General features: G+C 61.6%; 53 protein-coding genes and 2 pseudogenes (1 of these 55 running past the window's edge). 19 read left to right on the top strand and 36 right to left on the bottom strand.

Annotation, left to right across the window (positions count from 1 at the left end; genetic code table 11):
- The 8 genes from BOO69_RS21385 to BOO69_RS21350 form a co-directional block, all read right to left on the bottom strand.
- Positions 1 to 687: the 5' portion of an acyl-CoA dehydrogenase family protein gene (locus BOO69_RS21385; RefSeq protein WP_027264322.1), read on the bottom strand. The gene continues 465 nt to the left of window position 1, outside the view; only the first 687 of its 1,152 coding nucleotides appear in the window; its start codon is at positions 685 to 687; its stop codon lies off the left edge, out of view.
- Complete coding sequence (locus BOO69_RS21380) at positions 684 to 1,808, bottom strand: acyl-CoA dehydrogenase family protein (protein WP_027264321.1); 1,125 nt, start codon at positions 1,806 to 1,808, stop codon at positions 684 to 686. The genes BOO69_RS21385 and BOO69_RS21380 overlap by 4 nt, the downstream gene beginning before the upstream one ends.
- Positions 1,795 to 2,244: a MaoC family dehydratase gene (locus tag BOO69_RS21375; RefSeq protein WP_027264320.1), complete on the bottom strand. Its 450-nt coding sequence runs from the start codon at positions 2,242 to 2,244 to the stop codon at positions 1,795 to 1,797. The genes BOO69_RS21380 and BOO69_RS21375 overlap by 14 nt, the downstream gene beginning before the upstream one ends.
- Positions 2,241 to 2,960 carry a transglutaminase-like domain-containing protein gene (locus BOO69_RS21370; protein WP_027264319.1) on the bottom strand — a complete coding sequence of 240 codons (720 nt, stop codon included), beginning with the start codon at positions 2,958 to 2,960 and terminating at the stop codon, positions 2,241 to 2,243. Before BOO69_RS21370 ends, BOO69_RS21375 begins: the two co-directional genes overlap by 4 nt.
- Positions 2,961 to 3,022: 62 nt before the next feature.
- On the bottom strand, positions 3,023 to 4,159 hold the full coding sequence (locus BOO69_RS21365) for a CaiB/BaiF CoA transferase family protein (protein WP_027264318.1): 1,137 nt from the start codon (positions 4,157 to 4,159) through the stop codon (positions 3,023 to 3,025).
- A 10-nt stretch (positions 4,160 to 4,169) separates the two neighbouring features.
- Positions 4,170 to 5,027, bottom strand: coding sequence for a MaoC/PaaZ C-terminal domain-containing protein (locus BOO69_RS21360; protein ID WP_027264317.1), 858 nt, complete (start codon positions 5,025 to 5,027; stop codon positions 4,170 to 4,172).
- Between the two features lie 23 nt (positions 5,028 to 5,050).
- Positions 5,051 to 6,202, bottom strand: coding sequence for a thiolase (locus BOO69_RS21355; RefSeq protein ID WP_027264316.1), 1,152 nt, complete (start codon positions 6,200 to 6,202; stop codon positions 5,051 to 5,053).
- A 3-nt stretch (positions 6,203 to 6,205) separates the two neighbouring features.
- Positions 6,206 to 6,583: a Zn-ribbon domain-containing OB-fold protein gene (locus BOO69_RS21350; protein WP_027264315.1), complete on the bottom strand. Its 378-nt coding sequence runs from the start codon at positions 6,581 to 6,583 to the stop codon at positions 6,206 to 6,208.
- Between the two features lie 104 nt (positions 6,584 to 6,687).
- On the opposite strand from BOO69_RS21350, the gene BOO69_RS21345 reads away from it, so the two are divergent.
- Complete coding sequence (locus BOO69_RS21345) at positions 6,688 to 7,833, top strand: CaiB/BaiF CoA transferase family protein (RefSeq protein ID WP_027264314.1); 1,146 nt, start codon at positions 6,688 to 6,690, stop codon at positions 7,831 to 7,833.
- 16 nt (positions 7,834 to 7,849) lie between these two features.
- Positions 7,850 to 9,016 (top strand): CaiB/BaiF CoA transferase family protein, encoded by a 1,167-nt coding sequence (locus tag BOO69_RS21340; RefSeq protein WP_027264313.1) that lies wholly within the window; start codon positions 7,850 to 7,852, stop codon positions 9,014 to 9,016.
- 23 nt (positions 9,017 to 9,039) lie between these two features.
- On the opposite strand, the gene BOO69_RS21335 is transcribed toward BOO69_RS21340, so the two are convergent.
- The 14 genes and pseudogenes from BOO69_RS21335 to BOO69_RS21270 all read right to left on the bottom strand — a co-directional run.
- Positions 9,040 to 10,197, bottom strand: coding sequence for an acyl-CoA dehydrogenase family protein (locus tag BOO69_RS21335; protein WP_027264312.1), 1,158 nt, complete (start codon positions 10,195 to 10,197; stop codon positions 9,040 to 9,042).
- 207 nt (positions 10,198 to 10,404) lie between these two features.
- The gene (locus tag BOO69_RS21330) at positions 10,405 to 11,331 is read right to left on the bottom strand and encodes an FAD-binding protein (protein ID WP_027264311.1); all 927 of its coding nucleotides are present in this window, start codon (positions 11,329 to 11,331) and stop codon (positions 10,405 to 10,407) included.
- Positions 11,331 to 12,089, bottom strand: coding sequence for an electron transfer flavoprotein subunit beta/FixA family protein (locus BOO69_RS21325; protein ID WP_027264310.1), 759 nt, complete (start codon positions 12,087 to 12,089; stop codon positions 11,331 to 11,333). The genes BOO69_RS21330 and BOO69_RS21325 overlap by 1 nt, the downstream gene beginning before the upstream one ends.
- Positions 12,090 to 12,131: 42 nt before the next feature.
- Entirely contained in the window at positions 12,132 to 12,914 is a 783-nt protein-coding gene (locus BOO69_RS21320; protein WP_027264309.1) for an enoyl-CoA hydratase/isomerase family protein, read from the bottom strand.
- Positions 12,915 to 12,925: 11 nt separating this feature from the next.
- A complete protein-coding gene (locus tag BOO69_RS21315) occupies positions 12,926 to 13,702 on the bottom strand; it encodes an enoyl-CoA hydratase/isomerase family protein (protein WP_027264308.1) in 777 nt (258 codons plus the stop codon).
- A gap of 77 nt (positions 13,703 to 13,779) precedes the next feature.
- Entirely contained in the window at positions 13,780 to 15,030 is a 1,251-nt protein-coding gene (locus BOO69_RS21310) for an ABC transporter substrate-binding protein (RefSeq protein ID WP_027264307.1), read from the bottom strand.
- A 95-nt stretch (positions 15,031 to 15,125) separates the two neighbouring features.
- Positions 15,126 to 16,364 (bottom strand): ABC transporter substrate-binding protein, encoded by a 1,239-nt coding sequence (locus BOO69_RS21305; protein WP_027264306.1) that lies wholly within the window; start codon positions 16,362 to 16,364, stop codon positions 15,126 to 15,128.
- Positions 16,365 to 16,397: 33 nt separating this feature from the next.
- Positions 16,398 to 17,216: an ABC transporter ATP-binding protein gene (locus BOO69_RS21300; protein ID WP_370330538.1), complete on the bottom strand. Its 819-nt coding sequence runs from the start codon at positions 17,214 to 17,216 to the stop codon at positions 16,398 to 16,400.
- Between the two features lie 5 nt (positions 17,217 to 17,221).
- Positions 17,222 to 18,295 carry a branched-chain amino acid ABC transporter permease gene (locus BOO69_RS21295; RefSeq protein WP_027264304.1) on the bottom strand — a complete coding sequence of 358 codons (1,074 nt, stop codon included), beginning with the start codon at positions 18,293 to 18,295 and terminating at the stop codon, positions 17,222 to 17,224.
- Positions 18,296 to 18,298: 3 nt separating this feature from the next.
- Positions 18,299 to 19,186 carry a branched-chain amino acid ABC transporter permease gene (locus tag BOO69_RS21290; protein WP_027264303.1) on the bottom strand — a complete coding sequence of 296 codons (888 nt, stop codon included), beginning with the start codon at positions 19,184 to 19,186 and terminating at the stop codon, positions 18,299 to 18,301.
- Positions 19,187 to 21,106, bottom strand: a complete 1,920-nt coding sequence (locus BOO69_RS21285; RefSeq protein ID WP_027264302.1) for an AMP-dependent synthetase/ligase — start codon at positions 21,104 to 21,106, stop codon at positions 19,187 to 19,189. It lies immediately after the preceding gene.
- Entirely contained in the window at positions 21,099 to 21,905 is an 807-nt protein-coding gene (locus BOO69_RS21280) for an ABC transporter ATP-binding protein (RefSeq protein WP_027264301.1), read from the bottom strand. The genes BOO69_RS21285 and BOO69_RS21280 overlap by 8 nt, the downstream gene beginning before the upstream one ends.
- A gap of 37 nt (positions 21,906 to 21,942) precedes the next feature.
- On the bottom strand, positions 21,943 to 22,797 hold the full coding sequence (locus BOO69_RS21275; RefSeq protein ID WP_027264300.1) for an SDR family oxidoreductase: 855 nt from the start codon (positions 22,795 to 22,797) through the stop codon (positions 21,943 to 21,945).
- Between the two features lie 105 nt (positions 22,798 to 22,902).
- A pseudogene (locus BOO69_RS21270) lies at positions 22,903 to 23,637 on the bottom strand (acyl-CoA dehydrogenase family protein); the annotation flags it as partial.
- Positions 23,638 to 23,745: 108 nt separating this feature from the next.
- Between BOO69_RS21270 and BOO69_RS21265 the strand changes: the two are divergent.
- Complete coding sequence (locus BOO69_RS21265; protein ID WP_027264277.1) at positions 23,746 to 25,011, top strand: IS256 family transposase; 1,266 nt, start codon at positions 23,746 to 23,748, stop codon at positions 25,009 to 25,011.
- Positions 25,012 to 25,353: 342 nt separating this feature from the next.
- On the opposite strand, the gene BOO69_RS21260 is transcribed toward BOO69_RS21265, so the two are convergent.
- The 5 genes from BOO69_RS21260 to BOO69_RS21240 form a co-directional block, all read right to left on the bottom strand.
- A complete protein-coding gene (locus BOO69_RS21260) occupies positions 25,354 to 28,434 on the bottom strand; it encodes an efflux RND transporter permease subunit (RefSeq protein WP_083545804.1) in 3,081 nt (1,026 codons plus the stop codon).
- Positions 28,435 to 28,461: 27 nt separating this feature from the next.
- Positions 28,462 to 29,565 (bottom strand): efflux RND transporter periplasmic adaptor subunit, encoded by a 1,104-nt coding sequence (locus BOO69_RS21255; protein WP_237267656.1) that lies wholly within the window; start codon positions 29,563 to 29,565, stop codon positions 28,462 to 28,464.
- 31 nt (positions 29,566 to 29,596) lie between these two features.
- A complete protein-coding gene (locus BOO69_RS21250) occupies positions 29,597 to 30,136 on the bottom strand; it encodes a TetR/AcrR family transcriptional regulator (RefSeq protein WP_036051552.1) in 540 nt (179 codons plus the stop codon).
- 79 nt (positions 30,137 to 30,215) lie between these two features.
- Positions 30,216 to 30,824, bottom strand: coding sequence for a TetR/AcrR family transcriptional regulator (locus tag BOO69_RS21245; RefSeq protein ID WP_036051549.1), 609 nt, complete (start codon positions 30,822 to 30,824; stop codon positions 30,216 to 30,218).
- Positions 30,825 to 31,061: 237 nt separating this feature from the next.
- Complete coding sequence (locus BOO69_RS21240; protein ID WP_027264294.1) at positions 31,062 to 31,415, bottom strand: winged helix-turn-helix transcriptional regulator; 354 nt, start codon at positions 31,413 to 31,415, stop codon at positions 31,062 to 31,064.
- Positions 31,416 to 31,548: 133 nt separating this feature from the next.
- On the opposite strand from BOO69_RS21240, the gene BOO69_RS21235 reads away from it, so the two are divergent.
- The 10 genes from BOO69_RS21235 to BOO69_RS21190 all read left to right on the top strand — a co-directional run bounded on the left by BOO69_RS21235 (position 31,549) and on the right by BOO69_RS21190 (position 40,355).
- On the top strand, positions 31,549 to 31,956 hold the full coding sequence (locus tag BOO69_RS21235; protein WP_036051544.1) for a DoxX family protein: 408 nt from the start codon (positions 31,549 to 31,551) through the stop codon (positions 31,954 to 31,956).
- A gap of 66 nt (positions 31,957 to 32,022) precedes the next feature.
- Positions 32,023 to 32,841, top strand: a complete 819-nt coding sequence (locus tag BOO69_RS21230) for a DODA-type extradiol aromatic ring-opening family dioxygenase (RefSeq protein WP_027264292.1) — start codon at positions 32,023 to 32,025, stop codon at positions 32,839 to 32,841.
- Positions 32,842 to 32,867: 26 nt separating this feature from the next.
- Positions 32,868 to 33,347: a luciferase domain-containing protein gene (locus BOO69_RS21225; RefSeq protein WP_237267655.1), complete on the top strand. Its 480-nt coding sequence runs from the start codon at positions 32,868 to 32,870 to the stop codon at positions 33,345 to 33,347.
- Between the two features lie 42 nt (positions 33,348 to 33,389).
- Positions 33,390 to 34,292 carry an SDR family oxidoreductase gene (locus BOO69_RS21220; RefSeq protein WP_027264291.1) on the top strand — a complete coding sequence of 301 codons (903 nt, stop codon included), beginning with the start codon at positions 33,390 to 33,392 and terminating at the stop codon, positions 34,290 to 34,292.
- Positions 34,292 to 34,939: a glutathione S-transferase family protein gene (locus BOO69_RS21215; protein WP_051372683.1), complete on the top strand. Its 648-nt coding sequence runs from the start codon at positions 34,292 to 34,294 to the stop codon at positions 34,937 to 34,939. The genes BOO69_RS21220 and BOO69_RS21215 overlap by 1 nt, the downstream gene beginning before the upstream one ends.
- A gap of 291 nt (positions 34,940 to 35,230) precedes the next feature.
- A complete protein-coding gene (locus BOO69_RS21210) occupies positions 35,231 to 35,890 on the top strand; it encodes a glutathione S-transferase family protein (RefSeq protein WP_081710583.1) in 660 nt (219 codons plus the stop codon).
- A 19-nt stretch (positions 35,891 to 35,909) separates the two neighbouring features.
- Positions 35,910 to 36,368: a (2Fe-2S)-binding protein gene (locus tag BOO69_RS21205; protein ID WP_027264289.1), complete on the top strand. Its 459-nt coding sequence runs from the start codon at positions 35,910 to 35,912 to the stop codon at positions 36,366 to 36,368.
- A gap of 2 nt (positions 36,369 to 36,370) precedes the next feature.
- Positions 36,371 to 38,554, top strand: coding sequence for a xanthine dehydrogenase family protein molybdopterin-binding subunit (locus BOO69_RS21200; RefSeq protein ID WP_027264288.1), 2,184 nt, complete (start codon positions 36,371 to 36,373; stop codon positions 38,552 to 38,554).
- Positions 38,555 to 38,637: 83 nt separating this feature from the next.
- Complete coding sequence (locus BOO69_RS21195) at positions 38,638 to 39,282, top strand: cupin domain-containing protein (RefSeq protein ID WP_027264287.1); 645 nt, start codon at positions 38,638 to 38,640, stop codon at positions 39,280 to 39,282.
- Positions 39,279 to 40,355: a flavin monoamine oxidase family protein gene (locus BOO69_RS21190; protein ID WP_027264286.1), complete on the top strand. Its 1,077-nt coding sequence runs from the start codon at positions 39,279 to 39,281 to the stop codon at positions 40,353 to 40,355. Before BOO69_RS21195 ends, BOO69_RS21190 begins: the two co-directional genes overlap by 4 nt.
- A gap of 22 nt (positions 40,356 to 40,377) precedes the next feature.
- Here the strand turns inward: BOO69_RS21190 and BOO69_RS21185 are convergent, their stop codons facing one another.
- Genes BOO69_RS21185 through BOO69_RS21175 form a run of 3 tightly spaced genes read right to left on the bottom strand, consistent with a single transcriptional unit; the run spans position 40,378 to position 43,502 of the window.
- Positions 40,378 to 41,925: a DHA2 family efflux MFS transporter permease subunit gene (locus BOO69_RS21185; protein ID WP_027264285.1), complete on the bottom strand. Its 1,548-nt coding sequence runs from the start codon at positions 41,923 to 41,925 to the stop codon at positions 40,378 to 40,380.
- Positions 41,906 to 43,072 (bottom strand): HlyD family secretion protein, encoded by a 1,167-nt coding sequence (locus BOO69_RS21180; RefSeq protein WP_027264284.1) that lies wholly within the window; start codon positions 43,070 to 43,072, stop codon positions 41,906 to 41,908. The genes BOO69_RS21185 and BOO69_RS21180 overlap by 20 nt, the downstream gene beginning before the upstream one ends.
- A complete protein-coding gene (locus BOO69_RS21175) occupies positions 43,065 to 43,502 on the bottom strand; it encodes a MarR family winged helix-turn-helix transcriptional regulator (RefSeq protein WP_027264283.1) in 438 nt (145 codons plus the stop codon). Before BOO69_RS21175 ends, BOO69_RS21180 begins: the two co-directional genes overlap by 8 nt.
- A 115-nt stretch (positions 43,503 to 43,617) precedes the next feature.
- Here BOO69_RS21175 and BOO69_RS21170 point away from each other — a divergent pair, with 115 nt between their 5' ends.
- On the top strand, positions 43,618 to 44,076 hold the full coding sequence (locus BOO69_RS21170) for a universal stress protein (protein WP_027264282.1): 459 nt from the start codon (positions 43,618 to 43,620) through the stop codon (positions 44,074 to 44,076).
- Between the two features lie 44 nt (positions 44,077 to 44,120).
- Here BOO69_RS21170 and BOO69_RS21165 read toward each other — a convergent pair whose 3' ends face one another.
- From BOO69_RS21165 to BOO69_RS21150, 4 genes and pseudogenes are all read right to left on the bottom strand, one after another.
- The gene (locus BOO69_RS21165) at positions 44,121 to 45,188 is read right to left on the bottom strand and encodes a patatin-like phospholipase family protein (RefSeq protein WP_172839584.1); all 1,068 of its coding nucleotides are present in this window, start codon (positions 45,186 to 45,188) and stop codon (positions 44,121 to 44,123) included.
- 125 nt (positions 45,189 to 45,313) lie between these two features.
- Positions 45,314 to 46,425: pseudogene (locus tag BOO69_RS21160) on the bottom strand (ABC transporter permease).
- A 3-nt stretch (positions 46,426 to 46,428) separates the two neighbouring features.
- A complete protein-coding gene (gene rbbA, locus BOO69_RS21155; RefSeq protein WP_027264280.1) occupies positions 46,429 to 49,161 on the bottom strand; it encodes a ribosome-associated ATPase/putative transporter RbbA in 2,733 nt (910 codons plus the stop codon).
- Entirely contained in the window at positions 49,158 to 50,225 is a 1,068-nt protein-coding gene (locus BOO69_RS21150; protein WP_027264279.1) for an HlyD family secretion protein, read from the bottom strand. Before BOO69_RS21150 ends, rbbA begins: the two co-directional genes overlap by 4 nt.
- Before the next feature lie 153 nt (positions 50,226 to 50,378).
- On the opposite strand from BOO69_RS21150, the gene BOO69_RS23715 reads away from it, so the two are divergent.
- On the top strand, positions 50,379 to 50,834 hold the full coding sequence (locus tag BOO69_RS23715; RefSeq protein ID WP_081710581.1) for a TetR/AcrR family transcriptional regulator: 456 nt from the start codon (positions 50,379 to 50,381) through the stop codon (positions 50,832 to 50,834).
- A 189-nt stretch (positions 50,835 to 51,023) separates the two neighbouring features.
- Here BOO69_RS23715 and BOO69_RS21140 read toward each other — a convergent pair whose 3' ends face one another.
- Positions 51,024 to 51,176, bottom strand: a complete 153-nt coding sequence (locus BOO69_RS21140) for a type II toxin-antitoxin system RelE/ParE family toxin (protein WP_154665592.1) — start codon at positions 51,174 to 51,176, stop codon at positions 51,024 to 51,026.
- 107 nt (positions 51,177 to 51,283) lie between these two features.
- Here BOO69_RS21140 and BOO69_RS21135 point away from each other — a divergent pair, with 107 nt between their 5' ends.
- Entirely contained in the window at positions 51,284 to 52,549 is a 1,266-nt protein-coding gene (locus BOO69_RS21135; protein WP_027264277.1) for an IS256 family transposase, read from the top strand.
- A gap of 172 nt (positions 52,550 to 52,721) precedes the next feature.
- Here BOO69_RS21135 and BOO69_RS21125 read toward each other — a convergent pair whose 3' ends face one another.
- Positions 52,722 to 53,090: a type II toxin-antitoxin system ParD family antitoxin gene (locus tag BOO69_RS21125; RefSeq protein WP_418361315.1), complete on the bottom strand. Its 369-nt coding sequence runs from the start codon at positions 53,088 to 53,090 to the stop codon at positions 52,722 to 52,724.
- On the opposite strand from BOO69_RS21125, the gene BOO69_RS21120 reads away from it, so the two are divergent.
- The 3 genes from BOO69_RS21120 to repB all read left to right on the top strand — a co-directional run bounded on the left by BOO69_RS21120 (position 53,089) and on the right by repB (position 56,211).
- Positions 53,089 to 53,970, top strand: coding sequence for a recombinase family protein (locus BOO69_RS21120; protein WP_071974352.1), 882 nt, complete (start codon positions 53,089 to 53,091; stop codon positions 53,968 to 53,970). The genes BOO69_RS21125 and BOO69_RS21120 overlap by 2 nt on opposite strands.
- Before the next feature lie 134 nt (positions 53,971 to 54,104).
- Positions 54,105 to 55,298: a plasmid partitioning protein RepA gene (repA, locus tag BOO69_RS21115; protein WP_071974351.1), complete on the top strand. Its 1,194-nt coding sequence runs from the start codon at positions 54,105 to 54,107 to the stop codon at positions 55,296 to 55,298.
- Positions 55,282 to 56,211 (top strand): plasmid partitioning protein RepB, encoded by a 930-nt coding sequence (repB, locus tag BOO69_RS21110; RefSeq protein WP_071974350.1) that lies wholly within the window; start codon positions 55,282 to 55,284, stop codon positions 56,209 to 56,211. The genes repA and repB overlap by 17 nt, the downstream gene beginning before the upstream one ends.
- Positions 56,212 to 56,354 lie beyond the last annotated feature (143 nt).

Raw genomic sequence — 56,354 nt, 5'->3', positions numbered from 1 at the left:
GTTCAGTTCGCCGACCAGGTTTTCCCGGGGAGTGCGGGCATTGTCGAAGAACACCTCGCAAAATTCGGTCTCACCCGAAAGGGTGGTGATCGTGCGCACCTCGATCCCCGGCTGATCCATCGGAGCAAGAAGGAAACTGATGCCCTGCTGTTTCTTCGGCGCATCGGGATCGGTGCGCACCAGCATGAAGATGTGCGTGGCATCATGCGCCATCGTCGTCCAGATCTTCTGGCCGTTAATGACGAAATCGTCGCCGTCAATTTCCGCGCGTGTGCGCAGATTGGCAAGATCGGACCCGGCACCGGGCTCGGAATAGCCCTGGCACCAGATGTCCTCGCAGCTCAGAATACGTGGCAGCCAATAGTCTTTCTGGTCCTGGGTGCCGAATTTGATGATCAGGGGCCCGACCATCTGCACGCCCATGTCGCGACCGCGATTGACGCCCCAGCGCTGCTGCTCTTCATAAAAGATCAGCAGCTTAGCAGCGTTTAGGCCCATACCGCCGAATTCAGCGGGCCAGGCTGGCGCAACCCAGCCCTTGGCGTGAAGCTTGCGGTGCCAATGTTCGATCTCGGCGAACTTCGGTCGGTGCGGCAGGTGGCGCAGCTCTTCGGGATATTCCGCCTCGAAGAACGCGCGCACTTCCTTGCGGAAATCCGCATCGCTCATTGCGTTCCAGTCGGTCATTGTGCGGCTCCTTCCTGTTCTCGCGCCTCGAACCAAAGCCGTCTGTGGTAGGCGTCATCGCCCAGCCAAGCGGACAGAACCAGCGCTCGGTTCAGATAAAGCCCGATGTCGAACTCGTCGGTATAACCGACGGCCCCGTGCAGCTGGATGGCGTCGCGCGTGATCTTCTTGGCGGCGGTGACCGCGCGAGCCTTGGCCCGGCTGGCAAGCCGCGCCCGGACTTTTGGATCGGTTTCGCTGTCCATCTGCGCAAGCGCCTCCCGCACTCCGGCCTGCGCGACCTCGCACATCACGTTGAGGTCGACGGCACGGTGCTGGATGACCTGGAATGATCCGATCGGCTTGTCGAACTGCTCCCGCGTCTTGATGTAGTCGAGCGTGATCTCGAAGGCGCGCTCGCTCACGCCGACAAGCTCGGCCGCGGCAAGCGCCGTTGCATCGGCGACAGCCTCGGCCAGTGCAGTGAGAACCGCACCGCTGCTGGCCAATTCCGCGGCCGGAGTTCCCGAAAACGAAAGCTCGCCCAGAGAGCTGCCATCCGCCTGCGTCCGCTTGTCGATGACAAGCCCCTGCGCGTCTGCCTCAGCCAGAACCAGAACCGGACCATCATCCTGTTCGGCCACGACAAGGAACCCGTGCGAACCGATCGCACCGACGACCCAGGCCTTGCCACCGGTCAGCTTTCCGTCCGCGTATCGGCAGGTCGCATCGGCAGGCGCCCCGTCGGGGCCGCGTTCCTGCCAGGCAACCGCCAATGAAATTTCGCCGCCGATGAGCTGTGCCATCTTCGGATGATCCGGACAAAGGCGGCGCAGAAGGCCGAGGCTCAGACCTATCGTCGACACGACCGGTTCCGGGGCAAACACACGGCCGACTTCCTCGGCGATGACACCCCCGGCGGCTAGGCCCATGCCAAGCCCGCCCTGATCTTCGGGCACCGCCACGCCGAAAACACCGGCCTCGGCCAGTTCCCGGACCATCTCCGGATCGAAACCGCCCCCGGCATCACGGAGTTGTCGGGCTCTGTCACTTCCGCCCGCCCGTTCAAACAACGTGCGCACGCTCTCGCGCAACAGGCGAAGGTCTTCTTGTTCGCTGGAAAGGAACTCAGTTTGTGTCATTTTGTTTTCGCTGGATCATCACAGGGGTGTCGGTCGAAAAAACGACCTCGCCCTCGGGGTTTTTGGCGCTGAGCGTATAGTGCAAAACACCTCTGTCGGGCTTGCTTTTTGACGGTGTGACCGAGTTGACCGTCAGTTCGACATCAAGGGGTTCGTTCGGGTGCACAGGCCGCAGCCAGCGCAAATTGTCAAAGCCCATGCCGCCGATATTGGCAACATCGACCATCATCTCGGTCATGACCGGCTTGAACACCTCAAGCATGGTCTGAAAGCCCGAGGCGATCAGGCTGCCATGTATGGCGGTTGCATAGTCTTCATCGGTGTGCAGCCGCTGCGGATCCCATTCCTTGGCAAAGGCCTTTATCGAATCCGCGCTCATCGGAGCGCTGCGAAAGCGATAGACTTGGCCCGGCGAGAAGTCTTCCAGATACCTCAAGAGGCACCCTCCTTTGCGAAACCGTCATCGTATCCGCTCGCATCCTTGGATATCCGGATGCGGTTGAATTCTTCCAGCTTCGGATAGGTTTCCTTGAACGCCATCAGGAACTCACCCATCGGCGCGTCGAAATAGAGACCACGGTCGTTCACATATTCCATGTGCCGGTGATTCTGTTCGTCGAACTCATGAAAGAGCGCGTCGTGATAGCCGTCGAAGACCAGGGGTTTGACCCCGAATCTTTCACACAGTTCCATGTTGAATGCAGGTGTCACCTTGTAGGCCTCATTCCCCAACCACAGCTGAACATAGCCGTGGTAGATAAAGAGATCGGTCCCCATCAACTCCTGCAACTTGGGTGTATTCAGGTGGTTGCGCACATCCGCGAACCCCAGAGCGGCGGGGATACCCACAGCACGCAAACAAGCCGCCAGAAGAATTGCCTTGGGAACGCAAAACGCCGCTTCCGCGCCAGCGATACGGCTGGCACGGTAAGAGTCCTCATCCAGCGCAAAACAATAGGGATCATAGCGAATATCGTCGCGCACCGCTTCGAACAGGCGGATCGCCTTGTCTCGATTGGTTGCGTCCACAGGAAGATCACGCAAAGCCGATGTCACGAAACCCTGCACTTCCACGCTATCGCTTTCCACAAAGCGCGATGGCATGACATAACGCTCAGCTTCAGTCGGCAGGTCATCGTCAGACTTGTCCATTGGCCCCCCCTTTTTCTAACAAATGTTAGATTACCGATTCAAATCCTGCCCGTCAACGGGATTTACTCTGTTTTCGGTTGGTCCACGCCATAACGCGGATTGTCTTCGCCCAGAGTGGCTGCAACTCCGACCGAATTTCCGGAAGAACGGAACTCCGGGGCAATTGGCAGCGGCAAAGCGGGCGCGTCCCGGCCGGAGATTTTTACGGTCCGCCCGAACACGTCACGCGCTTTGAAATGCGGGTCACGCGCCGCCTCGGCGGGCGTCTTCACGACCGAACAGCAGCAATCTGCCGCAGCCAGCAAAGGCTCCCAATGGGTCGAGGGGTGTTCCCTCAGACGACGTGCAACCTCTGCGGCACAGGCATTTGGATCGGACCAGTCATCGCGAAGGGCCACAGGCAAACCAATGACATCGCAGAACGACTGCCAGAACTTTTCTTCCAACGCGCCGACGGCGATCTGACGCCCGTCCGCAGCCGTATAAAGCCGATACCGGGCCAGGCCACCCGTCAGACGGCTGCCACCGCTTTCGATGTTCTGCCCGGCAATCACACCTTCGGCATGGGCCCAATAGGCAAAGGCGAACGCCCCCTCGGCCATTGCGATATCCAGATGCGTCCCCTGCCCGCTTGCCTGCCGCGCAATCAGGGCCAGCAGGATATTCATCACCGCAGGATAGGTTCCGCCTCCGATATCGGCGACCAGCCCGAACGGGGCTGTTGGCTGGTCATCCGGTCCGCGACTGAGCGACAGGATACCCGCATCACCGACGTAGTTGAGATCGTGGCCGGCGGCGCTGGCCTTTGGTCCGGTCTGGCCATAGCCGGTGATCGAACAATAGATGAGACCGGGATTGATCTTTCGCACCGCTTCATAACCAAGCCCCAGCCGGTCCATCACGCCGGGACGAAACTGCTCTACCAGAACATCGGCCTTCTCGATCAAGGGGCGCAGACGTTCCACTGCGCCCCTTGACTTGAGGTCGATGGCCACCGATCGCTTGCCGTGGTTCAACACAGCAAATCCGATGCTCTCTCCGTCGATCTTTGGCTCCGTGTGGCGCGCGTCCTCGCCGGCTCCGGGCCGTTCGAACTTGATCACTTCGGCGCCAGCCTCGGACAGCATGAGCGTCGCCATCGGACCGGGAAGAAGTGTGCTGAAATCCAGCACCAGGATATCCTTGAGCGGTTGAGCCATCTTCACTGCCTCAGGCAAAGCGCGCCGCGCCGTTGTTCAGAACAACCACGTCGCGTGCAGGAATAGACGCTCGAAACCGGGCCTCGCCGTCCTCTTCCCAGATTTCGAACCGCACGGTTTCGCCGGGATAGACCGGAGCCGAGAACCGAACATCCAGACCGACAAGCCGGGCAGAATCATAGTCCAGCAACGTCTTGAGAATCGCCCGGGCGGCCAGACCATAGGTCGCCAAACCGTGCAGGATCGGGCGGTCGAACCCGACCGACCGCGCGACATCGGGGTCGGCATGCAGCGGGTTCATGTCGCCGCTGAGCCGGTAGATCAGCGCCTGGCGCGGAAGCGTCTCGATATCACATATGTGATCGGGCACCCGGTCCGGCAGCACCGCCGGCGTCGGGCCGGGCCTGTTCTCGCCGCCGAATCCGCCGTCGCCCCGGGCGAAGGCCGACATCGCGACGCGTGCCAGCTTGTCGCCGCTGTCCGCGTCGATGATCTCGCGGCTTTGATAGATCACAGCGCCCTTGCCCTCGCCCTTGTCCGAGATGAAGTCGATCTGGCTGCGGCCGACAATCCGGCCATGTGTCGGCAGCGGCTTGTAGATGTCGAGCCACTGTTCTCCGTGCAGCACTTTTTGCCAGTTTACGCCGGTCTTGGGATCGCGCAGCCAGAAGCCGGGATACCCCAAAATGACCGCCATCGAGGGAACCGCCTTCAGACCGTCCTCATAGACAAAGGCCAGTTCTTTCTTGTCTGTCGGATCTTCGCCGAACCCCAGCCCGAGTGCGTAAAGGATGGTATCCCGCTCGGTCAGAGTCTGCTTGATCTCTTCGAAATCCCAATTCGAAAGTGCTTCGAAATCCAGTGGCATGATCTTTCCTCCCTTAGTTGCCGTCAGAGCGTGTTTTGCGATCCAAGTATGGCCGTGACCTGACTGGACAGCACACCGCCGTTGCCATGCGCCAGCGCCAGATCAATATCCTTCAACTGAATGCCCGGCGCGTCGCCACGGATCTGACGAGCAGCCTCGATCACTGTGAAGATACCGTACATCCCGGGGTGCACACAGGACAGGCCTCCGCCATTCGTGTTCACCGGCAAGGCCCCGCCAGGCGCGATGCGCCCGCCCTGGACAAAGGCCCCGCCATCGCCCTTGGCGCAGAACCCCAGATCTTCAAGAAACAGGATGGTATTGATGGTGAAGGCATCATAGAGCTCGACCGCCTGGATATCCGCAGGGGTCACGCCGGCCGTCGCAAAGGCGCGCGCGCCCGAGTCGCGGGCTGCGGTCACGGTGAAATCCTTCATCTGCGAAATCTGCCGGTGCGAGCTTGCCGCAGCACTGCCCAGCACATAGACAGGCGCCTTCGGGAAATCCCGGGCGCGGTCCGCGCGGACCATTACGATCGCGCCGCCGCCGTCGGTGACAAGACAACAGTCGCGCACGGTCAATGGATCGCCCACCATGCGCGCACCCAACACGTCCTCGCGGGTCAGCGGGCCGCGCTCGAACGCTTCGGGGTTGTGCTGCGCCCAGGCCCGCGCAGCAACGGCCACGTCGGCCAGCTGTTCGCGGGTGGTGCCATATTCATGCATGTGCCGCGCCGCCGCCATCGCATAGGCCGAGATCGGATAGCGCGGATTATACGGCGCCTCGTAGGCCGGCGGACGTGAAGCGGTCACGAGTCTGCCCGACGCGGTGCGCTGGTTGGAGCCATAAACAATCAGCGCGACATCACACAGACCGGCGTCCAGCGCCATGGTCGCGGACGTCAGGTAGTTTACGAAAGACGAACCGCCCGACATCGTGCCATCAATGAAACGGGGCTGGATGCCCAGATACTCCGCCGCCATAAGCGCCGGCATGCTGTCTTCCATCATGGTGCAAAACAGCCCGTCGACGTCGGACAGTTTCAGCCCGGCATCGCCAAGCGCCGCAAGCGCAGATTGCGCCATGACATCATAGGCCGTCAGGCCATGGGCTTCTCCGAAACCGGCATGACCGGTACCTACGATGGCGGATTTCCCCCGAAGTTCAGTGGTCATGGCTTATCCCTCCGACGGCTTGAAAAGCACGGCCGGAACACCCTCGGCCTCGCCCACGAAGGCGGTTACCGGCATGTCGATGGCGACCTCACCCGGAGCAATGCCCTCGACCCGGCTCATCATCCGGACACCCTCATCCAGCTCGACGACGCATACGTTGTAATCGCCGCCCCGTTCGGGCTTTCGGCGCACAACTGTTGTGGTGTGGACCCGTCCCTTGCCGCTAGCCTTCTTCCAAGAAATCGCGCTGCCATGACAATGGGGACACAGGACTCTCGGGAAAAAGTGATATCCCCCGCAGTCGTCGCACTTGGGCAGCAGGATCTCTCCCTCTGCCAGCGCGCGTTGGAAAAACTGGTCTGGTCGTTTGGCGTCCTGCACCGGCGTTCTCCTTCAAGCGATCCAGTCTTTGTCTAATCGTATTGATTATGTTTCTAACAATTGTTAGATTTAGTCAACCTTTCAGGATCAATTGAGAGAAACTCATGCCAGGTTCAGATTTAGCCCCCCTTTCCGGCAAACTCGTCGTTGCGCTGGAACAGGCAGTCGCCGCGCCTTTTTGCTCCTCGCGGCTGGCCGATGCCGGCGCGCGTGTGATCAAGATCGAACGCAAGGGAGCCGGCGATTTCGCCCGCGCCTACGATACCGCCGCCAACGGTGAAAGCGCCTATTTCACATGGCTGAACCGAGGCAAAGAATCGGTCGCCTTGGACATTAAAGCCGACGAAGACCGTGAAATCCTGCTCAGGATGCTGGAAAACGCGGATGTGTTTATTCAGAACCTGCTGCCCGGCGCGCTGGCCAAGCTCGGGCTCGATTCCGCAAGTCTGCGAGAGAGGTTTCCGCGTCTGGTGACCTGCGACATCACCGGCTACGGAGAGGACGGCCCGATGCGCAACGCCAAGGCCTATGATCTTCTGGTGCAATGCGAAAGCGGCCTGGCATCGGTGACCGGCACGCCGGATGGACCGGGGCGGGTCGGCGTGTCGGTCTGCGATATCGCCACCGGCATGACAGCCCATGCCGGGATCTGCGAAGCGCTGGTCGGGCGTGATCGAACCGGCAAGGGCAGCGGCCTCTCGGTGGCCATGTTCGACGTCATGGCGGACTGGATGGCGGTTCCGCTTCTTTTTCACGACTATGCCAATCAGCCCACGCCCAGAACCGGGCTTGGTCACTCTGTCATATGCCCCTACGGCGCATTCCACTGCCGAGGCGGTGAACAGGTCGTCATCTCGGTCCAGAACAGCCGCGAATGGAACCGGTTCTGCGTACAGATTCTCGGCGACCCGGCCTTGGCCGATGATCCGCGATTCCATGATAATTCAGCCAGGATCGCGCACAAATCGGAACTCGAAGAGCTTATCAAGACCGTGTTCGGCGCGCACGAACGTGCCGAATTGTTGAAGCTGCTCGATGGCGCGGGCATTGCATCGGCGGCGGTGAACGACGTTGCCGCGCTGTCGGATCACCCGCAACTTGATCGGGCGACCATCGGCACGCCCTCGGGACCTGTCAGCATCGCAATGCCCCCGATACGACGCGGCAGCACCGAAGCCGCGATCGGACCGTCCCCCGCATTGGACGCCGATGGAGCGGCCATTCGCGCGGAATTCGGTTCTCGTTCCTAGAACAGGAAATCAACCCATGACCAATGCAAAGAACACCGCAATCCTGCAAAGCGTCAGGATCATCGACCTGACGTCGATCATCTTCGGTCCTCTGGCCACGCAGATGCTGGGAGATCTGGGAGCGGATGTGATCAAGGTGGAAGCGCCCGAGGGCGATCTTCTGCGCCAGGTTCAGCCATCGCGGCACAGGTTGATGGGCGCTGCGTTTCTAGGGGCCAACCGCAACAAGCGCAGCGTCGTACTCGACCTGAAAACGCAAGCCGATCGCGACCGTCTGCGCAAGTTGCTGGTCGATGCCGATGTGATGATTTCAAGCATCCGGCCCGCGGCGCTTGCCAGATTGTCTTTGGATCCGGAAACCTTACGGAACGAGAACCCGAGCCTGATCACGGTTTCTGCAACCGGATACGGGCAGGACGGGCCTTACGCTTCGAAACCGGCCTTTGATGACATCGTCCAGGCGGTTTCGGGTTTGGCCAGCCTGCCCACCCTTCGCGATCCAGAGGCAAAACCCGATTATTCCCCGACCATTCTTGCCGACAAGCTTGGCGGTGTTACCACGGCTTATGCCGTCATGGCAGCCCTGTTTCATCGGGAACGCACGGGCCAGGCACAGCATGTCGAGGTGCCGATGTTCGAAACGCTGACGGCGTTTCTGCTGGCCGAACACATGGACGGCGCGACATTCGACGAGGTGCCGAGGAATTTCGGATATGCCCGCATGTTGGTGCCGCACCGCCGCCCGCTCCAGACGGCGGACGGGTTCATCACGATCCTGCCCTATACCAACGCCCAATGGGCGCGGTTTTTCAAGACGGTCGGGCGCGACGACATGATCAACCACGTCTGGGTCACCGACATGGACACCCGCAGCCGTAACATCGGCGCCCTTTACGACATGGTTGCTCGGATTGCGCTGACGCGGACAACCGCCGACTGGCTGGCCCTGATGGAGCAGGCCGACATTCCCGCCATGCCGGTGAACACCCTGTCGGATCTGCCGAACGATCCGCACCTTTCCGTAACCGGTTTCTTTCAGAAGGTCGAACACCCCACCGAAGGTACGATCTGGATGACACGCCCGCCCATTCGATTCTCGGCGACACCGGCGCGGCATGACCTGCGCCCCGCCCCCGGACTGGGCGAACACAACGACGAGATCATCGGTCCGGGGGGCGACTAGTCTCCGACCCGGCACCCGACGGATCAAACATCCAGCGAACGTGCGATCAGTTCCTTCATGATCTCGTTGGTGCCGCCATAGATCATCTGGACCCTGCTGTCGGCATAAAGTCGCGCGATGGGGTATTCCATCATGAAACCGTAACCGCCGTGAAGTTGCAGGCATTCATGCATGACCTCGTTCTGCGTCTGGCTGCCCCACCATTTCGCCATCGAAGCCGTGGCCGCATCAAGTTCGCCCGCTTCAAGACGCGCGATCCCGTCATTTACGAAAGAACGTAGCAATTCGGCCTTGGTTTTGCATTCCGCCAGTTTGAAGCGTGTATTCTGGAAGTCCATGATCCGGCTTCCAAATGCCTTGCGGTCCTGAACATATTTCACCGTTTCATCGATCGCAAAATCAATAAAACCGAGGGCGGTAATGCCGATCATCAGCCGCTCCCAAGGCAGCTGCTTCATCAGCTGGTAGAACCCCTGCCCCTCTTCCGGACCAAGCAGGTTCGCCGTGGGCACGCGCACATCCTCGAAGAACAGCTCAGCAGTATCCGAACCTTTCATACCCAGTTTCTTCAGGTTCCGTCCCCGGCGAAAGCCCTCGGTGCCCTCGGTTTCCAGAACGATCAATGAAACGCCCTTAGCGCCGGCGTTGCGATCGGTCTTTGCCACGATAACAACGAGATCCGCCGTGTGCCCGTTTGTGATAAAGATCTTCGAACCGTTGATCTTGTAGTGGTTGCCATCCTTTTCCGCATAGGTTTGTACGTTCTGGAGGTCAGAGCCCGTTCCAGGCTCGGTCATGGCAATCGCCGCAACGCTGTCGCCGCTGACCAGTTTCGGCAACCACTTTTTCTTCTGTTCCTCACTGCCATATGCGTTGAGATAATGGATTACGATGGACTGAATCCCATAGCCCCAACCCGTATCACCGGTGCGCCCCTGCTCGTAGACGGTAATCGCGTCGAACCCGATGCCGCCACCGAACCCACCATATTCTTCGGCAATCGAGCCACCCATGACACCCTGCTGACCGACTGTTTTCCAGAAGTCGCGGTCAACAATTCCCTGCTCCGCCCATTTTTCAATCTTCGGAGCCATCTCTGCATCGAAAAGCCTGCGTGTACTATCGGCGAACATCTTGTGTTCATCCACTGCCCAGCTAGGGGAGTTCTTGATCAGAGACATGAATTTTTCCTATCGATTCAAGCTTGTGTTGAGCCAAAATCTAACAAGTGTTTTGCTTCTTGACAATGAACCGGAGCCGTTCTGACGAGGCGTCACAAGGCTTAGGACCGCGCGCATCCTAGTCCGTCCGATCCGCTCGCCGCCCATTCGGCTCGTACAAAAAGGCCCGACAAATCAGGCGGGCCTTTTTATAATTTTTGCAATGACTTACAACTTTTCGGTCAGTTCGGGCACGGCTTCGAACAGGTCGGCGACCAGGCCGTAATCGGCGACCTGGAAGATCGGTGCCTCTTCGTCCTTGTTGATGGCGACGATGATCTTGCTGTCCTTCATGCCCGCAAGGTGCTGGATCGCGCCCGAAATGCCGACGGCGATGTAAAGGTCGGGGGCGACCACCTTGCCGGTCTGGCCCACCTGCCAGTCGTTCGGGGCAAAGCCCGAGTCGACGGCGGCGCGGGATGCGCCAACGGCGGCGCCCAGCTTGTCGGCCAGTTTCTCGATCAGCGCGAAATCGTCTTCCGAGCCGACGCCACGGCCACCCGACACGACCACGCCGGCCGAGGTCAGTTCGGGCCGGTCGCTTTCGGCAACCTTGTCCTCGACCCATTGCGACAGGCCCGACGCCTGCGCGCCGTCCACCGTTTCGACCGAGGCCGAGTTGCCGGTGCCCGCCGCGTCGAAATTGGCGGTGCGGAACGAGATCACCTTTTTCGCATCCGACGATTTCACGGTCTGGATCGCGTTGCCTGCATAGATCGGGCGCTCGAACGTGTCGGCGTCGACGACGGCCGAAACATCGGTCAGCATCATCACGTCCAGCAGCGCGGCCACGCGCGGCAGCACGTTCTTGGCGTCGGTGGTGGCGGGCGCGACGATGTGGTCGTAGTCACCGGCCAGGCCCACGATCAGGTCGGCGGTCGATTCCGCCAGGCGATGACCCAGCGCGGGGTCTTCGGCGACCAGCACCTTGGCCACGCCGTCGATGGTGGCGGCCTCTTTCGCGGCATCGGCGGCCGAGGCGCCGGCACACAGCACGGTCACGTCACCCAGGTCCTTGGCAGCGGCCACGGCCTTGGCCGTCGCGTCCATCGACAGTTCGCCATTGTTGACTTCGGCAAGAAGAAGAACAGCCATCACACCGCCCCCTTTTCCTTGAGTTTCGACACGAGCTCGTCGACCGAACCCACCATTTCACCGGCGGCGCGTTCGGCCGGCTCGGACGTCTTGACCACGGTCAGGCGCGGGGTGACGTCGACGCCGTAATCGGCGGCGGTCTTTTCATCCAGCGGCTTTTTCTTGGCCTTCATGATGTTGGGCAGCGAGGCATAGCGCGGCTCGTTCAGGCGCAGGTCGACGGTGACGACCGTGGGCATCTTTACCTTGATGGTCTGCAGGCCGCCATCGACCTCGCGGGTCACCACGGCGTCGTCGCCTTCGATGTTCAGCTCGCTGGCAAAGGTCGCCTGGCTCCAGCCCATCAGCGCCGACAGCATCTGGCCGGTTGCGTTCATGTCGTTGTCGATGGCCTGCTTGCCGCAGATCACCAGGCCGGGCTCTTCCTCTTCGACGACCTTGGCCAGGATCTTGGCCACCGCCAGCGGCTCGATGTCCTGGTGCACGTCATCGGCGGCAACCACCAGGATGGCGCGGTCGGCGCCCATGGCCAGCGCGGTGCGCAGGGTTTCCTGCGCCTGCTTGACGCCGATCGAGACGGCGACGACCTCTTCGGCAGCGCCCTTTTCCTTCAGGCGGATCGCCTCTTCGACGGCGATCTCGTCGAACGGGTTCATCGACATCTTGACGTTGGCGAGATCGACACCGCTGCCATCCGCCTTGACGCGGACCTTCACGTTGTAGTCGATCACGCGTTTCACCGGCACGAGTACCTTCATTGGCGTGGTCTCCTTGAGTTTTGCGATAAGGTTTCAACCGAGCTAACGGTCTTTGAATTCTGGAGCTCTTTTTTCCGAAAACGCTTTCATCGCCTCGGGAAAGTCATGCGCGCACAGCAAAACGCTTTGGGCATCGCGCTCGATATCCAGCGCCTCGAGATAGCTGCACTCGGCTGCGGCGCGCATCACACGCTTGGCGGTCTGAACGCCAAACATCGGGTGCGTTGCAATCTCGCGGGCAATTTCCAACGCCCGTACCTCGACCTGGTTGGCCGGCACGCATTCTTCGACAACGCGCAGGTCCCTAGCGGTGCGCCCGTCGATTTCACGGCCCGTGAGCACCAGCATCCGCGCCACCCCCGCACCGGCACGCTGTTGAAGCAGCCAGCTAGATCCCGTGTCAGGACAGCCGCCGACGCGCGCAAAAACTTCGCACAGCCGGGCATCTTCGGCAGCAACGACAATGTCCGCCGACAAGGCCAGGCTTAGACCCGCGCCAAAAGCCACGCCGCATACCGCGGAAATCAAGGGTTTACAAAACAGATAGGCCGCGCGTCCGCCATCGTGCACGCGGTCCACCATTTCCGATGTCGCCCTTGCGCCTTTCGCGATCTCAGACTGAAACCCGACAAGATCGCCGCCGCTGCTGAAATGATCGCCACCGGTCATAACAACGACACGGATCGTATCGTCCCGTTCGGCTTCGCGCAGGAGCGCCACCAGTTCTTCGACGAACCCGATGCTGTAAGGGTTGCGTTTTGTCGGCTGAAGAAACCGCAGGATTCCGACAGGGCCTTCCCTGTCCAGACGAATAAGTTCAGTCATTCAAGCCTCCATCAGGTCCCAGTCCAGACGGGTGCTCGTTTTTCAGCGAAGGCCTTGGGGCCTTCAATCGCGTCGTTGCTGGCGTAAACCACTTCGTGCAGGCGCTTGCCCTCTTCCAGACCACCGGCACAGCCCAGATCCATGGTTGCGCGAACACTGCCTTTCGCGGCAACAACCGACAGCGGGGCCGCGCTGGCAATGCGTTTGGCAAGGTCGAAGGCCCGTGCGCGGACAGCATCGGGGGTGTCTTCGATATAGTTGGTGAACCCGTATTCGTGCAGGCGCTCGATCGGCATCAGGTCGCCGGTCAGAACGATCTCCATAAGGATGGGCTGTGGCAGCATGGACAATGCCGGCGATGCCCAGGGCGATCCACGACCGATCTTTACTTCGGTGATACCGACCTTGGTCCCCTTGAGACCGACCCGCAGATCGCAATTCAAGGTCAGCATCATGCCGCCCGCCATCAAAGACCCGGTCATCGCCGCGATGATCGGTTTCTTGCAGGCGCGCATGGTTTCGTGAAACGGATCGCGCATCTTGGACAGGATATCGACACCCTCGTCCCGCGCGATCTGGGTGGCTTCCTTCAGATCCAGCCCGGCACAGAACACGCCGCAATCGGCCGAGGTCAGTATTGCCGCGCGAATGCTGTCATCCGCCTCGATCTTCTCCCAGGCATCCGTCAGCCCGTTCGTTGCGGCCACGGAAAGTGCGTTCTTGCGTTCGGGCCGGTTGATACAGACGGTTGCGATGCCGTCTTCGATCTTCACATCAATGGGGCTCATAGCATTAACTTCGTTATTCATGGACTGTATTTGTGCGAAAAATCCCCGCGGCATGGGTGCCGCGGGGATGCTTGTGTTCATTCGACTGAGAACGACTCGGAGCTTTCCTTGATCACTTCCCAAACGATATCGAGGTAATCGGCGCTCCAGTCGGTAAGCGGAACCCAGGTCTCGCCATCCCACTGTTCGACCCGGGTCTTGCCACCGCCGCCATGGTCTTCCGCGGTCACCGTGACCGGCGCCATGAGACCGTTGCCGTCGAAGTTCTCGATCGCTTCATAGCCCGCTTTCATGCTCTCTGGCGTCAACGGCCATCCGTTCTCCTCGATCGCGATACGGGCAGCTTCGAAACCGACCGAATAGATCGCAAGACCGGTGTTGTAGTAGACATCGTGCACCAAGCTCTCGGGGCCGCTGCCTTCGCCATTGGCATAGTAGGTGTCCAGCATCGTCTTGACGAGCGGGACTTCCTGGCCGCCGGCCACGTTGGTCCCGCGCAGGATGCCTTTCGCCTCTTCCGCGCCGATATTGGCGATATCGACTTCGTTCAGCCAGTTCACCGACAGATAGCGGTCGATCGGGAAACGGTTGCGGCGCATTTCCTTCGAGGCGACCACATGTCCGCCCGCCAGTAGCCAGCTGATCACATAGTCGGGCTTGTCGCGGCGGATTTTGCTCCATGCGCCGGCTTGATCCGACCCGGGAAGCGGCACGGGATAAAGCTCCAGTTCGAACCCTTCCTTCTCGGAAAGCGTTTTCAGGATCTCGATCGGTTCCTGGCCAAAGGGGTAGTCCAGATAGATGAACCCGATCTTCGCATCGCTCAGATCACCGCCCATCTGCTCCTTGATGAATGCAACGTCGTTCGCCGCCTGCTGCCAATAGGTCGGGCCGACCGGGAAAACCCATTCGAACACCTCGCCATCCACGGCGTCACCCCGACCGACGAACGATTGCATCAGGATGTTACCGTCTCTCATTGCACGGGGCAGAACCGCATTCGTGACCGGCGTCGAGAGCATGTTGAAAATGAATACACCTTCACGCTTGAGCTGCTCGTAGCATTCCACGCCGCGCTGCGGTTCGTTGCCGTGATCGCGCACGATGATTTCCACCGGATGCCCTTCGATACCACCGTTTTCGTTGGTATACATCGCGAGGTCCTGAGCGGCCTGGGCCACCTGAGGCGAAATGAAGGTGTAGGACTTGCTGAGGTCGAAGCAGAGTCCGAAGCGGATCGGCTCCTTGTCCTGCGCTGAGGCCACAGTCGCGCTTGTTGCCAGCGCAGCAGCAAGGACCACTGCCTTAATTTGCTGTGTGACTTTCATGTTCTCTCTCCCGTTGGTTTGGTTTGGGGCGGTGATACTGTCTTATAAACGCCGCTGCCGCCCCGCGTAGCGTCGCCCTTCCTGCTATTGGTCATTCACTGCTCGTATTTTGAGGAACTTTCTTTCACCACGTCCCACACGACGTCCGTGTACTCAGAGATCCAGTCGGTTTGCGGCACCCAAGTCTCCCCGTCCCACATCTCGATCCGGGTCTTACCGCCGCCGCCATGATCTTCGGCCGTCACCGTAATGGGGGCCATCAGCCCGTTCGCGTCGTATCCCTCAAGAGATTCCAGTCCGGCTTTGTAGGACTCCGCGGTTATCGGAAGGCCTTCCTGTTCTGCCGCCCTGCGCGCGGCTTCGAACATGATTGAATACATCGCCAGACCGGTGTTGTAGAAAACGTCCTGCGTCTTCTCGATCGGGCCGGACCCCTCGCCCTTGTCATAAAGCTCGGCCATGATTTCCTGATACAGGGCAATATCCTGACCGCCCACGACATTGGTACCGCGCTTGATACCCTTGGCGGCCTCTTTACCGATGTTGGCGATATCGACTTCGTTCAACCAGTTGACCGAGATGTACTTGTCCATCGGAATGCGATTGCGCTGCATCTCCTTCGACGCGACCACATGCGCACCGCCCAACATCCAGACGATTACATGATCGGGCTTGTCGCGGCGCACCTTGGACCACACTCCGGCCTGGTCGCTGCCAGGCAGTGGCACAGGGTAAAGCTCAAGCTCGAAACCCTCTTTTTCGGACAAGGTTTCCAGGATCTCGATCGGCTCCTGTCCGAAAGGATAATCGAAATACACAAACCCCACCTTCACGTCCGACAAGTCGCCATCATGCAATTGCTTTATGTAGGCAACATCATTGGCCGCCTGTCCCCAATAGGTCGGTCCGACCGGATAGACCCATTCGAAAACGGTGCCGTCGACGGCATCGCCTCGGCCGACAAGCGACTGCATCAGGATACGCTCGTCTTCCATGGCCCGCGGCAGGATAGCCAGAGAGACCGGAGTGGACAGGGTATCGAAGACAAAGACGCCCTCGCGGCTGAGCTTGGAGTAGCACTCGATTCCGCGCTGCGGTTCGTTCCCGTGGTCACGCACGATGACTTCGACCGGTTCCCCACCGATGCCGCCCTTCATGTTGATGAGCTTGGCAAGGTCCATCGCGGCCTGCGAAACCTGCGGCGTGGCAAAGGTATAGGCTTTGCTGAGATCGTAGCAGATGCCGATCTTGAATGGCTCGGCCAGCGTCTGGGTGCCAAACATTGCTCCGCCGAACATTGATAATACGGCCAACGCTTTGGTAAGTTTCTTCATTTGTTCCTCCCTGAACAGTTTCCGAATAGTACGTTAGCTCAGCCAACGTTTGCGTCGGCTGTAGTGCTTGACGTTGTGAAAATCGGTCTCTCCGCCGCCTAGATAGAACTCCTGAATGTCGGAGTTAGATTTGAGCGCCTCGGCGGTGCCGTGCATAACGACGCGGCCGTTCTCGATAAGGTACCCTTGCGACACGATTTCCAGAGCCGCCAAGGCGTTCTGTTCCACCAGTAGTACGGACAGGCCCTCATCCTTATTGATCTTTTGCAGTATGCCGAAGATTTCCTCGACCAGGAACGGAGCAAGCCCGAGACTTGGCTCGTCAAGCATCAACAGCTTCGGCTGGGTCACGAGGGCCCGCCCAATGGCAAGCATCTGTTGCTCACCACCCGACAAATAGCCTGCTTGCGAATTTTTGCGTTCGGCAAGCCGCGGAAAATATCCGTAGATCTTGTCCTTTTCCGCATTCAGCGTTGATCGGGACATCCCGTGCGGCGCGGCGGCGGTCAGGTTCTCGTCGGGGGTCAGGTGTTCGAAGACTCGTCGCCCTTCGATGACATGACAGATGCCCATCTCGACGCGTTTTTGCGCGAGCGCTTCGGTAATGTCCGCTCCCTGGAACGTTATCTCACCTCGGCTGATGCGTCCGCGCTCAGCCTTCAAAAGACCGCTGATCGCTTTCAACGTGGTGCTTTTTCCCGCTCCGTTCGATCCCAAGAGTGCGATCATCCCGCCTGTAGGAACCTGGACCGAAACACCTTTGATCGCCAGCATTACATTGTCGTACAGCACCTCGACACTGTTCATGGACAGAATGTTCTGGGCTTCAACTTTTTTTTCTTGCATCGGCATTTCCCTTATTTCTTGAACTGATCGAAGGGCCAGACCATCAGGTAGTCTCTGATGTTGCCGTAGAGTTTTCCCAAACCAAGCGGTTCGATCAGAAGGACAATGACGATCAGCGCGCCATAGACCGCGTTGGGGATGTGGGCGAGCGTTTCAACGTTGATCTGCATGCCAAGCCCGTCACTCAGCGTGACGACGAGACCGTTCACGATACCCGGAACAAGAAGGATCAGGGCAACACCGAAATAGGAACCGATAATGCTGCCAAGGCCGCCAACAATCACCATCGCAAGAACCTGGATCGACACGTTCACCGAAAACTGCTCAGGTGCCGCAAGAAAGAAGAAGGTGGCAACAAGCAACGCACCACTGACGCCCGCGATGAAAGACGACGTCGCGAAGGCCAGGATCTTGTAGTAGAAACTGTTCACACCCAGGATCGCGGCTGCAAAGTCTTTTTCCCGGACAGCGACCAAAGCGCGACCGAGTCCAGTACGCTTGAGATTAAGCATGAAGATCGTCACCAAGACACACCAGCCGAAGGCGACATAGTAGAAGCCAGTATCAGTGGTAATCTCTTGCCCGAGCAGCGCCAATGTCGGTGACTGGAGCGACGCGTGTGAGCCCCCCGAGATCGCCGGAGAGTGGGTCAGAACCCAGTCCATCACAAATTGCATCGCAAGAGTGGTAAGGGCGAGGTACAGTCCCTTGACCCGCAAAGCGGCAAAAGCAAACAGGCTGCCGATCACGGATGACGTCAACCCGCCGATGATCAGCGCGAATTCCCACGGCACCCCGAAACGCGCGGCATGGATCGCCGAATAGGCGCCGACCGCCATGACCGCGGCGTAGCCCAGGTGAAGCTGCCCCGCCCAACCTGTCACCAGGTTCAGCCCCAAAGCGGCCGCCGTCCAGATCAGCCACGGAAGCATGTAACTGTTCAGGTAAAGCGAAGGTATGATGAATGGCGCGGCAATGCCGATCAGGAAGATAAATGCAGCCAGATTCCTGTCAGCAGGTACCTTGAAGATTCGGCTATCCGAAACGTAGTTGGCGTGATGGACGCCGGAAAGTCCGTAAAACATTCCTTACACCCTTTCGATGTCGTGACGACCGAACAGCCCGTGCGGACGGATCATGACCGTAAGAATGAGCACGGCAGCGACGATAAGCTCACGGCTTCCGCCTCCGACAAGCGGATCGAGGAAATCAGCGCCAACGTTTTCGACGACGCCCAGGATGATGCCCGCGATCACGGCGCCAAGGATACTGTCGAGACCACCGAGAACGGCAACCGTCAGACCTTTGAGAAGCAACAGCGACAGCGCCTGATCGACACCCTGAATCTCGCCCCATATAACGCCTGCGGCGACGGCAACAACGGATGCCAGCGCCCAAGAAAAGCCAACTCCGCGTTCAACCGAGATGCCGACCGACCACGAAGCCATGTAATCATCCGCGATCGCCCGCAACTTGATCCCGGTCCGGGTTCGGAAAAACAGCATGAAGGCGACAAACAAGACGAGCGCAACACCGGCACCAACCAGATGGATGCGGCTGATGAATATGTCGCCCAGGAACAGCGGATCATAGCTGACGCCCAATTCCATCGAACGCGACGTCCCGCCCCAGATCGCAAGCGTTGTACCCCGCAGGAAAATGTCGAGGCCGAGTGTCAGCATCAAGATCATGACAACCGGCCGACCTGCGAGACGGCGCAGAGCAACACGCTCAATGCCGAACCCAAGGCCGAACATGACAACCGCAGCCAGAGGGATGGCCAGCCACAAGGGTAAACCCACGTCGCGTGCCAGCGCCAGGACCACATAGGCCCCGACCATGGTCAACCCGCCCTGCGCCAGATTGGGCACCGAAGATGCCTTGTAAATCAGCACAAGGCCGATGGCGAATAGCGAGTACAGCAGACCCGTCAAGGCTCCGTTGATCGCAAGCTCTGATAGAAAGACCCAGTCCATTTATACCTCCCTGATGGGAAGGCTTCTTTCGACCTTCCCTACTTCCCCGGTCTCGTAAGTCACCTGCGCGCTTACATGGACCTCTTTTGAACCGTCGTAGAGCGCTGCGATCACGTCGGCATAGCGTTCCTGAACGACCTTCCGCCGCAGTTTTCGGGTTCGCGTGATTTCGCCATCGTCCGGGTCGAATTCTTTCGGCAGACTGACAAAGCGTTGCAGGCGCAATGGTTCGGTGACGGCCTTGTTGACCCGTTGGAAGGCCTCGCGAAGCAACGTCGCGACCTCTTCACGCTGAGAAAGATCGGCATAAGACACATAGGGCACGCCGTTCACCTCTGCCCAGTGGCCAACGGCTTCGAAATCCACGCAGACCATAGCCGTCAATTCGTCAAGCCCGGCGCCGATTACGGCAGCATCCTTAATATAAGGGCTGAATTTCAACCGGTTCTCGATGTAGTTTGGCACAAACCGCTCGCCTCCGGCCGTATGCATGACCTCGGAGACGCGCCCCAGAACAACCAGGTGTCCATCTTCCTCCAAATACCCGGCATCACCTGTATGCAGCCACCCGCCCTCAAGGGCTTCGGCGGTCGCTTCGGGTTTGTTGAAGTACCCTTCGAATACGCTGTCCGAGCGTACCAAGATCTCCCCGTCCTCGGCGATGGTCACCTCGACGCCGGGCGCGGGTTTGCCAACCGTATGAAGGCGCACTTCACCCGGAGACTGAATTGCATTGATCGCGCTGTTTTCGGTTTGGCCGTAGAGTTGGCGCAATTTGATTCCCAAGGCTCGGTAGAAAACAAAGGTGTCTTCGCCGATCGCTTCGCCGCCGGTGAACGCGTTCTTGAGGCGGCTCATTCCGAACTGGTCCTTGATCGGACCGAAAACAATTGCCTCACCCAAAAGTCGGCCCAAAGGCTCCAATATACCACCGCTTTTTCCGTTCAGCTTGCGTGTCTCAGCGGCGATGGCCCGATCCATGAAGAAATGATACAGCCATTTCTTGAAAGGGGTCGAATTCTCGATACCCACCTGGATTGTCGTCAGCATTTGGTCCCAGCTTCTCGGCGCCGCCAGATAGAAGGTCGGAGCGATCTCGCGCATGTCGCGCACGACCGTTTCCTGGCGCTCAGGCACATTCACGGTGAAACGCCAAAGGAGTGCCGCGGCAACGGTTATGGCGTAGTCTCCCACCCAGGCCATCGGCAAGTACGCGAGGATCTCCTCATTTTCGTCGAAGGCACCCGCCGCATGTCCATTCCGAGCAGCAGCAAGAACGTTCTTCTGACTCAGTACGATGCCCTTCGGCGCGCCCGTCGTTCCGGAGGAGTGCAGAAAAATGGCCGGATCTTCCGGCTTCGCACGACTAAGCAGTTCCTCACGCAGGCCCGGGGTTTCGTTCAGATCGTGCTGACCAACTTCGATCAGGTGATCCCAGGACATCAGCCCTTCAACCTCGTAGAAGCCAAGACCGCGCGCTTCATCATAAATGATGTGGTCGATGCCCTCGGCGCCGGCGTCCTTCAGTTCCAGGATCTTGTCAACCTGTTCCTGATCTTCCGCAATAGCCGCGACGATCTCCACTTCGCCAAGAAAGTGCCGGAGTTCTTCGAGCGTCGCGCCGGGATAGGCAGGCATTGCATAGGCACCAAGCAACGAAACAGCCAGCATGCCGCCATAGAGCCGCGCACGGTTATCGCCCAGAACAAGCACTGCTTTGCCAGGCTTCACGCCGATTTTTTCAAGCCCAGCCGCACAGGCCACCACCTCTTGGGCGTATTCCGCCCAGGTGGTTTCTTTCCATATCCCACGCTCTTTTTCGCGACGGGCGATATCCTTTCCGTGGAGCGACGCGTTCTTCGCCAGAAGTGCACCAATCGTTTCGCCGCCTGAAGACCGGTTCTTCGTAAAATCAGTCATGCGACCCTCCGATATATGCCTCGATGACCCGCGGGTCCTTCACAACCTCCTTGGGGATGCCACTGGCGATCATTTCACCGTAATTCAGTGCCAGCATCCGATCACAAATGCCGGTGATGACATCCATATGGTGTTCGATCAGCAGAACGCTGACGCCGCGTTCGGCACGGGCATCCAGAATGAAACGGGACATATACCCTTTCTCTTCCTGGTTCATGCCGGCCATCGGTTCATCGAGAATCAGCATTTGTGGCTCGGCCACCAATGCCCGCGCCAGCTCGACCCGTTTTTTCAACCCGATCGGAAGACCATCGACCAACTCATGCCGGATGCTCTCGAGTTGCAGAAACTCGATCACCTCCTCGACGATTTTACGGTTCTCGATTTCTTCACGCTGTGCTGCCCACCAATATAGCGCCGTACGCAAAACGCCTGGGCTCATGTGGATGTGCCGCCCGAGCAGGATGTTGTCCAGAACGCTCATCCCGTTGAACAGGGCAAGATTTTGGAACGTCCTGGCAACCCCAAGCTTGGCAACCTTGTGAGGCGCTGTGCCCGTGATGTCTTTTCCTGCCAGCCGGACTTTGCCCTCGTTTGGCGGATAAAATCCGGTAATTGCGTTCGTCAGTGTTGTCTTGCCGCTGCCATTCGGACCGACAAGTCCAAAGATTTCCCCTTGCCGGATAACAAGGTCCACACCGGTGACAGCGACGATGCCGCCGAACCGTCGTTCGACCCCGCTGCACTCCAGTATCGCCCCATCATCGGCTCCGATTGCTGTTTTAGTCTTTGTCGTCATCTAGATCCCGTTGTCCCCCTAAGGTTCACGGCCATCATCAGGTAATCCGGAAGTAGTCCGGCCGCCCCGTTGGCCATGGATCCCCCCACAATTGCTGCCCACCGTCGATGTTCAGAACTTCACCGGTTACGAATTTCCCTGAATTCGCCGCCATATAGACAACCCCTTCAGCGACATCCCATTCGTCCCCGGCGTGCCGCATCGGATTGGAGTCCTGAAAGGTCGCAGAACCCTCCGGAGGGTAGTTCCCGAAACCGTTGCTTTCGCAGCAACCCGGCGCCACGCAGTTCACTCGGATACCGTGCGGAGCCCACTCCACCGCAACCGACTTGGACAGGTAAACTACCCCTGCCCGGGCCGCACAGGTATGCGCGATGCCGGGCATGCCGCGCCAGATATCGGCCACGATGTTGACGATGGAGCCCGATTGCTTGTTGGCGACCCAGTGGCGCGCCGTGGATTGCATCATCCACCACGTGCCGTTCAGGTTGGTGTCTATGACCGCATTCCAGCCCTTTGGACTAAACTCCAACGCTGCTTGCGGAAACTGACCCCCAGCATTGTTCACCAATACGTCAATCGCCCCGAACTCCTGGTTCGTCTTGGCGACAAAATCCTCGACCTGCTCAGGCTCCCGGATGGTCATTGGCACAGCGAAGACTTTACCCCCGAAACTTTCGAGGAACTCCCTCGCCAAAGCCAGTTTCTCTTCGTTGCGTCCATTGATCGCCAGATTGGCCCCGAGCCTCGCGAACAGGGTCGCAATTGCCAGCCCCAATCCGCCTCCAGCGCCGGTCACCACAACGGTTTTGCCGCTGAATAAATCGCTCGCGTAAACGGTTGCACGTTTCGACAGGTCCTCCTTCGAAGACCCGAACTGCGTCTTATGCATGACGCCTCCTCCCATTCCCCTTAAGGGGCAGTTGTCACTAATCTAACGCGCGTTAGAAAATTGGTCAAGACACCTTTTCCCACCAGCCCCGCCCGTTATCTCAGATCAGTAAGACATTGGAAGTCCAAGGGCTTTTTCTGCTATGAACGACAAAAGCATCTGCGGTGTCACCGGTACGATGCGGAACAGCAGAGCTTCCCGTACCAGTCGCTCCACGTGATATTCCTTGGCGTATCCGAATCCGCCAAATGTAATTTGCGCGGCTTCGGTCGCCTCAACCGCGGCGTCGGCGGCCAAAAGCTTGGCAGCGTTCGCCTCGACGCCGCAGGGTTCTCCCGCATCGTAGAGGGCTGCAGCGTGCATCACCATGAGATTGGCAGATTCCACCCGCGCCCAGGCTTTGGCGAGTGGATGCTGAACACCCTGATTTTGGCCGATCGGGCGGTCAAAAATCACACGTTCGTTTGCATAATGCGCCGCTCGCGCCAGTGCGTTGCGCGCAATACCGATGCATTCACCGGCCACCAGGATGCGTTCGGGATTCAACCCGTGCAAAATTTGTCTAAAGCCTTTGCCCTCCTCCCCGATCAGGTCCTCAGCCGGAATCGGCAACCCATCGATGAAGACTTCGTTAGAATCGACAGCCTTTCGACCCATCTTTTCGATCTCTCGCACGTCAACGAAATTTCGGTCGAGATCTGTATAGAACAGGCTCAGCCCTTCGGTCGGGCTGCTCACATCCTCAAGCCGCGTTGTTCTGGCCAGAAGCAACATCTTGTCTGCCACCTGCGCGGTAGAAATCCAGACTTTTTGTCCGTGCACGACATATCTGTCCCCCCGCCACTTCGCAACGAGCTATGCTGGGAAATGGGTGACGGTGTTTGAGAAGGCGGCGTATCGTGGCGGGTGTCGAAGCCTGCCAGAACTTCCAGAAGGAACGATACGCCTATGACGAAGAATACCGACATCATCGCCCTGCGTCAGCCGGAATCTGTTGACGATCCGCTGACCGAGATTGCCCGGGATGGGGCGCGCCGGATGCTGGCCGCTGCACTTCGGGCAGAGGCTGACGCCTTCGTCGCTCAGCATGCCGAAGAGGTCCTGCCGGATGGCCGGCAGCGTATCGTCCGGCATGGGTATGGGCCGGAGCGAAGCATCCAGACCGGGATCGGCGCGCTTGATGTGCGCCGCCCGAAGGTGCGAGACCGCGCGGCCGGACCTGCTGACGAGAAGGTGCGGTTCAGCTCCGCCATCCTGCCGAAATGGGCGCGGCGGTCGCGCAGCCTCGATGCCCTGCTGCCAGTCCTCTACCTGCGCGGCATTTCCACCGGCGACTTCCGGGAGGCGCTCTCTGCGATCTTGGGGGCGGAGGCGCCAAACCTGTCGCCGGGCGTAATCTCGCGCCTGACCGGGGAATGGCAGCAGGAACATGACCGCTGGCAGCGCCGTGATCTTTCGGCGCGGCGGTATGTCTACATCTGGGCGGACGGCGTCTACCTCCAGGCCCGGATGGAGCCGCAGGCCGAGTGCATGCTGGTCATTCTGGGCGCCACGCCCGAAGGGAAGAAGGAACTGGTCGGCTTCCAGATCGGCGTTCGGGAAAGCGCGCAGAGTTGGCGCGAGTTGCCGGTCGACATCAAGGCCCGCGGCCTTGCCGTCCCGCCGGAGATCGCCGTGGGAGACGGGGCCATGGGGTTCTGGAAGGCGCTCGACGAGGTCTTCCCCGGCACGCGTCATCAGCGCTGTTGGGTCCACAAGATCGCCAACGTGCTGAACAAGTTCCCGAAATCGATGCAGCCGACGGTGAAGGCCGACCTGCGCGAGATATGGCAGGCCGAGACCCGCGCTAAGGCCAAGGCCGCCATGGACATCTTCGCCGAGAAATATGGGATCAAATACGAGAAGGCGGTAAACTGCCTGACAAAAGACCGCGACGCGCTGCTGGCGTTCTATGACTTCCCGGCCGACCATTGGGATCACCTGCGCACGGGCAACCCAATCGAAAGCGTCTTCGCCACCGTCCGGCACAGGACCGTCCGAACCAAGGGGGCGCTGTCGCAAACGACAGCGAAGCTGATGGTGTTCAAGCTCGTTCAGACCGCCGCCAAAACATGGCGCCGCCTGAAGGGCGCGAACCAGTTGCCTTTGGTCATCGAAGGCGTCACATTCACCGACGGTGTCGCCGAGAACGACACCGAAAACCGCGCCGCGTGATCAAGCCGCATCACCCAGATTTCAGCATAGCTCAAGGCCTTCGCGAGATCGCCCTTGCCGGGAATGCGTAGCAGTTGGGCCTCGGTCCATGCCTTGAAGGCCTAGACCATGGAGCGGGAGTGCGCCTGGCGTGCTGCCAGCCGCAGTTCCGCTGTCTTTTTTGCCCACCCGAACTATGGCCTGCGGTGCGTTCTTTCAGGCCTGTGGGACGAAGCGCTCGTCTTTGGCGGCACCGACATTCGGCGGTTTTCTCGAAGGCGCGCTTGAGGCGACGGAACATGCCTACACGTCCTTAAGACGGGTCGAGGGCGCTCAGAGAAGCGCTTATAACTGCATCTGCGTTCAGGCTGTCGCTGGGGAACCTGAAGGAGCGTTTTCTTGTTTAGGCGGCTTGATCAAGAAGAACAGCGCATACAATACCGGCACCGCGACCAGTGTCAGGATCGAGGCGAACGCGAGGCCACCCATGATTGTGACAGCCATCGATGCGAAGAAGGCGTCTGATATGAGCGGAATCATACCGAAAATCGTTGTGCCCGCAGCCAGCACGACGGGCCTCAAACGGCTGACCGAGCCATCGATCACCGCCTGATAGTCCTCGACATCTTCGGCGCGTTGCTGATCGATTTCTTCCACCAGCACAATGGCGTTCTTCATCAGCATCCCGGAAAGGGACAAGAAGCCGAGAAGCGCCGTGAACGTGAACGGGAGCCCCGTGAACAGCAGACCGAGAACCATGCCTGTGACCGACATCGGTACGACGAGCCACAATATCAGCGGCTGGCGCACCTTGTTGAACATCAGGATCGAGATCGTCAGCATCACAATGAGGCTGATCGGAAGCTGCTTGCCGAGACTTTCGTTGGCCATCTGCTGGCTTTCGTATTCGCCACCCCACTCCATCGAATAGCCGTCGGGGAGCCGCATCGCTTCGATCTCGTCGCGCACGCTGTTGAAGGCTTCGTTCGCAGTCAGATCCGGTCGCGCGCCGCCAAGAGCCGTGATCGTTCGCGCCCGGTCGCGCCGGTGGATCAGCGCCTCGACGAGGCGGGGCTCAAAGCTGGAGACGAGGTTGGCCATCGGCACATAATCATTTGCCCCCGGCGACCAGACCGAGAGGTCGCGCAAACGGTCCAGCCCGTCGCGCTCGACCTCGGGAAGCCGCAGATACATAGGGATTTCGGCATCGCCTTCGCGCAGGGTGCCCACCCGCAGGCCCGAGGTGCCGTATTGCACGGTGTCGGAAATCGATCCGCGAGTCGCACCGGCCAACCGCATGCGAGCCTCGTCGACGATGGGTTCGACGAGAATTTCGCGCTGCCGCCAGTCTGTGCGCGGGTTTTTGATCGTGCCGGCCTCGTCGAAGATCGCAAGCGCGTTATCCGATAGCTGCCGGAGGACAACTGGATCGGGTCCGGAAAACCGGACGGCGACATCGGCCCCGGCAGGCGGACCGAAGACGATCTCCTCGACGCGGATAAGAGCATTGGGGAATTGCGCCGGCAGTTCACGATTGAGACGCGCCGCAACATCGGGGATGAGTGTGGCATCGGTCGCACGCACGATCAGCTGACCGTAGCTCGCATCGGCCTGCTCAGGGTTGTAGGTCAGCATGAAGCGGCTGGCCCCTCGCCCGACAAGCGTCGTCACGTCCGTCACGATCTCCTCGCCTAAGATGATCGCCTCCAGCCGAGCGATTTCTTCATTCGTGACTCGAATGTCCGTGCCTTGCGGCATCTGGAATTCGACGTAGAATATCGGGGTGTTCGACGCCGGAAAAAAAGCCTGTTTGACCTGACCAAAGGCCATGACCGACCAGACCGTGATTCCGACGATCGTCAGGACGACGAGCACACGGGCGCGCAGCGCCAGCCTGAGGAAACCGCGGTAGGCCGAATAGACGAAGCCGCGATAGGGGTCCTTGGAGGTGTTTTTTGGCGCCTTCAGAAGGAGCTTCCCAAGATAGGGTGTAACGGTCACGGCGAGGATCCAGCTCATCAGCAACGAAATCGCGATAACCGCGAAAAGCGAAAACAGAAATTCGCCGGTGGCATCTGGCGACAGTCCAATTCCAGAGAACGCCATGATCCCGATCACGGTAGCCCCAAGCAGAGGAAATGATGTCGCGGTCTCGGTATCGGCGGCGGCGTCTTCGGCGGACTTGCCCCGTGCCATGCCAATCAGCATGCCTTCGGCGATCACGATGGCGTTGTCGACCAGCATACCCATAGCGATGATCAGCGCCCCAAGACTGATCCGTTCCATCTCGATGCCGAAGACAGACATGAAAAACAGCGTGGAAAACACCGTTAGGCCCAGCGTGGCACCCACCACCAGACCCGCGCGCCAACCCATGGTCAGCATCAGCGCCCCGATGACGATGGCCACGGATTGACCGAGGCTGACAAGAAAGCTCGAGACCGCTTCGTCGACGACCTTATGCTGTTCATAGATCGGTACGATCTCGACGCCGTCCGGCAATTCGGTCTTCAGTTGGTCCAGTCGTGCCTCGACCGATCTGCCGACCTCGACAACGTTGCGGTCCACGAGCGCCGAGACCCCAAGAGTGAAAGCTCGCGTGCCATTGTGACGCACGATCTGGCTCGGCCGCTCTGTCTCCTCTCGGACCACGCGGGCGATGTCGTAGAGCGCAATCTGCCCGACCTCTCCGGGGGCGCCGAGCCGCAGCGCCTCAATGCCCTCGACGCTGACATAACCCGGCGGAACGGACACACCTAGCCGAGACAGCCCTTCGCTGATCTCGCCGTTGGAGAAAACCTGGTTCTCGTCGGCGATGATACCGAGGATCTGGTCCGGTGGCAGCCCCAGTTCGGTCAGGCGCGCCGAAGGGACCGAGATGATGATCTCCTCTTCCGCCAGCCCCTGAACCTCGATCTTGGCCACCCCGTCGACGGTGACAAAGCCGCGCCGCAGTTTAGTCGCGAGGTCTCGCTGTTCCGAGGCGCTCAACCCATCGGCCGTCACAGCGTAGAACATGCCGTAGACGTCGCCGAAATCGTCATTGATGATCGGAGACTGCGCACCGGAGGGGAACTCTCTTTCGATGTCGCGGATGCGGCGGCGCATTTCGTCCCAGACCTGTGGGATCTCGTCGGGCCCATAGGTCATCTCGATCTCGACCGTGATCTGGGCCATGCCCGGCATGGATTTCGATTCCACCCGGTCGAGCTGCTTCATCTGTTGGAGTGCGCTTTCCACGACATCGGTGACTTCCTCTTCCACCTCCATCGCCGTCGCGCCCGGATAGGGCACGAAAACGAGCGCCGTCTTGAGCGTGAAACTCGGGTCTTCGAGGCGTCCGACCGTGTTCAGCCCCCACAAACCGCCGAGAAGGCAAAAGATAATTGCCAGCCAAACGGCGACCGGACGTCGGATGCTTGCGCGGGAAATACTCATTGTCATGGTTTCGGTTTTCCGGTCCAGGATCGTTCAGAGGCCGCGAACCGCGACTGTTTCGTTTTCCTTCAGGCGCCACCACCCGCCGGACACAACCAGTTCGTCTCCGGAGAGCCCCTCAAGCACGACGATTTCGTCGTCGTTCGGCAGCCCCAGGCGGATCGTCTTACGGGACACCCGGCCGGTCCCCTCGTCATACAGCCAGATGGACGGCTCGCTCCGGCTCGTCGTGTCGATCGCCGAGACCGGGACGACTACCAACCGCGATTGCGCACCCTCCGCGGCGGCGGCTACGCGCACATTCGCCGTCATTCCGGGCAGCAATCTCGGGTCGATGGCGCCCTCGATTGCAAACTCTACGTCATAGGTTTGGGCTGTGGGGTCTGCATCGGTCACGAATGTCCGCAGATACAGAGTTGCGTCATACCCCGGCACGGCGGGGAAAGAGGCGGTTACCCTGAATGCATCGGGCTGGGCCCGTGCCATCGCAGCGAGTTCCTCGGGCAGCGAAATCCGCACCCGCATTTCACTGATGTCCTGCAACCTGGCAATCGGAGCCGCAGGGGTGACGTTCGAAAACTCCTCCAGAAAGATGCGCGCGACAATGGCGTCGAAGGGCGCGGTGATCGTGGCTTGAGCCAAGCGTCGCTCCGCTTCACGCAGGGCGACTTCTGCCTGAGCAAGCTGCGCGCGGTTCGTTTCAAGTCGGGCGTCGGTCGCCACCCCTTTCTCGGTCAGACTCAACGCACGATCGTATTCGGATTTTGCGAGGTCGAAAGAGGCCTGCGCCCGATCCACGGCCAATTCGAAATCGACTGGGTCGAGCGCGGCAATTAAATCGCCTTTCTCAACCCGAGTCCCGGCATCTACCGTGAGGTCGGAAAGCTGACCCGAAACCTGAAAGGCGATATCCACGGTCCGGGCGGGCTCCACGCGGCCTGCCAGGCTGCGCGCTCTATCGCTATCGCGAAGCTCGGCACGCGATACTTCGACCGTGACCGGCTGGGCCATATCTTGCTCGGCGCTTCCTTGCGCATCGGCACCGGAAACCTCATCCGTAGTCTGCGCGAAGACCTTGGATGCGATGTCCGGGTTGAATTGCACAAGAAGGACAATGGCGAGAAGGAGGGCGACCAATCCAGCGGCACCTCCTAGGAAGTATCTGGTTCTATTCAAGCTCATTTATCATGTCCCACAATCTGTCGATGGCGGCGTCTTGCTGATCGGCATCACCATCCGCGAGGCGAAGGAGCCTCTGGAAACGAAGACCCTGGATCGCCAAAAAGAGAACCATCGCCGCAGTGTCGTCCTGCGCGTCCGAACGGATGCGCTCGACATCACGGGACAGCTCTCTTCTCAGCGGGTCCAGAAGATTCGGATCCGACGCCGAAACCGCGAGAATAGCCATCGAAAGGTCATCATCGGTGCTTCTGGCTTGCAGAACTGTCTCGAGATGACCGCGCAGGGTGCGGGAACTGTGCCCTTCCGGGACCGACGCCAGACGTTCGCGGTGCTCCGCGAGCATTTCGTCGAGCAGCCCGGCCAGAAGCGCTTTCTTGGTGGGGAAGTTGTACAACACCCCACCCTTGCTGAGGCCGGATTCCCGAGCGACGGCGTCGATCGTGATCTTTCCCGCGCCTTCTCGCAGCGCAATCGCCCGCGCAGCGCCGAGAATCTTTGGCGAGGCGTTCTTCGGTTGCTTTTCCACTTGTGCAGTCACCCTGTACCGTCCGGTCGGTTAAGTCATTGGGCGAACTAATGCGCTGCCCCGTATTTGGCAAGCGAGCTCAATCTGAAAATTTGTCTCTGTGGCCGCTACCGTAAAGTCGCAGGAATGCAGCGACCGCTTCGCGCGCATGTTTCTCGCGGTGGACTGGTCGTTTCACTGCGAGAAGGCGCGGCATAAGTAGCCCCGAAACGCAAAGGTGTATGAAGTGATCGGACGCGCGCCGGGCGTCATCGACATCGAGCGCGCCTTCGCGCGTAAGGCGCTCCAGAACCCGCCCGACGAGTTCGCGGGCCGGTTTCGGGCCTGCGCGAAAATACACCTCACCCACTTCGGGAAGCGCCTCGGAGGCGCCGATGCACGTTCGCAGGAGACGGATGTAGGTGTCGTCCAAGATGAGGTCGACCATGCGCAGGGCGAGTTCTTCCAACCGGGCGCGCGGCTCCAAAGACGCGGTCAAGGGCCGGAGGATTTCGTCCGCAAGCCGACCGCACTCGGATTCAACCACGCTCAGGAACAGTTGCTCCTTGGTCGGGTAATACGAATACATGGTTGCCTTCGACACTTTTCCCTCGGCGGCAATCGCATCGACCGTGGCTCCTTCATAACCGCATCGGAAGAAGACCTCGCGCGCACCAACCATGACGTCGGCCAACTTTCTCTCGCGCATCTCGTTCTCTCTATCCCAGGCAGGACTAGGCGGTTACAAGCTTTACTGTACCGTCTAGTGAGTATAGTAGATAGAAGTTGATTTAGCAGCAAAGCGTAAAGCTGTGCGGATCTACCCCACCAAGCGCCGCTTGGCGGCTTTTTCTAGCGCCGTTTTCAATTCGTCATGAGCTTCGGGTCTGATTCTGCCTGAGTTGTTCTCGGGCGCGGGATTATCCCGCGAACAGGAGGGGTACCGTCATTCTGCCGCGCTTGCGGTCCCGACAAAGGCACCCTCGGCCTCCCAGCGGCGTGCGATCGAGCCAAGCTTGTCCAGCACGCCGCGCAGTTCCGCGCCGCGCTCAGTCAGTCCGTATGTGACAGCGGGTGGGATGGTCATGGCCTGCTCGCGCCAAACAACGCCAGCATGTTCCAGCATTCTCAGCCTCTCGGTCAGAACGCGAGTGGAAATTCCGGGCACCAAACGCTTGAGCGCGCCGAAACGCTGCGGTCCCTGCTCGGACAGAACCCAGAGTATATAGATCGTCCAAGGGCCTGTAATGACACGCAGAAGCGCCTCCATCGGGCATAAGGGGGGCTGGACGCTCTTCATCGTGGATTATCCTCGCGGTTAAAGTAATCTAGTTACTTTTAAGTGCCTACTTTCACGAACAATGCAAGACACCTAAAGGTACTTAGAGCGGAAACTGCGGCTGAACAAGCCCTTGCAAACAGGGAGTGCGGTGATGAGTGACAACGTGGCAAAGTATGTCTACTGGATCGCGACCGGCCTTGTGGCGCTGGTCTATCTGGGTGCGGCGACTTTCTACATCTCATCCCACGATATGGTCGCGGGCATGTATCGCGAGGTGTTGGGCTATCCCACATACATCATCTGGCCGCTCGCGATTTTGAAGATTGTCGGCGCGGTGGTGATTCTCTGGCGCCCTTCGGCGATGCTGGCGGACTGGGCTTACGCGGCGATGTTCTGGCATCTGGTGTTGGCGTTCGGGGCGCATGTCGGCGCGGGCGATCCAGGCTGGCCACCGGCTCTTGCGACCTGGGTGCTCCTGATCGCCTCGTGGATGACAGCCAATCGCGTGCGTGCGGTAAAGTCGGCATATGCGCCGACGTTTCCGACAGAGACGAATTAATCCGATGCGGAGTTGCCACGGCGCTGGCCATCCACCCTCGGGCTTGGGGTTCAAAAGGACGACAGAATGACCGAAAGGCAGCCGACAGTGTTTGTTCCCCATGGAGGCGGCCCTTGCTTCTTCATGGACTGGAACCCGCCTGACACCTGGGACAGGCACCGCAGATTCCTTGAGGCTTTGCCTGCGAGCCTGCCGGCAAAGCCCAAGGCGCTTCTCGTGATCTCAGGCCATTGGGAGGAACGGGTGTTTACCGTGCAGACCAACTCCGCGCCGCCGCTGCTGTTCGACTATCAGGGGTTTCCCCCCCATACTTATCAGCTGACCTGGCCCGCGCCAGGCGATCCTACGCTGGCGGCCCGTGCAAGCGAGCTATTGAAGAACGGCGCGGGTTTTGAAACCCGGGCCGACGCTACGCGTGGCTTCGATCATGGGGTGTTTGTTCCGCTAAAGGTGGCTTTGCCTGAGGCCGACATACCTACCGTCCAACTGAGCCTGCGCGACGATCTCGACGCTGAGGCGCATCTTGCTGCTGGTCGCGCGTTGGCGCCCTTGCGAGACGAAGGTGTTCTGATCATCGGGTCCGGCAACACCTATCACAACATGGGCAAGATGATGCGGGCGATGAGGGGCGGACCCGATGGCCCGGTGAACGGCGGCGACTTTGACCGATGGCTCACGGGTGCGGTGACCCATGAAGACCCCGGGGCGCGCCGCGCCATGCTGGCTGCTTGGGATCGGGCACCCGGCGCACGCGACGCCAATCCGCGCGAGGAACATCTAATTCCATTGCACGTCGTGGCCGGCGCCGCGCTTGCGGATCGGGGGGAAAAGACCCTCGAGGATCACGTATTGGGCGCGGTCGAAAGCGCGTTCAGATTTGGATAGGACCAGATATGTGCTTCGAACTTCCCTTGCGGCAGGGTCCGCGCCCCGAAACCACCGAGTGCGCCCCGCATGAGCAAGTGTCGCAGAACTCCTCGGCCGAGATTCACGCATTGTTCAAGCAGAAGGCCTTCGCCCTGCCCTTCGTCGAGCGTTGCCGATCGGGTATTTCGGTCCCCGGCGCCGAAGCATTAGTCCTGCCGCGGCCGCATGCCTGCGGCCCGCGCGAAGCCTTCATGATCGGACGCGAATTTGCGCATGTGCATCCCGCCTATGACGGGTCGTCGCACATGATGCTGCCGCTGGCGGCGGTTGAGGAACTCATCGCGAAGGGATGGGGCGAACAGCACCCGATGGCCTCGGCCGGATACATCCCGGCCAATGCGATCATGGCCTTTGCTCCACGCGATGAGGCAGAGGTCGATGTGATGATCAAAATCCTGACCACAAGCTGGGGTTTCGCGCGCGGCAAGCTGGCGAATCCCGCCCCCACCCAAATCCACGATTGATCGCAAGCGCGCTTGCAGAAACATCAAGATAAGAGAGATACCATGTCCAACATCCAGAACGGCCCCTTCATCGTGACCGGCGCGTCCGGACAACTTGGCCGGCAGGTGGTCGACCTGCTGGTTCAGGCAGGTGCCGGGCCGGTCATCGCGATCTCGCGCACTCCCGACAAGCTTGCCGATCTGGCGGGAAAAAGAGTCGAGGCGCGCGAGGGCGATTTCAACGACCCGGCTTCTCTTGAAGCAGCCTTCGCGGGCGGCAAGCGTCTCCTCATCATCTCCACCGACGATCTGGAGCCGGGCAAGCGGCTCGCAGCTCATTCCAATGCGATTGCTGCGGCCAAGATGGTAGGTATCGACCACATCGTCTATACCTCCTTCGCAGGCCCGGTCGCGGAAAGTCCGATCGGATTCGCTCAAGACCACGAAGGGACCGAGAAGCTGATCACGGAAAGTGGGGCGGATCATACGATCCTACGCAACAATATGTACACCGACTTTCTGTTGATGGGCGGCCAGCAGAGCGTCGCCATGGGCACGCATTTCTCTGCCGCAGCAGATGGCAAGACCGGATATGTGACACGCGCGGATTGCGCCCGTGCCGCAGCCGCGGCGCTAATGAAAGCTACGGGAAGGGAGACCCTCGATATCACCGGGCCGGAGACGGTCAGCCAGGCCGAGGTCGCGGCGATCTTGTCCGAAATTGCGGGTAAGGAAATCCCCTATGTCGCCCTGCCCGCCGAGGATCTGGTGCAGGCGATGATCGCAAATGGACTGCCGGAGTTCATGGCGAGGGTCTTTGCCTCCTTCGACGAAGCAATCGCGCAGGGCTATCTCGATGTGGCCAGCGGCGATCTCGAATCGCTCACCGGCAAGCCCGGACAGTCGGTGGCCGATTTCCTGGCCGCTAACCGCGCGGCGCTTCTTCAGGCGCCGCAGGAACAATAATGCTGGAAAATGTCATGAGGCTTTACAACGCGAACTTCTCACCGAATGCGCTGCGTGTACGGGCGGTGGCGCACGAACTGGGCGTGGAACTCGAAATCGTCGAGGTCGACATCCGTGCCGGGGACAACCGCGCGGCGGAATTTCTTGCCCGCAATTCAAATGCAAAGGTGCCTGTTTTGGAGGACGGGAATTTCGTGCTCTGGGAGTCCCGGGCGATCTGTGCCTATCTGGCCGGGATCCGGCCCGAGGCAGGGCTCTATCCTGATGGCCTCAAGACGCGGGCCCTCGTCGATCAGTGGGCCTGGTGGCAAGCCATCCACCTTGGCCCGGCGATGCAGAAGTTGTCCTTTGAGCTGTTCCTCAAAGAGAAATTCGGCATGGGCGATCCTGATCCTACTGTGGTCGAAGCGGAACGGAAAGCCACCGATCAGTTCCTTGCCGTTCTGGAAACCGGACTCGACGATAAGGATTGGATTGCAGGCGCACTCAGCCTTGCCGACTTCTATCTGGCGACGACATTCATGTATCGCGACCAAGCGGGGATTTCGCTGGACGAATTCCCCAGAATCGCGGGCTGGATCGGCCGGCTTGAAGCGCGTGACAGCTGGCAGAAGGCCGTAGCACCGCTTCTTGCGCTCTTCGCCTGACATCGCGCTCGCCGCGATGATTGAACGATCATCCCGATTTCGGACCAACCCTCTTCGGCATCCCAATAGTTTGCGATTTTTTACATCGCGTCCAACACCGACCCTCTGCCAGCTTTGGCCAGAGCGATCCGGCGGTCGTCGAAACTCCTTTGCGGTCAATGATGGCAGAACAGCATGTCCGGCAAAGCGAGGACTAACACCGGCTGACACGGGAAAAACGAGACTATTGAAGCGACCCGCCCCGCCCCAGCAACCGTTACCGAATGGCCGAGATGCAGCGTTGCCACGACCATGCGACGGCTGGTCGGGCTGGCTCCGGAGGAGACGGCACGGCCAGCGGTACGTCGCAGGGAGAGGCAGCGTTTCAGCTCGGGGAGGGCGGCTGCATGCAAGGGCATCGCATACGACCAGGTTCCGGTGAACGTGCTGGCCGGCGAGACGCGCCAGCCCGAGCACCTCGCCCGCCATCCCTTCGGCAAGGTGCCGGTGCTCGACATCGACGGGATGCGCCTGCGCGAGACCGAGGCGATCGCCCGTTATCTCGAGGCGCGCAACCCCGATCAGGCGATGTGGCCGGCCGATCCCAAGCGCCGCGCCAAGGCCGACGAGACGGCCGCGCTGATCGGCAACTACGGCTATGGCGCGATCATTGGCTTTGTCGCCTACCACCTGTTCCCTGATCTGGTCGGCGGCAAGAACGAAGATGCGCGGCGGCAGAACCTTGACGCCGCGGTGCGCCTTGCCGGGCTTGTGATCGAGAACCGGGGCGGTTCGCTCTGGCTCGCGGGGGATGCTCCGGGCTATGCTGATTATCTGCTTGGCCCGCTGGTCGCCTATGCCACGATGACAGAGGATGGCGGCGCGCTGATGGCGGTGCCGGGCATGTCCGACTGGTGGACGCAGCTGGCCGCCGATGCGGCCTTCACGGCCACCGCCCCGAACCTGGGCTGAACCGACCAAGGAGGTTATGATGATCACGCTGACGATCAACGGCGCGCGGCGCGAGGTATCTGCCGCGCCGGACACGCCGCTTCTGTGGGTGCTGCGCGACGAACTGGGCCTGACTGGCACCAAGTTCGGCTGCGGCGTGGCGTCCTGCGGCGCCTGCACGGTGCATCTGGACGGGGTGCCGGCGCGGTCCTGCCAGAGCGCGGTGGGCGATCTGGAGGGGGTGGAGATCACCACCATCGAGGGCGCGTCCGATGCCGCCGCAAAGGCGGTCCGCGCCGCCTGGGTCGAGATCGAGGTGCCGCAATGCGGCTATTGCCAGTCCGGGCAGATCCTGTCGGCCGCGGCGCTTCTGGCCGGGACGCCGAAGCCGACCGACGCCGACATCGACGCGGCGATGGAGGGCAACCTCTGCCGCTGCGCCACCTATGCGCGGATCCGCAAGGCGGTCCACCGCGCCGCTGAGATCATGGAGGGCTGACCATGCTGGACCGGATCATCGCGGGGGCCGTTCCCGCCGTTCGCGCCGCGCCGCTGTCGCGCCGTGGCTTCCTGAAACTTTCCGCCGGTGCCGCGGGCGGGCTGATGCTGGGCGCGGCGCTGCCCGTAGGGCGGGCGGCCGCCGAGGGGGCCGCCGAAGGGCTAGCCACGCCCTTCGTCCATATCCGCCCCGACAACAGGGTGGTGGTGATCGTCAAGCACCTCGACAAGGGCCAGGGCACGGCGACCGGGCTTGCCACGCTGGTGGCCGAGGAACTTGATGCCGATGCCGCGCAGGTCACGACCGAATTCGCCCCCGCCAATACCGCGCTTTATGCCAACACGTTGATGGGGGTGCAGGGCACCGGCGGCTCGACTGCCATGGCCAATTCCTGGCAGCAGTATCGCGAGGCGGGCGCCACCGCGCGGGCCATGCTGGTGGCCGCCGCGGCCGAGACCTGGGGCGTGGATCCTGCCGTCGTCACCGTGGCGGGCGGCCGGGTCAGCGCCGGGAACAACAGCGCCACCTTCGGCGACCTGGCCGAGGCCGCGGCGCGTCAGACGGTGCCCGGCGAGGTGACGCTTAAATCGCCCGATCAGTGGGTCTATATCGGCAAGTCTTTCCCCCGCGTCGATGTGACGCGCAAGACGGAAGGCAGCACGGGCATGTTCGGCATGGATGCGCGGATCGAGGGCATGGTCCATGCCGTCAGCCTGCGCAGCCCGCGCTTCGGCGGCACGCTTGCCACGCTCGACGACAGCGCCGCCCGCGCCATGCCCGGCGTGATCGACGTGATCCGCCTGCCCGACCGCGCCACCGTCATCGCCGAAACCACCTGGGCTGCGATCCGGGCGCGCGACGCGCTGGTGGCCGAGTGGGATTTCAGCGCGGCCGAGAACCGTGGCACCGAGGAGCTGCGCGCCGAATACGCGGCGCTTCTCGACCGCGAGGGCACGCAGTTCCACGCGGCCGAGCCCACGGGCCGAGAAGCCGCGCAGGTGATCGAGGCGGATTATTTCTTCCCCTATCTCGCCCATGCGCCGATGGAGCCGATCGACGTGACGGTCCGCTTAGACGGCACGGCAGCCACCTTCTGGACCGGCTCGCAGATCCAGACCCTCGATCAGAACATTGGCGCGCAGGTCCTGGGCATCGCCCCCGAGGCGGTGACGATCAACACGCTCTGGGGCGGGGGGTCGTTCGGGCGGCGGGCGATCTATGACAGCCACTACGTCGCCGAGGCGGCGATGGTGGCGAAGGCCTGGCTCGACGCGCATGGCGAGGCGCGCCCGATCAAGCTGGTGTGGACGCGCGAGGACGACATCCGCGGCGGCTACTACCGCCCGATGCACATGCACCGGGTCCGCGCCGGACTGGACGCCGAAGGCAACATAGCCTTCTGGCAGCACCGGGTAGTGGGTCAGGGCATAATGCTGGGAACGGCCTTCGAGCCTTTCGCAGTGAAGGACGGGGTGGACAGTTCCTCGGTCGAGGGGCTGGGCGAAAGCTCGCCCTATGCGATCCCGGGCTGGACGGCGGACGTGCATCATCCGCGCGTCGGCGTGCCGGTGCTGTGGTGGCGCTCGGTTGGCCATACCCACACCGCCTATGTCGTCGAGACGATGATGGACGAGCTGGCACAGGCGGCCGGTGCCGACCCGGTGGAATTCCGCCTGCGCTACCTTGCCGATCCCCGCGCGCGCGGCGTTCTGGAAATGGCCGCCGACAAGGCCGGCGCCCTGCCCGAGGGGCTGACGCGCGGCATCGCGGTGCACAAGAGTTTCGGCTCCTATGTGGCCGAGGTGGCCGACGTGAGGATGCGCGAGGACGGCAAGGTCAAGGTCGTGCGCGTGACCTGCGCGGTCGATTGCGGCGTACCGATCAACCCCTCGAACATCCGCGCCCAGATCGAAGGCGGTCTGGGCTACGGCCTGTCGGCGATCCTTCGCGAGGAGATCACCCTGACCGAGGGCGAAGTGGACCAGTCGAACTTCTACGACTACACGCCCCTGCGCATCACCGACATGCCCGAGGTCGAGGTGCATATCCTGCCTTCTACCCAGGCCCCCACCGGTATCGGAGAGCCCGGCACCCCGCCGATCGGCCCCGCCGTTGCCAATGCCGTGCGCCGGGCGACCGGGCAGGCGGTGCGCGAGCTGCCCTTTTCGCGGCACGGCCTGGCCTGACCCCGGTCGTAGGGCCGCAACGCCACGGGCGCACCCGGACCGGGTGCGCCCTTCCTTCTCATGCCAAAACACGGATGCAGATCATGCAGCTCAACACCAATTTCACGCGCCCGACGGTTGTCCACGGCAGCCGGCTCGATTGGGTGCCTAGCCCGGCCGCGGGGGTCGAGCGCAAGATGCTTTATCGCGACGGTGCCGAGGTCGCCCGCGCCACCTCGATCGTACGCTATGCCCCCGGCAGCGCCTTTCCCGAACATGTCCATACCGGCGGCGAGGAAATCCTGGTGCTGGTCGGCACCTTCCAGGACGAGCACGGCGACTATCCCGCCGGGAGCTATTTCCGCAACCCACCGGGCACTCGCCACAGCCCCGCCGCTGCCGAAGGCTGCGAGATCTTCGTGCGGCTCTGGCAGTTCCGCGCTGGCGATACTGCGCAGATCGCGTTGCCGCCCGGACAGGCTGAGGGTGTCCTCTTCGACGACGGGTTCGAACGGGTCGGCATCGAGACCTGGGACGGCACGATCCGGCGCGACAACCCGCGCGGGCTGGAAATGATGGTGCTGTCGGGCAGCCTGCGCGTCGGGGGCGAGGAACTGACCGCACAGAGCTGGCTGCGCCTGCCTGCCGGGCTTGCCCTGGTGGCCGAGGCCGAGGGCGCGGGGGTCTGGCTCAAGGATGCGCCGCTACAACACGCCGATGTGCTGCCCCTGCCGGGTGCGGCGGCATGACCGAAGGCCGCATCGCTGTCGTTGGGGCCGGGCTCGCTGGGCTGAACGCGGCCCGGCTGCTGTGGCGGGCCGGCGCGGATGTCCGGCTCTACGAAGCGCGGCCGCGCCTTGGCGGGCGTATCCTGACCGTCGGGGCGGATGGCGCACCCGGTGCCGGCTTCGATTTGGGCCCGTCCTGGTTCTGGCCCGACATGCAGCCCGAGATCGCCGCGCTGGTGGCGGAACTCGGCTTGGCCTGCCAGAGGCAGGATGAGGCTGGGCAGATGCTTTTCGAGCGCCATCCGCAGGAGCCACCTTTGCGCGTGCCCCATCCCGGTAGCGTCGCGTCCTGGCGGATCGCGGGCGGGACGGGGGCGCTTACGCAGGCGCTGGCCGCCGTGATCCCGCGCGACCGCATCCGCCTCGGCGCGCCGGTCCGGCGGCTGACGCGGGCCGAGGATGCGGTCGTCCTTACCCTGCCCGAGGGCGAGGTGCGGGCCGATCACGTCATCCTGGCACTGCCACCCCGGCTGATCGCGCAGGGCCTGACGCTCGATCCGGCACCCTCTCCGGGCGTGCTCGATCTGTGGCGCCGGACGCCGACCTGGATGGCTCCCCATGCCAAGTTCCTCGCCGTCTATCCGAGGCGCTTCTGGCGCGAGGCCGGCCTTTCGGGAGGGGCGCAAAGCCTGGTCGGCCCAATGACCGAGATCCACGACGCCACGAGCAGCGCGGGCGAGGCGGCGCTGTTCGGCTTCGTCGGGCTTTCCGCTGCCGGGCGTCAGCAGATCGGCGAGGCGGCGGTGATCGCGGCCTGCACCGCGCAGCTTGTGCGCCTGTTCGGATCGGCGGCCGCCGAGCCGCGGTCGGTGCGGCTGAAGGACTGGGCGGCGGACGTCCTGACCGCGACCCCGGGCGACCTGACTGACCCTGGCCATCCGGCGCCACAGGTCTTCGCCCTGCCTGCGCCCTGGTCGGATCGTCTGACCCTTGCCGGCAGCGAGACCGCGCCCCGCAATCCAGGCTACCTGAACGGCGCGGTAATCGCCGCGCATGCGGCGGCGGGCCGGGCCGCGGCGCTGTGCTCGGTCTGACCTCGGCCGGTCCGGCGGGCGCTCAGGTTCTGGCCCGCCACATGAACCAGGTCGGTACGAGCGCCAGAACGAAGATCGCGAACACTACCATGAAGCCGTCCTGAAACGCAGCGTTTGATGATTGGATCACCACGGTCTGCCCCAGAAATGAGGCTGCGGCCGGTAGGAGCTGCGTGTCTGGCAGCCCTGACGAATGCATCAGGCCGGCGACTTCGCGCAGAAGTTCCATCGTGGTGGTATTGTCGCTGGTTTGCGTGGCTGCAAAGGCATCGGCGTGCATGACTGTGCGCCGCTCAATGAACACAGTGAGCAAGTTGACCCCGAAGGCGCCGCCGAGCTGGCGGATGAAGTTCGATGCCCCAGAGCCCTGCCCCAGGAGATGCCGGGGCAATACTTTCAAAGCTCCTGAGGAAATTGCCGGGAACACCAGCCCTAGACCCACCCGGGAAATCACGGTCCACCAGGCAAGTGTCCAGAATGTCGTGTTGATATTCGCATCCGCCATCAGCCACGAGGACCAAGCGAAGATCGCCATGCCGATGCCGATCAGGATTGCGGCTGGAACCCTGTCGGACAGGCGCCCTGCGATCGGGAAAACGATAAGCATCACGAAGCCCGACGGCATCAGCAGAAGACCCGCTTGCGTCGGCGTCATGCCCTGGATCTGCTGGACAAAGACGGGCAAGAGATAGGTCGAGCCAAAAAGCCCTGCCCCCATGATGAAGGACACCACCGAGGCTGAAACGAAGGCAAAATTGGCAAAGAGCCGCATGTCGAGCATGGGTTTGTCGGTGTGAAGCTCCCATAGAATGAATCCTGCGGCCGAGGCTGCGGACACCATAAAGCCTACAAGTGTCATGTTCGAATCCCATCCCAGACGCTGAGCATTCGACAATGTGCTGAGGATGACTGCGAGAAAGACCGCAAGGATCGCGACGCCCGGGAAGTCGAAAGCGGGAAGCGGCCCGGTCTGCTCTCGACCTGGCAGAAAAAGGTTTGACAGCAGGATGGCGACCCCGGCGAAGGGAAGGCCCAGATAGAAGACGAAGCGCCAGTCGAAGGCGTCCATCAATACGCCGCCGATCCAGGGCCCGAGAGCGGGGGCGAGCACCACACCCACCCCGTAGATACCCATCGCCGCACCACGTTTGTCAGGGGGGAAGACCTTGAACAACATGATCATCGCCAGCGGCTGGACAATGCCTGCTGCGGCACCCTGGACGACGCGCGCCAACGTCAGCATGGTTTCATTCGGAGCAAGACCGCCGACGACCGAGCCGGCCAGAAAGACGCCCATCGCGGCATTCATGGTCAACCGCATGCCGAAGGCGCGGTCCGCCCAGTCGGCCAGCAGCATCGTGGCGGTCATGGCGGCAAGGAACCCCGTCGAAATCCATTGCGCCTGCACCGCGCTGATCCCGAAGGCGCCCATCACCGCCGGGATGGCGACGTTCACGATCGTGGTCGAGAGAACCACCGAGATGGTTGCCACCATGATAGTGCCGGTGGCGTACCACTTGTAGGCCGGACCATACCGCTCGAAAAAGCGATCAACCTGCGACATCGACATAGATCTCAACCATCATGCCCGGTCGCAGTTCCACACCATCGGCATCGATCGAGACGCGGATCGGCAGGCGCTGGGTGACCTTGGTGAAGTTGCCCGACGGGTTCGGGCTGGGCAGCAAGGCAAGCTGGCTGGTCGCCGCGCCGCCCATGCCGATCACCTCGCCCTCGAAGGTCCGACCGGGGAAGGCGTCGACAGTGATGCTGGCTCTGGACCCCACACGCAACCTGGAAAACTCGGTTTCCTTGACGTTGGCATCGATCCAGACATTCTCGGGCGCGTGATACATCACCAGTCTTGTTCCGGGGGTTACATACTCGCCGACATCAACGAAGGTCGCGTCAACAATACCGTCGAAGCTGGCGTCAATCGTACGGTGCGCGAGATCGATTTCCTTCAGCCGACGTTCCGCCTCGATCGCGACGCGCCCTGCCCTGACAGAATCGATCTGAGAGTCCAGTACAGCGATTTGGGCTGCGTCTGCTTCGACGATTGCAAGATCTGCCCGTGCGGCTTCTGTTGCGGCATAGGCTGCGCGCTCCTGTTGTGTCGCTGTGGCGAGGGCCGCGTTCACCTCATCAAGCGATTGTTGCGACGAAACATTCTGCTCGGCCAGTTTAACCACACGGTCGTGGCGGGTTTGCGTATTCTGCAGCACGGCAAGCGCGGCTTCATGGTTGGCTTCGGCAGCCGCGATGCCGGCATTGGCTGCTTCTCGCCGCGCAGCAAGCTGCTCGGTCAGCATGCCCTTGCGGTTTTCGAGTTCAGAAAGCTGGGCATCTGTCGCCGCCAGCTTTGCGATGACGGCATCGAGTTGCGGCTGCGACGATTCCTGGTCGATCGACGCTAGAACAGTTCCCGCAGCGACCGAATCCCCGACAAGCACCGGAAGTTCGGTCACGCGGCCAGCGACTTCGCTCGACACGGTCACGACGCTCGCTGCGATGCGGGCATCGTTGATATGGACCTGAGTGAACCGTGCTATGATCCACGGGGTTCCCAGCCAGGCCACGACCCCAAGGACTGCCGCCACGACCAACAGCCGGGTCCATTTAACCCGGCTGCGCCGCGCAGCCGGTTTTGGCAAATCCGGCACGGAGGTCTCGCCTGTCTCCTTTGCTTCGGGTGCTGCCGGTTTGATCTCATCCATTTTCGTCATTACCCATCTTCTCCAGCCGGGATGCAATCTGCGCCAGGACGCGGGTCGCGGTGCGAAGATCGTCCGCAGGAATGTCCTCAAGAACTTCCAAGCGACTATTTGCGGCGATCGACTTCATCCTCTCAAGAATCCTCATCGCTGCTTCAGTCAGGACCAGTTTCTTGGCGCGTCGGTCCTCGGCACTTGGGTGGCGCTCGACAAACCCCATTCTTTCAAGACCGTCCAGCAAGCGCACCAGGGTCGGCCCCTCGATGCCAAGGACGCGCGCCAGTTCGATCTGGGTCGCATCCTCGTGCCGGGACAGTTCTAAAATCACGCCCCAGCGTGCTTGTGAAAGACCCAGATGACGAAACTGTACGTCGAGCCTGCGCTTCCACTGGCGCGACACAATTGCCAGAGCGCGTGTGAAGGTCTCCGCCATGTCTGGTGCAGCAGTCATCAGCTCTTGCTTCTGGTTGTCTTGCAAAAAGATAGGAAGCTAATTAGTATGCAAGCAACCGTCTTGCAAGACTAAATTCGAGCCCGGAGGCCAAGCCGTGTATTCCAGAATCCTGCTCTGCTATGATGGCTCTCGCGAAGGGCGATTGGCGCTACGCGAGGGCGCGCGCCTTGCGCAGATCACGGGCGCTGCCGTGACTCTTCTGGCGGTGGTCGAGACAGCCTCGGGCAATGTCTACGCGATCGGGGCCGATACCGTTGCCCTGGGCCAGCAGAAGGCCGATCTGGACGCAATCCTGGAGGAGGGCCGCCAGCGGCTGACGGGGATGGGGCTTTCGCCGCAGGTCCGGATCGAGTTCGGCGATCCCGTCGCAACCATCACCAGGGTATCCGTTGAGACCGAGGCGGATCTTGTCGTTGTCGGACACCACCGGCACGGTTTCTGGACGCGCTGGTTGAGCCGCTCGATCGCGGCCGAACTAAGTGACAGTCTAGGGTGCAGCCTGCTTCTGGCGCAGAAGGTTGTCGAGGATTCGGAACTTTTTGGGAAGGCGTGAAAAGGATGGTGCCGCCGCTACGGCTTGTGCGTCATCTGGCGGTCCTAACCCGCGCTCACGATCGCTTCATCCCCTTCCAGAGGTGGCAGAGCCGCTGACCACGCCGACCCAGCGCGTGCCCGCCGGAAACCTTCGGCATAGAGGGCGCGCATATAGGCGGTATTGAACTCGAGGGTGTCGACATCGTCGGGCGCGACCATGTCAATAGAGGTGACATGGAAGCCGATTCCGGCAGCGTGTGCAAAGTCATGGGTCGCGTTGACCTGGCGCAGCATTTGGTACTTCAGCAACGTCGAAACCGAGCGGGCGGTGATCGCGCTCGGTCGCACCGCCACGACGTTGAATTCCGGTTCGAGATTGACATTCATCAGCATGTGGATGTCGGTCAGCGCCGCCCCGACCGCGCGCTGTCCCTGGAACGAGAACAGCACAGTCTCGGGCAATGTGAAGACGTTCGACACGACGGCACCGTCTCCGTGCAGTTCCTCGAAGGTGCGGCCGTCAGCGGTCTGCCCGCGAATACGGATCGGCGGAAATGCACCCGGGATCGCGGCCGAGGCCATCAGGACGTCCTCAAACAAGGACAGAGCGCCCGGATCGCCGCTGCCCGCAATCGCACCCATGTTCCAGATCACCCCGAGCTGGGCGTCCAGATCGGTCGTGAATACGAAGAGGCGTCGGCCTCGGGCATGTTCTTGCGCGACTCCACGCAGCAGCGAGGGTGAGACGAAAAATTCGACCAGTTGGCGCAGCGGCTGGGGATCGACAAGCGCACCCCGCGTAAGCAACCCCAGCAGCGAGGGCTTGCCGCCGATGCCCTCGGCAACGCCGCCGGTATAGAGATTGCGCAGCGTAACATCATGTTCGGGGCCCAGAAACGCGAGCGGTGCGATCAGCGCCCCGGTGCTGACGCCGCTTATGACCGAGAAGGTCGGTCGCGTTCCGGAAGCGGTCCAGCCCGCCAGGACACCCGCGCCAAAGGCACCGTTTGCGCCACCCCCGGAAATGGCCAGGTAATGCGACCGTCCGTTCTCGCGAAACCTCGGGCCCAGGTCCGGTGGATAGTCCTCTATCGCCGCGTCCGTGCGGATGCGATAGGGTGCACCCAGCAACGGTGTCGCGGCCCTGTCATCCGGGCGGTATGGGATGCGCGGTTCTACACCGCAGGCGCTTACCGCCGCAGCTCCCATCAGTGCGAGCGTCGCCCGCCTTGTCGGTATGCCCTGCCGCCTTTCGGTCACCTCAGGAGCCCGTGGAACCGACGCAGTGCAATGGAAAACATAGCGGTGCCGATCAGCGCCAGTGCCAGAAGTTGCGGCCAGACCACCGAAAGCCCCGCGCCGCGGAACAGGACCGACTGCGAAAGGGCGATAAAATGCGTGTTGGGCGCCGCGAGCATTGCGTACTGCACCGCCTCGGGCATGGATTCGCGCGGGGTCATGCCGCCCGACAGGATTTCCAGCGGCAAGAGGACTAGCAACAGCAGCATGGCAAATTGCGGCATCGAGCCGGAGATCGTGGCCAGCAGGATACCCAGAGAGGTGGTGGCGAAAAGATGCAGCGCCACCCCGACAAGAAACAGGGTGACCGAGCCGGCTATCGGCACCTCCAGCACCCCCTGGACCATGAAGTTCAGCGACAGCCCGGTTGCCACAAGCACCACCGCGCCCATGCTGAGAACCTTGCTTGTCATGATCTCGGCCGGCGTGACAGGCATCACCAGCAGGTGTTCGACCGTGCCGTGTTCGCGTTCGCGGATCAGGGCTGCGCCCGACAGGATGATCGAAAGCATGGTGACGGCACTGATCACCGCTGTAAGGGCGCCGAACCAGCCGGGGTCCAGCGCCGGGTTGAACCGCGCCCGCACAGCCAGATCGACCGGAGGCGCAGCCGCAGCGGCATCGCGGGCGGCCCAACCGGTAATTTCCTGATCGACGATCGCCTGGATATAGCCGGCGCCGGTGAAGGCCTGGCTGACCCGTGTGGCATCGACGTTCAGTTGCAGCTCCGGCCGGTCGCCCGCCAGCAGGTCGCGCTGGAAATCGGGGGGATCACCAGCGAGAACGTGTCGATCCCGGCATCCATCCGCGCATCCATCTCGGCCAGGCCAATCTGCGCCGGCGGCACGAAATAGGGTGCGAGGAAGGCATCTGCCATGCGGCGCGTGAGCGGCGAGGCATCCTCGTCCACGATGCCGATGGTGGCGCGGTTCAGCGTCTCGGGCATGGCGGTGGCGTGGGTGTATATGTCTAGCGTGAACGCGTAGACCACCAAAACCATGAGAAGCGGGTCGTGCAACAGGCCGCGCAATTCTTTCACGGCAAGATGTATCACATGTCTTGGTCGCAACCCCTATTTCTCCTGCTTGCGAACGAACACCGCGCCGAGCGCCACCACCACCGGCACCAGGGCAAGCATCGGCAAGAAGGATCCCCCTAGATCGCCTAAGCCGAGCGCCTTGGCGAAGGTGCCGCGTGAAATCGTGACGAAATGGCTGGTCGGGAAGACCTCGCCAATCACCCGGCCCATGCCTTCCAGCGACGACACCGGGTCGATAATGCCGCCATATTGCGTCGCCGGGATAAGCGTCGCGAGCGCAGTGAAGAACAGCGCCGCCACCTGGCTGCGGGTGAAGGCGGAAATCAGCAGCCCGAGCCCGGTCGCCAGCACGACATAGACCAGCGCACCGGCAGACAGCGCCAGAAGGCTGCCCTTGACCGGTACGCCGAAGACCAGGACTGCCAGCGCCAGCAGCAGCAGGTAGTTGACGAAGCCGAGGGCGACATAGGGCACCTGCTTGCCCAGCAGGAACTCGAGCCGCCGGGCAGGCGTGACATAGAGGTTGACGATGGAGCCCGTCTCCTTCTCGCGCGAGACGGACAGCACGGCCAGCATGGCCGGGATCAGCATGAGCAGAAGCGGAATGACCGCGGGGACCATGGCGGCAAGGCTTTCCACATCGGGATTGTAGCGAAAGCGCACCTCCAGCGCATAGTCGCCAGCCACGGCGTCCTCTCCGTAGGCTTGGCGGAGCTGGTCCGTTAGCCAATGCACATGCATCCCCTGGACGTAGCCGCGCACCGTCTCGGCTCGCATCGGCATCGCGCCGTCGAACCAAGCGCCGATCTCGACCGGGCGGTCCCGGGCGAGGTCGGCGGCAAAGCCGGGCGGGATCTCAAGTGCAAGGCTGATTTCGCCCGCGCGCATTCGCGCGTCGAGATCGTCGTAGCCCGTCAGAGGGGGCGCTTCGTGGAAATAGCGCGATCCGGCAAGGTCGTTGACATAGGACTGGCTGAGAATAGTCTGATCGAGGTCGAGCACCGCGAATTTCAGGTTCTGAACATCCATGGAGATGCCGTAACCCAGCACGATCATGAGGATCACGCTGCCGACACTGGCCAGCGTTAGGCGGATTGGATCCCGGCGCAGCTCCAGCGCCTCGCGCCAGGAAAAGCCGAACAGTCGGGCCAGGCTGAAGCGCCCGGGCGGTCGGGTCTCTCGGCCGTTCGGCTGTGCAACAATGGTCGCGGGTGGATGGGCTGCGCCGTCATCCGCAGCCCGACGAAGATGGTGGACAAAGGCATCGTCCAGCGTTGCCGCACCGACCTCCTGCCGGATTGTTTCGGGCGCGCCCGAGACCAGCACACGGCCGGCGTGCATGAACGAGACGCGATCACAGCGCGCGGCTTCCGACATGTAGTGCGTGGACAGGAAGATCGTCACGCCGTCCTTGCGCGACAGGTCAGCCAGCGCTTGCCAGAACTGGTCGCGCGCCACCGGATCGACGCCCGAAGTTGGCTCGTCGAGGATCAGGATCTCGGGCTGATGGATCAGCGCAACCGCCAACGACAGCCGCTGCCGGACCCCTAGCGGAAGAGCTGCGGGCAGGCTGTCCAGCACGTCCTCTAGATCGAAGCGCCGCGCCAGTTCGGCGATGCGCGGGGCGATCTCGGCCGGGGCCATGTCGAACAGCCGCCCGTGCAGGTCGAGGTTCTGCCGCACCGTCAGTTCGGAATAGAGCGAGAAGCTCTGCGTCATGTAGCCGATGCGCTTGCGCGTTTCCATGTCGCGGGCATCGATCTTGCGGCCATAGAGGCGCGTGCTGCCCTCGGACAGTTCCAGAAGCCCGGTCAGGACCTTCATCGTCGTGGTCTTGCCGCAGCCGTTCGACCCGAGGAAGCCGAAGATCTCGCCCGGCTGAATGCGGAAGCTGACGTTGTCAACTGCGGTGAAGTCGCCGAAGCGGACGGTCAGATTCTCGGCCTCGATCACAGGGCCGTTCACAGCTTCGCGCTTGCGCGGCGGGATGACCAGTTCATGATGGCGGGCGCGCCGTTCCTCGGGCAGAAGCGCGATGAAGGCCGCGTCGAGATCCTCCGAGCCGGTCTGGGCCAGCAGGTCGGCGGGACTGCCGGTGGCCAACACCCGCCCTTCGTCCATCGCCACGAGGTGATCGAAGTTCGCAGCTTCCTCCATGTAGGCGCTGGCCACGATCAGGCTCATGCCGGGGCTACCAGCACGGATGCGGCCGATCAGCGCCCAGAACTCCCGCCGCGACAGCGGATCGACGCCTGTGGTCGGCTCGTCGAGGATCAGCAGGTCGGGTTCGTGGATCAGCGCGCAGCACAGGCCCAGTTTCTGCTTCATGCCGCCCGACAGCTTGGCCGCCGGGCGGTTGGCGAAGGCGTCGAGATCGGTCGCTTGAAGCAGGTCGGCGATCCGGCGGTCCCGTTCCGCCCGGCCTTCGCCGAAAAGGCGCCCGAAGAACTCCACGTTCTCGCGCACCGAAAGCGTCGGGTAGAGGTTCCGCCCCAGACCCTGTGGCATGTAGGCGATACGTGGGCAGATGCGCGCCCGGTGGCGGGCGCGCGCCATGTCGCCCTCCAAGACCTCAAGCCGCCCTTCCTGAAGCTTGCGGGCCCCAGAAATCAGCGCAAGCAGGCTGGACTTCCCCGCCCCGTCCGGGCCGATCAGCCCGACGACGCAGCCTGCCGGAAGATCAAGCGTCACCCGATCAAGTGCTGTGACCCGGCCGTAGCGAAGCGACAAGCCGTCGGCCCGCACGACGGGGGCGGTCGGCGTCATTCGAGGACGCGCCCGTCGGCCTCAGCAGGCCAGGGGGCAGCGGGGTCGAGCCGGACCCAGGTGACCCCGGGCAGGCCGGTCTTGGTGTAGTCGGCATATTTCGCCAGCAGTTCCGGCGCGATGCGGGCGCGGACGCGGAACATCAGCTTATCGCGCTCGACCTCGGTCTCGACGGTGCGGGGCGTGAACTGCGCCACGTCCGAGACGAAGTACACCTCGGCCGGCACGACGATGCCCGGGGCCGCGTCCATGATGAGCCGCACTTCGGTGCCCAGCCCGATCCGGCCGACAGCCGCGGTCGGCAGGAAGAAGGTCATGTAGACCTCGCCCAGATCGACCATGTTGACGATCCGGCCGCCCGCGCCGACCACCTCGCCCTCGCGCGCCACGATGAACTGCACGCGGCCGTCGCGCGGTGCCGTCAGGGTGCTGTCCTCGATCTGGACGTCGATCGCCTCGACGGCGGCCGTCGCTGCCGCGACCGCCGCCTCGGCGCCGATCACCGAGGCCTTGGCCGAGGTCACGCCGGCCCGCGCCGCCGCCAGGGCGGCCTCGGCCGAGGCGACAGCCGCCTGGGCCCCGAGCGCGTTCGACCGATCAAGTTCCAGGGCGCGCTCGGACGTGACGTTTCCAGCGGTCAGCGCCTCTGACCGTTCCAACTGGCGTCGGGCCACGACCTCCGCCGACTCTCGCTGAGCCAGAACCGCCTCGGCGGCCCGTACCTCGGCCGCACGCTGTTCGACCAGCAGCCTGGCATTCTCGACCGCGATCTCGGCTCTCTGGCGCTCGGCCTCGGCCTGATGACGCGCAGCCTGCAACTGCCGGACATCCAGTTCAGCCAGCGGATCGCCGGCTGCGACCAATTGTCCCTCACGCACCTGGATGCGCGCAATCCGCCCCGGGCGCGTGGCCGCCACGTCGATCTCCACCGCCTCGATTCGCCCGTTTCCACGAGCAAATCCGTCGGGGGTCGTCCCGGTGCCGTCGCCGCGCCAGAGGAAGAACCCCGCCCCAACAAGGGCCAGCCCCGCGATTAGTACAAGAACGGAATTGAAGCGTGTCATCAGTCCCTCGCCCGACCGGAAACCGGCATTCCAACGAATCTGCCAGGTCGCCTTGACCCCATGTGGAGGCGACGCTGTCTCGCCGCTCACCTATACCGACCGGATGGTACAGTCTTGATGCAGGAATAGAAAAGCGCGCGCCGGAATGCAAGTCTGCGGATCCTTGCCGCGGCGCGTGCGATTGCCGCGCGCGAGGGCGTTGCGCACACCTCCTTCGAGGCGGTCGCCCGCGAAGCGGGGCTGTCGAAGGGAGGTGTCCTCTACAATTTCCCGACGAAGCGCGGCCTCATGGCGGCGCTCTTGAAGGAGATGCTGGCCGAACACGATGCGCTCGAGGCCGGCCTGCCGCAGGATGCGCAGCACCGCACGCTGCGCCGGCATCTGGCATCGCTGAACGGCCTGGACACTGCGGATTCGGACCTGTCGATGTCGATACTGGCGGTCGCTGCGGCGCGCGCTGGACGCCGATCTTGCGCGCATCGAGGCCGAGGCGACGGACGCAAACCTTGGTCGTCTCGCGGTCGTCGGCCTCTGACGGCGGGCGCTTTGGCCGTCGTCCAACGAACTGCGGAACGGGAGAATGACCGGCATGGCATCCGACACGGTTGATGCAGCACGCATGAGTATTGCGCGGGGCGCCATTCGTCGCCCCGTGGCCGTCTGGCTGGCGATCCTGTTCTGCCTGTTCGGTGGGCTCTGGGGGCTTGCCAATGTCGGCCGGCTCGAGGACCCGCCGCTACCAGCGCCGCCGCGACAGGTTCCGCGTCAACCTGACCAAGGCGGCTGGACTGTAACTGGTCAGCCGTCGTTCAGATAGGCCATAAGGTCTTGATGGGTATGCAGGATACGGATGATCTCGACCCCCTGCCCTTCCCGCCGGTAGATCACCAGATGCGACCCGCTGGGATGGATGCGCACCGGCGGCGTGAATTCTTCCCGCTCCCGGGCCATCTCTTTTCAGCGAGCTATGCTGGGAAATGGGTGACGGTGTTTGAGAAGGCGGCGTATCGTGGCGGGTGTCGAAGCCTGCCAGAACTTCCAGAAGGAACGATACGCCTATGACGAAGAATACCGACATCATCGCCCTGCGTCAGCCGGAATCTGTTGACGATCCGCTGACCGAGATTGCCCGGGATGGGGCGCGCCGGATGCTGGCCGCTGCACTTCGGGCAGAGGCTGACGCCTTCGTCGCTCAGCATGCCGAAGAGGTCCTGCCGGATGGCCGGCAGCGTATCGTCCGGCATGGGTATGGGCCGGAGCGAAGCATCCAGACCGGGATCGGCGCGCTTGATGTGCGCCGCCCGAAGGTGCGAGACCGCGCGGCCGGACCTGCTGACGAGAAGGTGCGGTTCAGCTCCGCCATCCTGCCGAAATGGGCGCGGCGGTCGCGCAGCCTCGATGCCCTGCTGCCAGTCCTCTACCTGCGCGGCATTTCCACCGGCGACTTCCGGGAGGCGCTCTCTGCGATCTTGGGGGCGGAGGCGCCAAACCTGTCGCCGGGCGTAATCTCGCGCCTGACCGGGGAATGGCAGCAGGAACATGACCGCTGGCAGCGCCGTGATCTTTCGGCGCGGCGGTATGTCTACATCTGGGCGGACGGCGTCTACCTCCAGGCCCGGATGGAGCCGCAGGCCGAGTGCATGCTGGTCATTCTGGGCGCCACGCCCGAAGGGAAGAAGGAACTGGTCGGCTTCCAGATCGGCGTTCGGGAAAGCGCGCAGAGTTGGCGCGAGTTGCCGGTCGACATCAAGGCCCGCGGCCTTGCCGTCCCGCCGGAGATCGCCGTGGGAGACGGGGCCATGGGGTTCTGGAAGGCGCTCGACGAGGTCTTCCCCGGCACGCGTCATCAGCGCTGTTGGGTCCACAAGATCGCCAACGTGCTGAACAAGTTCCCGAAATCGATGCAGCCGACGGTGAAGGCCGACCTGCGCGAGATATGGCAGGCCGAGACCCGCGCTAAGGCCAAGGCCGCCATGGACATCTTCGCCGAGAAATATGGGATCAAATACGAGAAGGCGGTAAACTGCCTGACAAAAGACCGCGACGCGCTGCTGGCGTTCTATGACTTCCCGGCCGACCATTGGGATCACCTGCGCACGGGCAACCCAATCGAAAGCGTCTTCGCCACCGTCCGGCACAGGACCGTCCGAACCAAGGGGGCGCTGTCGCAAACGACAGCGAAGCTGATGGTGTTCAAGCTCGTTCAGACCGCCGCCAAAACATGGCGCCGCCTGAAGGGCGCGAACCAGTTGCCTTTGGTCATCGAAGGCGTCACATTCACCGACGGTGTCGCCGAGAACGACACCGAAAACCGCGCCGCGTGATCAAGCCGCATCACCCAGATTTCAGCATAGCTCTGGATAAGCTGCAAGCAAGTCAAAGAGCGCGAACAGGCCATCTGCGTAGCGCTCGGCTTGACTCATGTCCCATTCCGCCGCGCCCTGGATCCAAATGTCCGCAAGATCGGCTTCCGCTGCAGGACGGATGGTCCATCTGCTATTTTCCGGCATGCTTCGCGTGCATCCGGGCCTTGAACGCGTTGCAGTCAAACGACTTTGCCGGGCCGCTGGCGATTCCGGCATCAACCGCTGCCTGGATTTCAGCGATTGCATCGTGCCGCATCCTGTCGCGCCGGATCAGGTCACGGACATAATCGCTCGAGTTGGCGTAGCGTCCCGACTTCGCCTGATCCTCGACCCAGGACTTCATCGGATCCGGCAGCGAGATGTTCATGGTGCCCATGGCTGTCTCCTTCGCGGCGAGGATATGGCAAGCTTTGCCATCAAGCAACCGTCTCCCCCTGCCCTGCTCGGCCAATCCGTCGTTTATTAGCGATATATAAAATTGCAAACGGCCCAGTTTCATGCCGCTGATTGGCTATGCGCGCGTCTCCACCGAGGATCAGACCCCCCTGCCCCAGTCTGAGGCACTGCAGTCTGCGGGATGCGCCGAGATCTTTGAAGAGCACGCCTCGGGCGGCAATCGCGCGCGGCCCGTGCTTGCACGTGTGCTGGAGCGGATTGGCAAGGGCGACACGCTGGTCGTTGTGCGGATCGACCGGCTTGCGCGGTCTTTGTCGCACCTACTTGAGGTGATCGAAAGACTGGAAGGCAAGGGGGCGTTCTTCCGCTCGCTCCAGGACCCGATCGACACTGCCTCGCCCCAGGGCAAGTTCACGTTGCAGGTTCTGGGCGCTGCGGCTGAGTTCGAACGCGCTCTGATCCGCGAGCGTACCAAAGCCGGACTTGCCTCGGCACGCTCAAAGGGCCGCGTAGGCGGCAACCCAGGTCTTCGCGCCAAGGACCCTGAAGCGCTGCGCAAGGTGCGGCTGGCGCGACAGGACGGCTACATGGAGCGCTTGAACGAAACTGCGCAGGATTGGGTGCCCCATGTGCGCCGTTTGCGCCCCGATATGGCTTGGGAAGACGTCCTGCGGATCATCAATGGCCCCCTGCCCCATGATCGGCGCTGGACGCAAAGCCGCCTGCTCCGCGCCGTGAAGGCATACGTGGCGGACGGATTCCTGCCTGCTGAAGTGCTTGGACGCGCTGGACGCCGCGAAACCGACGATCGCCTGCCTGCGATTGTCGCCGCAATCAAAGGTGCTGACCCCGAGATCACCTTGCAGGCAATCTGCGACCGACTGGAATCCATGCGTGAGCGCACCCCTCGCGGTCGCACCAGCTGGCAGCCTTCCTCAGTCAGAATGCTGCTGGAGCGGGCAGAAAAACTGGGGCTCCTCTGAAGGCGGCACTTGTGTTGGCCTAACGGATTCCCACTAAATCTAGAAAGTGCTTGCACGAATCTGGTTGGTCAGGCAATAGTCTCGAAAAATAACGCGCGGTCACATAAAAAACGCGCCCACAGATCGGGGCAGACATGAGCGAAGTAGAGCAGGATCTAGACATCGCCATCGGGCACTACGCGGAACTTCTCGCGTCGAACCTGCATGCTCAGCGCGCCGCACACTTCCCTCCGGATGCAAAGAAGGTGATGCGCACTTTGACCAGCGGCGAAGCTGCTGAGCTCCTTGGCGTCGACCATACCTATCTTCGGAAGCTTCATCGAGAAGGAAAGATCGTTGACGTTGAGACGACGGCTGGAAGTCATCGTCGCTATACGCTCGACGATATCTGGGAAATCCGGCAGACGCTTGAAGGAAACGCAAAAAAGTCTGGAACTTACGTGCCTGGGCGTCGCGACGGTGACGAGCTTCAAGTCATTTCAGTGGTGAACTTCAAGGGCGGGTCCGGCAAAACGACGACGTCTGCTCACCTCGCTCAGCGCTTGGCGCTCAAGGGGTACAGGGTTCTTGCGATCGATCTCGACCCCCAAGCATCTCTTTCGGCTCTTCACGGAATCCAGCCAGAACTCGACCTTATGGAGGGCGGAACCCTCTATGATGCCGTTCGCTATGACGATCCGGTTCCGATCGCCGAAGTGATCCGCAAGACCTACATCCGCGGCCTTGATCTTATCCCGGGCAACCTTGAACTCATGGAGTTCGAGCACGAGACGCCTGCTGCTATCCAGCGAGGCGGAGCGAAAGCGTTCTTCGCGAGAGTTCATGACGCACTCGATAGTGTTCAAGCGAACTACGACGTTGTTGTGATCGACTGCCCGCCGCAGCTTGGTTTCTTGACGATGTCAGCACTTTCCGCGTCCTCGGGTGTCCTCGTGACGGTTCACCCGCAGATGCTTGACCTCATGTCGATGTCCCAATTCCTGCGAATGACCGCGGATCTCCTGGGAGTGATCAGGGATGCAGGCGCAAATCTGCGCTTCGATTGGCTGCGCTTTTTGCCAACGCGATACAAAGTCGGCGACGCGCCACAAACCGAAGTCATCGCTTTCATTCGCGGACTGTTCGGGAGGTCGGTCCTGACAAATCACATGGTTGAATCGACCGCGATTTCTGATGCCGGCTTGACCAAGCAAACGCTCTACGAAGCTGACAAGAAGGACTTCACGCGTCAGACGTTTGATCGTGCGATCGAATCCATGAACGCAGTGAACGATGAGATCGCTGAAATCATCCAGAACACATGGGGGCGGAATGGCAAGAAAGCCTAAACTTGGCCTGCCGCTGCAGACCCTTCGCAACGCTCCTGACGCTCTTGAAGGGCGCCGACTGCGTGGCGGTGTATTTGAGATCGATCCGGCGCAGATTATTACCGAAGGACGATTGGATGATAGGCTTCAGATTGAAGTTGAGGGCCTGAAGAATTCAATCTCCAAGAACGGTCAGCGTGTGCCTGTCTTGGTCCGCCCACTGGAAGGCGATCGCTACAACCTGATCTATGGCCGCAGACGCCTGGAAGCATGTCGCGAGCTCGGTATCAAAGTTCGAGCCATCGTCACGGAAGTTGATGGTGATCAAGCGCTTCGAGATCAGCTTCTCGAGAACCAAGAGCGTCGTGATCTGAGCTTTATTGAACGTGCGCTTGTTGCGACGGCGCTTCTGGACGGCGACCATTTGGAAGGGGCTGAGCGCACCAATCGAGGTGTCGCCGAAGTCCTTAACCTCCACGAAGCGGGGGTTTCACAACTCTTGAGTGTCGTTCGGACGGTCGGCGAGGAACTCATCCAGGCAATTGGTGCGGCTCCCGGGATTGGTCGCCCGAGATGGGAAGAGCTCAAAAAGGCTTTGGGTGCCTACGACGGTGATCGAGACCAACTGCAAGCCGTAGCTCATGCAGCCAAGTCCGAAAGTTCCGGCTCGGTCGATGAGGTTTCTGAGCGTGCGTTTCTCGCAGTTCTGGCAGCTGCGAAGAGCCCAGAGAAGAAAGCAAACCCGTCTAGAAAGGGCGTGCCTGCTTTGGCGATCCCCGGTGTCGGAGCTGCGACGGTCAAGACCGGCCGCCAAGGCAAGCAGCTTAAACTCGATCTGACTACGGATGAACCTGATTTTATCAGCTGGTTGGAGGGCAATGCCCCAAAGCTGATTACCGAGCTTCATGAGCGCTGGAAGCGTTCAGGAGACTGAGGAAGAGCAACCAACAAGAAGGAGGCACGATACAGGCAAAAAGAAAAAGGCCCCGAGAAGCTAGCTTCACGAGACCTTTGTAAGGTTTCGCACCGGGATCAGCCCGCTACAAAATCTCAGTTTTCGCACTTCTGAATGTAGCG

Source organism: Sulfitobacter alexandrii, from assembly GCF_001886735.1.
Lineage (GTDB): Bacteria > Pseudomonadota > Alphaproteobacteria > Rhodobacterales > Rhodobacteraceae > Sulfitobacter > Sulfitobacter alexandrii.
Note: the sequence above shows the minus strand (reverse complement) of the source record. Positions and strands in the feature narration are given on the sequence as shown.

What these genes read in the sequence shown, in the direction of transcription:
- BOO69_RS21380 (WP_027264321.1), bottom strand. Translation starts at nt 1,808, where the DNA reads ATGACACAAACTGAGTTCCTTTCCAGCGAACAAGAAGACCTTCGCCTG.
- BOO69_RS21370 (WP_027264319.1), bottom strand. Translation starts at nt 2,960, where the DNA reads ATGGACAAGTCTGACGATGACCTGCCGACTGAAGCTGAGCGTTATGTC.
- BOO69_RS21365 (WP_027264318.1), bottom strand. Translation starts at nt 4,159, where the DNA reads ATGGCTCAACCGCTCAAGGATATCCTGGTGCTGGATTTCAGCACACTT.
- BOO69_RS21360 (WP_027264317.1), bottom strand. Translation starts at nt 5,027, where the DNA reads ATGCCACTGGATTTCGAAGCACTTTCGAATTGGGATTTCGAAGAGATC.
- BOO69_RS21355 (WP_027264316.1), bottom strand. Translation starts at nt 6,202, where the DNA reads ATGACCACTGAACTTCGGGGGAAATCCGCCATCGTAGGTACCGGTCAT.
- BOO69_RS21345 (WP_027264314.1), top strand. Translation starts at nt 6,688, where the DNA reads ATGCCAGGTTCAGATTTAGCCCCCCTTTCCGGCAAACTCGTCGTTGCG.
- BOO69_RS21340 (WP_027264313.1), top strand. Translation starts at nt 7,850, where the DNA reads ATGACCAATGCAAAGAACACCGCAATCCTGCAAAGCGTCAGGATCATC.
- BOO69_RS21335 (WP_027264312.1), bottom strand. Translation starts at nt 10,197, where the DNA reads ATGTCTCTGATCAAGAACTCCCCTAGCTGGGCAGTGGATGAACACAAG.
- BOO69_RS21330 (WP_027264311.1), bottom strand. Translation starts at nt 11,331, where the DNA reads ATGGCTGTTCTTCTTCTTGCCGAAGTCAACAATGGCGAACTGTCGATG.
- BOO69_RS21325 (WP_027264310.1), bottom strand. Translation starts at nt 12,089, where the DNA reads ATGAAGGTACTCGTGCCGGTGAAACGCGTGATCGACTACAACGTGAAG.
- BOO69_RS21320 (WP_027264309.1), bottom strand. Translation starts at nt 12,914, where the DNA reads ATGACTGAACTTATTCGTCTGGACAGGGAAGGCCCTGTCGGAATCCTG.
- BOO69_RS21315 (WP_027264308.1), bottom strand. Translation starts at nt 13,702, where the DNA reads ATGAGCCCCATTGATGTGAAGATCGAAGACGGCATCGCAACCGTCTGT.
- BOO69_RS21310 (WP_027264307.1), bottom strand. Translation starts at nt 15,030, where the DNA reads ATGAAAGTCACACAGCAAATTAAGGCAGTGGTCCTTGCTGCTGCGCTG.
- BOO69_RS21305 (WP_027264306.1), bottom strand. Translation starts at nt 16,364, where the DNA reads ATGAAGAAACTTACCAAAGCGTTGGCCGTATTATCAATGTTCGGCGGA.
- BOO69_RS21300 (WP_370330538.1), bottom strand. Translation starts at nt 17,216, where the DNA reads ATGCCGATGCAAGAAAAAAAAGTTGAAGCCCAGAACATTCTGTCCATG.
- BOO69_RS21295 (WP_027264304.1), bottom strand. Translation starts at nt 18,295, where the DNA reads ATGTTTTACGGACTTTCCGGCGTCCATCACGCCAACTACGTTTCGGAT.
- BOO69_RS21290 (WP_027264303.1), bottom strand. Translation starts at nt 19,186, where the DNA reads ATGGACTGGGTCTTTCTATCAGAGCTTGCGATCAACGGAGCCTTGACG.
- BOO69_RS21285 (WP_027264302.1), bottom strand. Translation starts at nt 21,106, where the DNA reads ATGACTGATTTTACGAAGAACCGGTCTTCAGGCGGCGAAACGATTGGT.
- BOO69_RS21280 (WP_027264301.1), bottom strand. Translation starts at nt 21,905, where the DNA reads ATGACGACAAAGACTAAAACAGCAATCGGAGCCGATGATGGGGCGATA.
- BOO69_RS21275 (WP_027264300.1), bottom strand. Translation starts at nt 22,797, where the DNA reads ATGCATAAGACGCAGTTCGGGTCTTCGAAGGAGGACCTGTCGAAACGT.
- BOO69_RS21265 (WP_027264277.1), top strand. Translation starts at nt 23,746, where the DNA reads ATGACGAAGAATACCGACATCATCGCCCTGCGTCAGCCGGAATCTGTT.
- BOO69_RS21260 (WP_083545804.1), bottom strand. Translation starts at nt 28,434, where the DNA reads ATGACAATGAGTATTTCCCGCGCAAGCATCCGACGTCCGGTCGCCGTT.
- BOO69_RS21245 (WP_036051549.1), bottom strand. Translation starts at nt 30,824, where the DNA reads ATGCGCGAGAGAAAGTTGGCCGACGTCATGGTTGGTGCGCGCGAGGTC.
- BOO69_RS21240 (WP_027264294.1), bottom strand. Translation starts at nt 31,415, where the DNA reads ATGAAGAGCGTCCAGCCCCCCTTATGCCCGATGGAGGCGCTTCTGCGT.
- BOO69_RS21235 (WP_036051544.1), top strand. Translation starts at nt 31,549, where the DNA reads ATGAGTGACAACGTGGCAAAGTATGTCTACTGGATCGCGACCGGCCTT.
- BOO69_RS21230 (WP_027264292.1), top strand. Translation starts at nt 32,023, where the DNA reads ATGACCGAAAGGCAGCCGACAGTGTTTGTTCCCCATGGAGGCGGCCCT.
- BOO69_RS21220 (WP_027264291.1), top strand. Translation starts at nt 33,390, where the DNA reads ATGTCCAACATCCAGAACGGCCCCTTCATCGTGACCGGCGCGTCCGGA.
- BOO69_RS21215 (WP_051372683.1), top strand. Translation starts at nt 34,292, where the DNA reads ATGCTGGAAAATGTCATGAGGCTTTACAACGCGAACTTCTCACCGAAT.
- BOO69_RS21210 (WP_081710583.1), top strand. Translation starts at nt 35,231, where the DNA reads ATGCGACGGCTGGTCGGGCTGGCTCCGGAGGAGACGGCACGGCCAGCG.
- BOO69_RS21205 (WP_027264289.1), top strand. Translation starts at nt 35,910, where the DNA reads ATGATCACGCTGACGATCAACGGCGCGCGGCGCGAGGTATCTGCCGCG.
- BOO69_RS21200 (WP_027264288.1), top strand. Translation starts at nt 36,371, where the DNA reads ATGCTGGACCGGATCATCGCGGGGGCCGTTCCCGCCGTTCGCGCCGCG.
- BOO69_RS21195 (WP_027264287.1), top strand. Translation starts at nt 38,638, where the DNA reads ATGCAGCTCAACACCAATTTCACGCGCCCGACGGTTGTCCACGGCAGC.
- BOO69_RS21190 (WP_027264286.1), top strand. Translation starts at nt 39,279, where the DNA reads ATGACCGAAGGCCGCATCGCTGTCGTTGGGGCCGGGCTCGCTGGGCTG.
- BOO69_RS21185 (WP_027264285.1), bottom strand. Translation starts at nt 41,925, where the DNA reads ATGTCGATGTCGCAGGTTGATCGCTTTTTCGAGCGGTATGGTCCGGCC.
- BOO69_RS21180 (WP_027264284.1), bottom strand. Translation starts at nt 43,072, where the DNA reads ATGGATGAGATCAAACCGGCAGCACCCGAAGCAAAGGAGACAGGCGAG.
- BOO69_RS21175 (WP_027264283.1), bottom strand. Translation starts at nt 43,502, where the DNA reads ATGGCGGAGACCTTCACACGCGCTCTGGCAATTGTGTCGCGCCAGTGG.
- rbbA (WP_027264280.1), bottom strand. Translation starts at nt 49,161, where the DNA reads ATGACGCCGACCGCCCCCGTCGTGCGGGCCGACGGCTTGTCGCTTCGC.
- BOO69_RS21150 (WP_027264279.1), bottom strand. Translation starts at nt 50,225, where the DNA reads ATGACACGCTTCAATTCCGTTCTTGTACTAATCGCGGGGCTGGCCCTT.
- BOO69_RS21140 (WP_154665592.1), bottom strand. Translation starts at nt 51,176, where the DNA reads ATGGCCCGGGAGCGGGAAGAATTCACGCCGCCGGTGCGCATCCATCCC.
- BOO69_RS21135 (WP_027264277.1), top strand. Translation starts at nt 51,284, where the DNA reads ATGACGAAGAATACCGACATCATCGCCCTGCGTCAGCCGGAATCTGTT.
- BOO69_RS21120 (WP_071974352.1), top strand. Translation starts at nt 53,089, where the DNA reads ATGCCGCTGATTGGCTATGCGCGCGTCTCCACCGAGGATCAGACCCCC.
- BOO69_RS21125 (WP_418361315.1), bottom strand. Translation starts at nt 53,090, where the DNA reads ATGAAACTGGGCCGTTTGCAATTTTATATATCGCTAATAAACGACGGA.
- repA (WP_071974351.1), top strand. Translation starts at nt 54,105, where the DNA reads ATGAGCGAAGTAGAGCAGGATCTAGACATCGCCATCGGGCACTACGCG.
- repB (WP_071974350.1), top strand. Translation starts at nt 55,282, where the DNA reads ATGGCAAGAAAGCCTAAACTTGGCCTGCCGCTGCAGACCCTTCGCAAC.